This window comes from Streptomyces sp. NPDC102514, from assembly GCF_055584525.1.
Window position 1 is genome coordinate 115100 of sequence record NZ_JBVJLW010000022.1, and the last position, 40713, is coordinate 155812.

Sequence of the window (40713 nt, forward strand, 5' to 3'; positions counted from 1 at the left end):
GATGACCGTGACCGCCGAGCCCGCGGTCGGTAAGGAAGCACCGCCCGGTGCGACGGCGCCTGCCCCGCGCCGCCGCACCGGGCGGGTACGCCGGATCGCCCTGCCGTATCTGCTCCTGCTGCCCGCCCTGCTGCTCGAACTCCTCGTCCATCTGGTGCCGATGGTGATCGGCATCGTCATGAGCTTCAAGGAGCTCACGCAGTTCTACATCCGCGACTGGGGCGCCGCGCCCTGGGCGGGCTTCGACAACTACAGCCTGTCCGTGGACTTCGACGCGCCCATCGGCAAGGCGCTGCTCCACTCGTTCTTCGTCACCTGCGCGTTCACCGTGCTCTCCGTCGGCCTGTGCTGGCTGCTCGGCACGACGGCCGCGGTGTACATGCAGGAGAACTTCCGCGGCCGGGGCTTCCTGCGGGCCGTCTTCCTCGTCCCGTACGCGCTTCCGGTGTACGCGGCCGTCATCACCTGGGCCTTCATGTTCCAGCGGGACAACGGCCTGGTGAACCATGTGCTGCACGACCAGCTGGGCCTCACCGACAGCCCGTCCTTCTGGCTGATCGGCGACAACAGCTTCGTCGCGCTGCTCGTCGTGTCGGTGTGGAAGGGCTGGCCGTTCGCCTTCCTCATCGTGATGGCGGGCCTGCAGAACATCCCCAAGGAGCTGTACGAGGCGGCGTCGATCGACGGGGCCGGGATGCTGCAGCAGCTGCGCCGCATCACGCTGCCGTCGCTGCGCCCGGTCAACCAGGTGCTGGTTCTCGTGCTCTTCCTGTGGACGTTCAACGACTTCAACACGCCGTACGTGCTGTTCGGCAAGGCGGCGCCGGAAGCGGCCGACCTGATCTCGATCCACATCTACCAGTCGTCGTTCGTGACGTGGAACTTCGGGACGGGATCCGCGATGTCCGTGCTGCTTCTGCTGTTCCTGCTGGTCGTGACGGGTGTCTATCTCGCCCTGACCTCACGCGGACGGAGGGCGGCCGATGTCTAGGACCACCACGGCGGCGCGGCCCGGGAAGCCGGTGGGGGCGCGGCGGTCACCGATGGCCGCACCCAGGTCCTTCGTGTGGTCGCGGCGGATCTTCCTCACGCTGCTCACCGGTTTCGTGCTGCTGCCCGTGTACGTGATGCTGTCCAGTTCGCTGAAGCCGCTGGAGGACGTGTCGGGCGAGTTCCGCTGGCTGCCCAGCGGGCTGACGATCCGCCCGTACATCGACATCTGGTCGACGGTCCCGCTGGCGAAGTACTTCGTCAATTCGCTGATCGTGGCGGGTGCGGCGACGGTCCTCTCGGTGGTGATCGCGATCTTCGCCGCGTACGGCGTGAGCCGCTACCGCTTCCGCGGGAAGCGCCTGTTCACCGTGACCGTGCTGTCCACGCAGATGTTCCCCGGGATCCTGTTCCTGCTCCCGCTGTTCCTCATCTACGTGAACATCGGCAACGCCACCGGTATCGCGCTCTTCGGCTCGCGGATCGGTCTGATCCTCACCTATCTGACGTTCTCGCTGCCGTTCTCGATCTGGATGCTGATCGGGTACTTCGAGTCGGTGCCGCGCGACCTGGACGAGGCGGCGATGGTGGACGGCAACGGGCCGCTCGGCGCGCTCTTCAGAGTCGTCGTACCCGCCGCGGTGCCGGGGATCGTCGCCGTCGCCGTGTACGCGTTCATGACGGCGTGGGGCGAGGTGCTGTTCGCGTCGGTGATGACCAACGACACCACCCGCACGCTCGCCGTCGGCCTCCAGGGCTACGCCACGCAGAACGACGTGTACTGGAACCAGGTCATGGCCGCCTCACTCGTGGTGAGCGTGCCCGTGGTCGCCGGGTTCCTGCTCCTCCAGCGCTATCTGGTCGCCGGACTCACCGCCGGGGCCGTCAAGTGACCACCACCCGCACGTCAGTCGACTCCCCCCGTTCCGAGAGGACTTCTGTGACCATCGATCTCGCCGCACTCCCCCAGGACTTCGTGTGGGGCACGGCCACCTCGGCGTACCAGATCGAAGGTGCCGTGGCCGAGGACGGCCGTTCGCCCTCCATCTGGGACACCTTCTCGCACACACCGGGGAAGGTGGACGGCGACGACCACGGCGATGTCGCCTGCGACCACTACCACCGGTGGCGCGAGGACATCGCCCTGATGAAGGAGCTGGGCACCAACGCGTACCGGCTGTCGATCGCCTGGCCACGGGTGGTACCGGGCGGCGACGGTCCCGCGAACGCCAAGGGGCTCGATTTCTACGACGCGTTGATCGACGGTCTGCTGAAGGCCGGCATCACCCCGTCGGTCACCCTGTACCACTGGGACCTTCCGCAGGTGCTCCAGGACCGGGGCGGCTGGACCGAGCGCGACACGGCACACCACCTCGCGTCGTACGCGACGGTCGTGGCCGAGCGCCTCGGCGACCGCGTCCAGCACTGGACGACCCTCAACGAGCCGCTGTGCTCGGCGTGGATCGGCCATCTGGAGGGCCGGATGGCCCCGGGCCTGACCGACCTCACGGCGGCGGTCCGCGCGTCCTACCACCTGCTCCTGGGCCACGGGCTCGCCACCCAGGCGATCCGCGCCGCGGCCCCCGGCGCCCAGGTCGGCATCGTCAACAACCTGTCCTACATCGAGGCCGCCACCGAGCGCCCCGAGGACATCGCGGCGGCCCGGCGCATGGACGGCCACACCAACCGCTGGTGGCTCGACCCGGTCCACGGCCGCGGCTTCCCGGCGGACATGCGCGAGGTGTACGGGGTCGAACTCCCGGAGCAGGAAGGCGACTTGGCGGTCATGGCCCAGCCGCTGGACTGGCTGGGGCTCAACTACTACTTCCCGTCGGCCATCGAGGACGACCCGACGGGCCCGGCCCCGTACGCCGCCGCCGTCCGCCGTCACGGTGTGCCGCGCACGGCCATGGACTGGGAGATCGACGCGGCCGGCATCGAGAACCTGCTGCTGCGCCTCACGGACGAGTACGGCGCCCGGAAGCTGTACGTCACCGAGAACGGCTCGGCCTACCCGGACGTCGTACGCCCCGACGGCACGGTCCACGATCCCGAGCGCGTCCAGTACCTCGAACAGCACCTGGCGGCCTGCGCCTCGGCGGCTCGCAAGGGCGCTCCGCTTGCGGGCTATTACGCCTGGTCGCTGCTGGACAACTTCGAGTGGGCGTACGGCTACGACAAGCGCTTCGGCCTGGTCCACGTCGACTACCGGACGCAGCGGCGCACGGTGAAGGGGAGCGGGCGCCGGTACGCCGAGATCGTCCGGGAGCACGGCGGGATGCAGCGCAAGGCCGCGTGACGTCTACCGGGTCAACTCGTCGAGCGCCGCGACGAGTTCCGGGGCCACCGCGTCCCGGAGCCAGGTGTCGTGCTCGGCCCCCATCGCCCGGGGGACCGTCTCGGTGAGCATGATCAGGTAGAGGTAGGAACGATAGAGGGCGAGACGGCGGCGGGCCGGGTCGGTGAACTCGGCCCGCCCGCCTCCCTCCTGATAGCCCACCAGGAAATCGCGGTCCTTCTCGATGTCGTCGAGCAGGGCCAGGGACACGAAGTCCGCCAGGGGGTCGCCCCAGAACATCCGCTCGCCGTCGATGAGCCCGCCGATGCGGGGTTCGCCGCGACCGGCGGCGGGGTGTTCGACGAGGATGTTCCCCCGCCACAGGTCGAAGGGGACCAGTCGCGGGACGGTCACTTCGTCCAGGGCGTCGTACGCGGAGGCGGCCGTGCGGGCGATCTCGTCCAGCGGGCGGGGCAGCCAGGGCTCGTACCGGCGGGCGTCGTCCAGGACGGCGGCGTACATGACGGTGAAGGCGGTTCGCCAGTCGGCGGACAGGGGGCCGAGTGCGCCGGACGGGTACCCGAATCCGGGGCCGGTCACTTCATGCAACCGGGCCGTCAGCGCTCCCAACTCGGCGCGCAGGGAGGCCTGTTCGTCCGACGTGAAACGGTCGTCCCACATGTCGCCCGGGCAGGCGGTCATCAGGAGGTGACGGCCGGTCGGTGCGGACACCACGTGTGGGGCGGGCACGTCGGCCGTGGCGGCGGCGCGGTAGAACTCCGCCTCGGAGACGAGGAGTTCGCGCTCGTGGCTCAGGGCGGGGGCATCGGGTGGGGGTGGGGTCTTCAGCACGTACCGGGTGCCGTCGGTGAGGAGCAGTTCCTCGACGGTGTTGTACGTGCCACCGGTGAGGGAGCGACACCGTTCGAGGTCGCTCGCCGGGATCCCGGCCGCCTCCAGAACCGACCTGGCTCGTTCGTCCGGCATACCACCCCACCCGTCCCGTCAGCGTGTTCGTGCGCCGGCCCCAGCGTATGTGCCGCTGCCCGCGCGATCAGGACAACGGCCGTGCACCGGCCGGTTCGACGCGCGCCTAAAAGATTGCGCAGTTCCCCGCGCCCCTAAAAGGCCACGCCCACCACGGAGCGCACCCGGCACCCCCCTAGGGGCGCGGGGAACTGCGCAATCTTTCGGCTTTGCCCTACGGCGGCGCAGGGAACAGCGCAGTCTTTCGGCTTTGACCTTCGCGGGCGCGGGGAACGGGGAACGGGGCAGTCTTTCGGCTTTGGGGGCGCGGGGAACTGCGCAGTCTTTTAGGGGCGCGGGGAACTGCGCGGCCGGCCACAACGGGCCCGCACCGACCCCGCAACGCCCACCCCACAACCCCGTACATGCGAACCGCATAAGCTCCCCGCATGGAACAGAGCGAGATCATCCTCCGAGCGATCGGCGTCCTGACCGAGACTCAGGAAATGGTGCGCAGGCTCAACGAGGACACCGAGGTGGACATCGATGCCGGCGAGGCCCAACTCGGCAGGCTGGTGACGGAAGTCTTCCCCTCCGTGGAGGTCCCCGGCGACGCCACCCCCGCCGAGGCGGGCCAGGCGGTCATCGACGCCCTGATGCCCGCCGCGATCTCCCTCGTCGGCGCCTTCGCCTTCCTCTTCTCGGAGCTCGCCGACGTCCACGACACGGAACGCACCGAGATCAAGAGCACCGATCTCCTGCGCACCCTCGCCCTGCGCCTGTCCAACACGGACGCGAACGGCGGCCCCGACCCGGACCTGGACGACGACGTGTAGCACGTCTGCCGTCACCCTCCACAAAAACACAGTGGCTCTCCATGGATCGGCTACGTAGCCTAGGCCATAACCTAGTGACCCTAGGTTCAGCTTTCGCGCCGCCCCGATCCATCAGGAGACCCCCGTCATGAAGCCGCTCACCGAGCAGGAGATCCGCAGTTCGTTCGTCAACTGCTCCAAGGGAGAGGCCAAGCGCCTGTTCGTGCCGCACGATCTGGCGGACCGGCCGTGGGACGATCTGGACTTCCTGGGCTGGCGCGACCCCGGGGCACCCGACCGCAGTCACCTGGTGACCGAGCGGTCGGGCGGCCCCGTCGGTGTGACCCTGCGCTCCCCCTCGCAGCAGCGCGGCTTCATGCACCGCAGCATGTGCTCGCTGTGCCTGACCACCCACCCGGGAAACGGCGTCTCCCTGATGACGGCCCGCAAGGTGGGCCCGGCCGGCCGCGAGGGCAACTCGGTGGGGGTCTACATCTGCGCCGACCTCGCCTGTTCGCTGTACGTACGCGGCAAGAAGCTGCCCGGCCCCGGCGCGCGCTTCGAGGAGAGCCTCACCGTGGAGGAGCAGGTCGCCCGCATGAACGGCCGGTTGTCGTCCTTTCTGGACCGCCTCCACTCCTGATCCGCTCCCGCCGCGCTCCTGACCGACCGGACGGTAGGAAGCATCGTCGGAGCCGACCCCTCCGTTCGCGTTCGATGCGGCCGTCGAACGGGAAGTGGCCAGGGATGCGAGATGTACGTGAAGTGTGGGCCGCCGGCAGCGCCCAGGTGACCAAGTGGCGGCAGCAGCCCGTGATCGTCCAGACGGTCCGGGCGGCGGCGGCCGCGACCGTGGCCTACGTGGTCGCTCTGCGCTTCAGCCCCGAGGCCGCGCCGCTCACCGCTCCCCTGACCGCGCTCCTCGTCGTCCAGGTCACCCTCTACGCCACCCTCACCACCGGCATCCGACGGGTGAACGCCGTCGTCGCCGGCGTCCTCGTCGCCATCGGTTTCAGCGCCCTGGTGGGGCTGACCTGGTGGAGCCTCGGACTGCTCATCCTGGCCGCGCTGGCCGTCGGACACCTGGTGCGGGTCAGCGAGTTCGTGCCCGAGGTGGCGATCAGCGCCATGCTGGTCCTCGGCGTCACCCGGGTCGGCGACACGGCCTGGGCGCGGATCCTGGAGACGGTGATCGGTGCCGTGGTCGGCCTCGGCTGCAATCTGCTGTTCGCTCCCCCGGTGTGGGTCGGCGCCGCCGGTGAGTCCATCGAGGATCTGGCGCGCCGGATGCGGCGGTTGATGCTGCGCGTCGGCGACGAGGCCGCGGGCCGTACCCAGGTGGCCGCCGCGACCGAGAGCCTCCACGAGGCGCGGCAGCTCGACCACGACATCGTCGACGTGGACGCGGCCCTCAAACAGGCCGAGGACAGCCTGCGGCTCAATCCCCGTGTACGGGAGGGCCTGTTGCACCGGGTCGTCCTGCGCACCGGGCTCGACACGCTGGAGATCTGCACGGTGGTCCTGCGGGTGCTCACGCGTACCCTCACCGACCTCGCCAAGGAACGCACCCCCGAGCCGCTCTTCGAGTCGCACATCGGGACGGTCTTCGAGCGGCTCCTGTCCGAGGTCGGTGACGCCGTGGTCAGCTTCGCCGTGCTGGTCACCACCGACGTCAGCCGCAGCGCCGAGTCGGCGGAGGCCCGGCTCGCCCACGAACTCACCGCCGCGACGGCCACCCGCGACAAGCTGGCCCAGCTCCTCCTGGAGGAGGTGCAGCGGGACGCGCGCCAGTGGCAGTTGTACGGGGCCGTGGTCACCGAGGTCACGCGGATGCTCGACGAACTCGACATGGAGCACCGCTCCCGCCGTCTGCTGGAGGAACTGGACCGCTGTACGCGCGAACAGCGTGAGCGCATGCCCCGGCTGGACCGTCTCCGCCGACGTCTGCGCCGCGCGCGCCGGAACCGCGGGGCCCCCTCGACTCGTACTACGTGATGTACCGGCACCGCCCCGGCAGGGCGACCTGTCCGCGGGGCGGCACATGACGACAGAGGGAGTGCGGATGGCCGACGGCACCGTCCGGATCGACGGGAACTCGCTGCTTCTGGCGGGTGGTGTGCGGGTTCGGTTCATCCGTACCCTGCGCCTGCCCGAGACGGGCACGCACGCGCTGCCTCCGGGGCTCGGCGAGTTCCCGCTGCGGCGCGTGGAGGACCACCCGGAGACGGTGCCCGCCGAGTGGCTGGCCCGCGGCGGGGTGATGCTGCCGGTCTATCTGCGCGAGGCGATGTGGCTGAGCTTCGGCGCCGCGGAACCGGCGGCCCTCCAGGTGGGCGCGGGCAAGGTGTGCGCGGTGTCCGGCAGGCCGTGGAGCCCCCGGCCGGGCCGGGATCCGCAGAACTACGTGGTGCTGCCCCGCCAGCCGTGGCTCGACGGCATCAACTCCGGCAAGGGCACGGTCCGTCAGTTCGTGGCGGTGCCGCTCGGGCTGGGCGCGACGGTCGAGGGCCAGGTGACCGGCGAGGAGGTGTGGGGCGGCGTACAGCTCCAGTCGTTCCCGCTGACCGACACCGCGCTGCACGCGTGGCGGGAGGAGCAGCGCCGGCTGGCGGAGGAGACGGTACGCAGGCGGGCCCGGGCGGCGTCGGGCGGCTACGGCGCCCCGGCGCCGATGTCCGCGCCCGGCGGCATGCCGCAGCCGGCCGGTGCGATGCCTGCGGCCCCGGCGGCAGCCGCGCCCCGCGCCTCGGGGGCGATGGGTCTCGGCGTCGGCGGTTCGATGCGCCAGGAGGTCTACAGGGACGACCGCCCGCTGTCGGACTGGTCGACCACCGCGTCCGGGCGGGTCTTCGTCCATCTCGTGACGCCGCCGGAGTGGCGGCGCATCACGGGCGAGGCTCCCCCGCCGTCACCCGTCGACCGTGCGGTCTACACCCGTGCCGGGCTGCCCTGGTTCGACTACTACGACCAGGACGCCACGGATCTCGACCCCACGGACGAACTCGGCGCGGTCAAGCCGGTCGGCGACTGGCTCGGCGACGACCACACGCCGTGGCAGCCGCCGTCGCCGGGTCAGGTGAAGCCGCTGGGCGACGCGCCGGGCAAGCCGGTTGGTGACGGGGACTGGTGAGCCCGGCTCCGGTCCGCCCGGGGCGCGTTCTCGTCACCCGCCGCCCGCTGGTCGCCCTGCGGTCGGGTCGGCTCTTCGGGTCAGCCCTCGCTCTCCGTGCGCTGCCGCTGCAGCGGACGGGGGCAGCTCGCGCCGCTCGCCTGCGTGAGCAGGATGTGCATGCGCTCGGTGAGCTGCCCGACGTCGTCCGCGGGCCGGTGGAAGGGCAGTCGTACGTCGCCGTGGCCGCGGACGCGCTCGATGCGCAGCGTCAGCCCGTGCCGGTCGACGGCGAGCGGCTGCACCCGGACGGCGCCGTGCAGGCAGTCCGGTTCGACGAGCCGGGTCAGCCGCTCGACGGCGTCCGGGTGCGAATCGGCGAGGTGGGTGAGCAGTTGGGCCTCCGCGAGGGCCAGTGGGTCGGGCTCGGCGGCGGCGTACTCGTCGAGGTCGACGACGACCGCCCCGCCGGGCTCGCGCAGCACGGCGCGGGTCGGGTGGAACGTCAGGTGGTCGTCCTCGGGCGCGAACCAGCCCGCCATCCACAGGCGCGAGCGGATACGGTTGCGTACCGGGACGGGCGCCACGTCGGCGAACTCCAGTACGGCGGACGGCTCTCCGCGGGGCGCGCAGATCGCGGCCGTGGTGAGCACGCTGTCGTCGGGCAGATGCAGCAGCACCCGGCCGTCCTCCGCGACGGTGTGTACGCCGATGAACTCCTCCCGACCGCCTTCCGCGGTCACCGCGCAGGACCACGCCGCGGCGAGCACCGAGCGGGCACGTTGTGCCGTGGCCGGTGCGGCCGTCCAGCTGTGACGGTCACCCATCCCAAACCCTCCCTTAGGTAAGCCTTGCCTAACCTACAGAAGATCGGGGTGTACGCCAACCACGCGGCGCCGCTGACGGCACCTTTGTGACAGCGGGTTCACGGACGGACGGCTCCGAGCAGGGCTCGCGCGCAGACGTCGCGCACCTGTTCCCGGGAGAGATCCGGCTCCTTGAGCCACTCCAGACAGGCCGCCGCCATGAAGGCCAGCCAGCCCCGCACGGCGATCCGCAGGACCGGCAGGTCCTCCTCGGTCCAGGCCGTCTCGGGGTCGGCGGCCAGCGCCTCCAGGATCTGCCGCTGCTGCGCGGCGAGCGTCTCCCGGTACACCTTCCTCACCGCCTGGTCCCCCGCCGCCTCGGCGCGGTGGAAGGCGCGGAAGCCGTGCGCGTGCTTCTGCACGTACTCCAGGAAGGTGTCGAGCCCGGCGTCGATCTGCGTCCGCACCGGCACGCCGGGCACGGCGGCGGTGACCCGCAGCATGCGCCTGCTCTCGCGCTCGACGACGGCCGCGAAGAAGTCCCGCTTGGTCGGGAAGTAGTGGTAGAGCAACCCCCGTGACACACCGGCGAGTTCGGCGACCTGCTCGATCCAGACGTCGTCGTACGGACTCTCCGAGAACAGGCGCGCCCCGACCGTGAGCAGTTCCTCCCGGCGCTCCTCGGTACTGAGCCGACGACGCGTGCGCTCCCCCTCCTTGGCGGCCATGCCCGCACTTTACCCGGCCCGCCGACCCGGCCGGCGTTGTGCGTGCCGTCTTACTTGACGTCGGTTCAACAGCGGGACCAGACTGGCCGCACTATTGAATCCGCGTACAACAGGCGCAACCGGCGGCCGGTGCAGGGGAGATGACGTGATGGCGGGCGCAAAGGAGAACCGGTCGTCGAAAGGCGCGCTGCCGAAGGGGTTCCGCAGCGCGGAGCTGGGCTGGCCCGAGCTGCGCCGCATCCCGCACCCGCCCTACCGGGTGCCGCTGATCGGCGACGCCGTCGGCACCAACCTCCGTACGCCGTTGCAGGATTCGCTGCGCGTCGGACGCAGGCTCGGACCGATCTTCCGGCGCAAGGGGTTCGGCAAGGAGATCGTCTTCGTCTGGGGCGCGGGGCTCACGGGCGAGCTGGCGGACGAGTCCCGGTTCGCCAAGCATGTCGGGCTGGGGGTCGCCAACCTGCGGCCCGTCGCCGGGGACGGCCTCTTCACGGCGTACAACCACGAGCCCAACTGGCAGCTCGCGCACGACGTGCTGGCGCCCGGCTTCAGCCGGGAGGCCATGGAGGGCTACCACGCGATGATGCTGGGCGTGGCCGCCCGGCTCACCGACCGCTGGGACGGCGAACAGGCCGCGGGCCGGGCCGTAGACGTGCCCGGCGACATGACGAAACTGACGCTGGAGACGATCGCCCGCACCGGCTTCGGCCATGACTTCGACTCCTTCGAGCGCACCCGGCCGCACCCCTTCGTCACGGCCATGGTGGGCGCGCTGTCGTACGCGCAGCGCCTCAATGTCGTCCCCGCGCCGGTGGCGCCGGTGCTGATGCGCAGCGCCACCCGCCGCAACCGGGCCGACGTGGCGTACCTCAACCGCACGGTCGACGCGGTCGTCGAGACGCGGCTGCACGGGCCGGCCGGCGACGGCGACCTGCTGGACCGGATGCTGGAGACCGCGCATCCGGAGACCGGCGAGCGCCTGACGCCCGAGAACGTCCGCCGCCAGGTCATCACCTTCCTGATCGCCGGGCACGAGACGACGTCGGGCGCGCTCTCCTTCGCCCTGCACTATCTGGCGCGGCACCCCGAGATCGCCGCCCGCGCCCGCGCCGAGGTGGACCGCGTCTGGGGAGACACCCCGGAACCGGCCTACGACCAGGTCGCCAGGCTCCGGTACGTGCGGCGCGTACTCGACGAGTCGCTGCGGCTGTGGCCGACGGCGCCCGCGTTCGCGCGCGAGGCCCGCGAGGACACGGTCCTCGGCGGTGTCCATCCGATGCGCCGGGGCGCGTGGGCGCTGGTCCTGATGCCGCTGCTGCACCGCGATCCGGACGCGTGGGGCCCGGACACGGAACGGTTCGACCCGGACCGCTTCGAGCCGGGAGCCGTACGGGCCCGCCCCGCCCACACCTTCAAGCCGTTCGGCACCGGCGCGCGGGCGTGCATCGGGCGGCAGTTCGCGCTGCACGAGGCGACGCTCGTCCTGGGGCTGCTGCTGCGCCGGTACGAGCTGCGGCCGGACCCCGCCTACCGGCTGCGGGTGGCGGAACGGCTCACGCTGATGCCGGAGGGACTGACCCTGCGGCTCGACCGGCGCTCCCCCGCACCGGCTGTCGAACCGGCCGTCGGGTCGGAGGCTTCGGGGAAACGGGAGGCGTCGGCGGTGTCACGGTGTCCAGTGACCGGGGCGGGTGAATGACGCCGGCAGCCTGGTGCCTGCGCTGCCCTTGGCGGCGTTGAGCTGCGGCTGGGTGAGGAAGAGGACGTCGGTCAGGTCGGCGTCCGTGAGGTCGGCGTCGCGCAGGTCGGCGCCGATCAGATCCGCGGAGCGCAGATCGGCGCCCGTGAGGTCCGCGGCGATGAGGTAGGCGCCGCGGAGGTCGGCGCCCCGCAGATCGGCGCCCTTGAGCCGGGCTCCCATCAGGTCGGCGCCCCGGCGTTCCTTCTTCCTGCCCCGGCCGAGTCCGGCGCGGGCCAGTTCGCTGGTGCGCAGGAGCAGGACGTTGACGTCCTGGCGGACCGCCGGCACGTCCAGCCCGGCCAGTTCCCGCCGCTCCAGGCGGGTGAGCGCCTCGGTGCGTTCGAGCACGACGCGCAGTTCGGGGTGGACCGGGCGGGCCGCGGGCAGTTCCAGTGCCTGGGTGAGATACCAGAGCAGTTCCTGCAGTTGCCGCACGGTATGGAACACGTCGAACATCAGCCGGGAGTGCTCCCGGTCCCCCGAGCGCCAGTCCTCGCCGCCGAAGGTGAGCTGCGAGACCTTCTGGCCCGCGCCGAAGCAGTCGTAGACCGTGCAGCCGTTGAAGCCCCGCTGCCGCAGCTCCGTGTGGATGCCGCAGCCGAAATCCGTCCGCAGGTTCTTGCAGGGGCTCCCCGCGGCCTTGTCGATCGCGAAGTCCGCGGAGGCCGTGAAGGGCAGCGCGACACAGCACAGCCCGAAGCACCGGGCACAGTCGGCTGTCAGTTCGGTGCGGGCCGGGGCCGTGCTGCCGGGTTCGTCTTGCATGTCTCCCAGCGTACGCAGAGCCCGCTCGTGGTGATCACCACGCGCATGGTTCAGCTCCTCCCCCGTACCGGCTGTCAGGTGTACCGGCTGTCGGGTGCACCGACGGTCGGGTCGCTCGGCCTCAGGACATGTCGCGGAGCATCGCCAGGTTGCTCACCAGCAGGCCGCCGTCGACCGGCAGCGCCGCCCCGGTGATCCAGGCCGCGTCCGCCGAGGCCAGGAAGGCGACGGCGGACGCGATGTCGGCGGGCTCACCGACCCGCCCCAGCGGGTAGTGGGCGGCGGCGCGTTCGAGGATCTCGCCGCGGCCGTCCCAGGCGTTGGTACGGATGGTGCCGGGCTCGACGACGTTCACCCGGACACCCCGCGGGGCCGATTCGACGGCGACGGTACGGGTCAGCGAGGCCAGTGCCGCCTTCGCCGCGCTGTACGCGTGGGAGCCGAAGTGCTGCTCGGCGTTGACCGAGCCGATGTTGACGATCGCCCCTCGCCCGCCCGCGGCCACCAGATGCGGCAGGGCCGCGCGGATGCAGCGGTACGTGCCGTGCAGGGTGATCTCGAAGTCCTCGTACCAGTGGCCGTCCTCGTGCTCCTCGAAGGAGGCGGGGTCGGTATGGCAGGCGTAGGCGTTGTTGACCAGCACGTCCAGGCGGCCGAAGGAGTCCACCGCCGTGGCGACCGCCCCTTCGACGGCGGCGGCGTCGGCCACGTCGCACGCGTACGACGCGGCCGTGCCGCCGCTGTCACGGATCGCGGCGGCGACCCGTTCGGCGCGGGTCTTGTCCAGGTCCGTGACCAGCACGGACGCGCCCTCCTCGGCGAAGCGGTGTGCCGTTGCCTCGCCGATGCCCTGGCCCGCGGCTGTGATCAGGACCGCGTGATCGTCGAATCGCCTCATGGGATCAGACTAGGGACGGGAGTTCGGCTGCGGGTCCGATGTGGCCGGGAGCGCAGTTCCCCGCGCCCCTGAAGGGCGCCCCCTCGCGAGGTTGTCAGGCCTCGTCCCTCGCCAGGGACAGGAGGCGGTCCAGGACGCGGGGCCCGCCCGCTCTCACCCCGTCGTGCTCGAACTCGTTCGTGACGTACGTGCGCAGACCGCGGATCGTGCGGGCCGTGCTCAGGGCGTGGTCCGTGTCGACGTACATGTCGTCGTGGTAGACGGCCGCGGCGACGGGGACCTCGTTGGCGGCGAGGCGGGCCGGGTCGTACAGGACGGGCCAGTCGGTGCGCTCGGCCAGCAGGTCCGCGGTCTCGCGCAGCGGGCGCAGGGCGGGGTCGCAGTCGAAGGTCCAGGGGTGGACGGACTCGCCGGTGAAGAGGACGGGGCCGTCGCCCGCGAGGCTCTTGGCCGCGTCGAACTGGGGGAAGTCGGCGCGGACCCGCTCGGCGGACCAGGCGGTGGGGCGCTCGCCCTGTCCGTAGCAGGCCTCGTGGACCAGGGCGTACAGGGGATGTCCGGCGTAGGAGAGGAGGGACTGGACCTCCTCCTGGAAGGCGTCGGAGAGGGCCGCGCCCTGGGCGGTGCGGACGAAGGCGTTCTCCAGGAGGTAGTGCAGCCGGTGGCTGCCCTCGCCGCTGCCGAGGAGGATGCCGAGCGACTGGAAGGCCTCGACGGTGAGCCGGTAACCGCCGTTCAGGACGGGCTCGTTGAGCAGGAGGTGCTCGGCGATCCGCCGGGCCCGCTCGATGTCCTGGGGGTAACGCGCGTAGTGCGCGGCGACCTTGCGCTCGATCCGCGGGTACGCGGCCCGGTAGACGTCGTCGGCGTGGCCGTCGAGGGTCGGGAGACCGCCGGTGATGAGGGCCGCGCTGAGTCCCTCCGGCGCGGTGGAGAGGTAGTGGGTCGTGCAGAAGCCGCCGAAGCTCTGGCCGAGGACGGCCCAGGGGGCGCCGCCGGTGACGGCCGGGCGGATCGCCTCGCAGTCGCGAACGATGGAGTCGGCGCGGAACAGCGCGAGGTAGTCGGCCTGTTCCCGCGGTCCGCCGCGCAGCGGGAGCGTCTGCCGGTTGGCGGGCGTGGAGCTGCCGGTGCCGCGCTGGTCGAGCAGCAGGACGCGGTACTCCTCCAGGGCGCGGCCCAGCCAGGCCTGCTTGCCGACGAAACGGTTGGCGCCGAAACCGGGCCCTCCCTGGAGGTACACCAGCCAGGGCAGGTCCTGGTCCGCCTGGTCGCTCGCGACCACCTCACGGGCGTACAGCTCGATCGTCTCCCCGGTGGGGGCGTCGTGATCGAGGGGCACGGTGAACCGGCGGTCGCTGAGGACGACACCGGGCTGACGGTAACTGGCGCTCAAAAGGGGCTCCCGAGACGGACGGATTCCTGACCGCGAACCAGTTCAGCACAAGTTCTTCGGCGAGCCGAGGGCGGGGATCAAGAAATCCTTACTGACCGGCCGATCAGGCGGTGGAACAGCCGGCGAACGGCCGGGGAACAGGAACGTACTGACCAGCCGCTCAGCACCGCCGCACGGCCCGGAACGCCCCTCAGCGCGGCGGGAGGCTGGAGCGCCGCACCACCAGTTCCGGCTGGAGGACCACGCGCCGGTGCTGGTGGGCGCCGGGGGCCGCGTCGGCCTCGGTCTCCTCCAGGAGGAGTTCCGCGGCGAGCGCGCCCATGGTCACGGCGGGCTGGCGCACCGACGTCAGCGGGACGGCCGCCGCCGCGGCGAACTCGATGTCGTCGTAGCCGACGATCGCGAGGTCGTCCGGGACGCTCACCCCGGCCGCGAACATCGCCTGCAGCACACCGAGGGCGAGCAGGTCGTTGGCGCAGAAGACGGCGGTGGGGCGGTCGGCGAGGCCGAGGAGCCTGGCGCCCGCGTCGCGGCCCGCGGCCACGTCGAGGCGCTCGGTGGGCAGCTCGCGCAGGCATTCGGGGCCGAGTCCGGCCTCGGCGAGGGCGTTCAGGGCGCCGGTGCGGCGGTCGGTGACCTGGGTGAGTCCGGGCGGCCCGCTCACGTACGCGATGGAGCGGTGGCCCGCGTCGATCAGGTGCCGCACGGCGAGTGCGCCGCCCGCGACGTCGTCCACGGACACCGAGCACTCGGTGGTGCCCTCGGCCACCCGGTCGACGAGGACGAAGGGGATGCCGTGCCGGCGGAACGCCTCTATGTTGCGTCCGGTCGCGTCGGCGGGGGTCAACAGGACGCCCCGGACGCGCTGTTCGGCGAAGAGCGACAGATAGTCGGCCTCCTCGCCGGCGCTCTGCGCGCTGTTGCAGACCATCACGCCGAGCCCGGCCTCGCGGGCCGCCCGCTCGGCGCCGCGGGCCACGTCCACGAAGAAGGGGTTGCCCATGTCGAGGACGAGCAGGCCCATGATGCGGCTGCGTCCGGCGCGCAGCTGCCGGGCCGACTCGCTGCGTACGTAGCCGAGCCGGTCGATGGCGGAGAGCACGCGCGCGCGGGTCTCGGAGGCGACCGTGTCAGGGCGGTTGATGACGTTCGAGACCGTGCCGACGGAGACTCCGGCGACTCGGGCGACGTCCTTGATACCCACCGACTGGGCCATCAGGCGGTTACCTCCATGGAACGGTGAGTGGTGGGCACGCAGTCACATTACCCGCGCGCCCACCCGGAACGGACTTCGTCATGCGGGCAGGGCGAAGTCGGTGACACGCAGCGCCGACGGCGTCGTACCGGTGGACCTGACCTGGTACAGGACGGACAGCACGCCGTCCTGGGCGATCCGTGTCTCGTCGACGAGTACCTCGCCGAACGCGTCGAGTCCGCTGCCGTCGAACAGGGTCGTCCAGTCGGTGTGTCCGGAGGCGGCGGACGCGGCGGCGATGCGGCCGAAGGGCAGGATCGCGTACGCGTTGTCGTACGTGTCGAGGATCAGCCGGGTGCGCTGGCTGGAGTTCAGGGCGAGCGGTATCTCGGTCTTGCTCCAGGCTCCGGCGGCGGTCTTGCGTACGTGGAAGGCGCGGCCGTTCGCCGTACGGTCGGCGACATAGTCGGTGGTGCACTGGCCGAAGCGGCCGGGGACGTAACTGATGATCGCGTGCGGGCGGCCCGCGGAGTCGGTGGCCTGGCTCTCCTGGTTCATCAGGGAGTGGTCCGGGTTGAGGGCGTCGATCACCAGGCCGCTGTCGGTGACGGCGACCGTGTTCGAGGTGCCGGTGGTGCCGACGACCGTTCCGGCGTTGTTGCGCCAGGTGCGGCCCCGGTCGTCCGAGTAGACGTACCCCGTGTCGTGGTTGGTGAGGCCGCCGCTGTTGCACATCACGGCGCCGTTCTGCTCGCGCCAGGTGAAGAAGGAGTGCAGCCGTCCGTTGCGGTCGTAGTCGATGCCGTGCAGGTACATATTGCGGACGGTGCTGGAGCCGTGCTCGCTGGTGTACGTGCCGGTGGAGGCGCTCCACTCGCCGAGGGCCGTCCAGGTCGTGCCGTTGTACTCGGCGAGGGCGTTGCGGCCGTTGCCGGACACCCCCACGCGGTAGCTGAGCTGGAGCTTCCCGTCGGGAGTGGAGACGAACTGCGGGTACGTGAACTGCGAGGTGAGCGCGAGTCCGTCGAGGGTGGCCTGGGGCGACCCGAACCGGCTCGTGGTCCAGGTCAGGCCGGCGGGGTTGTCCATGAGCCCGGCCACCGACTTCACGTAGGTGAAGCCGTCGCTGTGGGAGTCCATGTGGAGGTGCAGGCGGCCGTCGGTCTTGGAGACACCCATGGAGATGACGTTGTGGGAGTCGTCGTAGCGCAGGGTGTGTCCGACCTTGACGGTCGACCAGGTGCTCGCGCCGAGCACGCGGCGGCCGATGACGGCGTTGCGGTCGGCGGTGTACCAGGCGGCGTACTGGTAGCCCTTGTGGGTGAGCAGGGCGTTCTTCTGGAACGAGTTGTTGTTGACCAGGCCGTCGTAGGAGACGAAGAAGATGGCCTGGCTGTCGAGCGTGGTGGTCCCGGTCCGGGTGACCGAGGGACCTGGGGCCGCCGCCCTGGCGGTACCGGCGAGGGCCGGGGCCGCGACGGTACCGAGCAGGGCGGTGGCCAGCAGGGTGCGTCTCTTCATGTCCGGGGCTCCTTGGCGTGTGGGGACGAGGAGGGGAACGTGCGGGGGAAGAGCACGGTGATCGAGCCGATGGGCCGGCGGGTCGAAGGGTCGGTGTCGGTGGGTCGGTGTCGGTGGGTCGGTGGGTCGTCAGGCGAGGTGGAACACCTCGGTGAGCGGTTTCATGGCTTCGTCCGGTCGGGCGCCGTCCAGTGCTTCGAAGAACGGCGCCATCTCGGCCTGCCAGCGGGCGTTGACCCCGGTGGCCTCCATGCCGGCCTGCGCGGCCGCGAAGTCCTCGGTCTCCAGGTAGCCGACCAGCAGACCGTCCTCGCGCAGGAAGAGCGAGTAGTTGTGCCAGCCGGTGGCCGAGAGCGCCTCCTGCATCTCGGGCCACACGGTGGTGTGTCTCTCGCGGTACTCGTCGAGCCGGTCCTCACGGACCTTGAGCAGGAAACAGACACGCTGCATGAAGAACCACTCCGGGGTCGTGGGGGGGGAAGTGCCGTCGGCCGGGCCGCCCGTGACGCGGGAGGGCGGCCCTGCTGTCGGCGCCCGTCTCAGAAGTCGAACTGGTCGATGTTCTTGGCGTTGAACACGGTCGGCTTGCCGAGGTTGATCACGCCGTCCTTGCCGATGGTGTACTCGCCCATGTCGCCGGCCTTGAAGGTCTCGCCCTCCTTGCCGGTGATCTGGCCGGAGACCAGCGCGACGGACGTACGGGCGGCCAGCTCGCCGAGCTTCGCCGGGTCCCACAGCTCGAACGCGTCGACGGTGCCGTTCTTGACGTACTTGCGCATGTCGTTGGGGGTGCCGAGGCCGGTCAGCTTGACCTTGCCCTTGTACTTGGAGCCCGACAGGTACTGGGCGGCGGCCTTGATGCCGACCGTGGTCGGGGAGATGATCCCCTTCAGCTTCGGGTACTCCTGGAGCAGGCCCTGGGTCTGCTGGAAGGACTGCTGGGCGTCGTCGTTGCCGTAGGCGGTCTTGACGAGCTTGATGTCCTTGTACTTCGGGTCCTTCAGCTCGTCCTTCATGAAGTCGATCCACGTGTTCTGGTTCGTCGCGGTCTGCGCGGCGGACAGGATCGCGATCTCGCCCTTGTAGCCGATCTGCTCGGCGAGCAGCTGCACCTCGGTACGGCCCAGGTCCTCGGCGCTGGCCTGCGACACGAAGGCGCTGCGGCAGTCGGTCTTGGTGTCCGAGTCGTAGGTGACGACCTTGATGTCGTTCTTCATGGCCTGCTTGAGCGAGGTGCACAGCGCGCCCGGGTCCTGCGCGGACACGGCGATGGCGTCGACCTGCTGCTGGGTGAGCGTGTTGACGTAGGAGACCTGACCCGCGGTGTCGGTACCGCTGTTGGTGCCGACCTCCTTGTACTTCGAGCCCAGCTCGGTGAGGGCCTTCTCGCCGCCCTTGTCGGAGGAGGTGAAGTACGGGTTGTTGACCTGCTTGGGCAGGAAGCCGACGGTCAGGCCCTTCTTGGTGGCCGCGTTCGGGTCGGCCTTGCCGGCCGCCGCGTTCGAGCCGCCCTCGTCCTTGACGTCGTCCTTGGAGGTCCCCCCGCCGCAGGCGGTGAGGGCCAGGGCCAGAGAGGTGGTGGCAGCGAGAACCGCACAGGCTCGGCGGAGGGATGACTTGCGCATGATGGGTCCTTTACAAGGGTGAGTACGGCACGCCCGTCTTTAGGGGCGCGAGGAACTGCGCGACCAGCCACAACGGCCCCGCAGCGAACGAACTACCTGACCAACGGAACTCTGACTGCCTAACCAGTGGAACTGCGCGCCGCCCGGCGCCCGGCCCGTGCGACGGAGACCTGCCGTGCCACGCGAGGCCCGAGCACGGAGAGCACGAGCAGCACACCCGTGACGACGATCTGCGACTGCGCGGAGACGTCCTGAAGGCTCATCACGTTCTGCAGGGCACCCAGCAGGAAGACACCGGCGATCGCGCCGCCGAGCGTCCCCTTGCCGCCGTCGAAGTCGATCCCGCCCAGCAGCACCGCCGCCACGACGGACAGTTCGAGCCCCGTGGCGTTGTCGTACCGCGCGCTCGCGTAGTGCAGCGCCCAGAAGATGCCGGTCAGCGAGGCCATCAGTCCGGTCACGGTGAACAGGATCAGCTTCTGCCGCTTGACGCGGATGCCGGCGAACCGCGCGGCCTCCTCGTTGGCGCCGACCGCGAACAGGGATCGCCCGAACGGGGTGGCGTGCAGCGCGACCACGGCGATCGCGAGCAGCACCAGGAAGGGGAGGAACGCGTACGGGATGAAGGTGTCCCCGAGGCGGCCGGCCGCGAAGTCCAGGTACTGGGTGGGGAAGTCGGTCACCGCGTCGGAGCCGAGCACGATCTGCGCGATGCCCCGGTAGGCGGCGAGCGTGCCGATGGTGACGGCGAGGGACGGCAGTCCCAGGCGGGTCACGAGCAGCCCGTTGATCAGCCCGCACACCACTCCGAGGAGCAGACAGATCGGGATGATCGTCTCGATGGTCATGCCCTGGTTCCACAGGGCGCCCATCACGGCGCCGGACAGACCGGCCGTGGAGGCCACCGAGAGGTCGATCTCGCCGGACACGACGAGCATGGTCATCGGCAGGGCGATCAGCGCGATGGGCAGCGTGTTGCCGATGAGGAACGACAGGTTGAGCGCGTTGCCGAAGCCGTCCACGGTGGTGAAGGAGAGCAGCAGGACGACGATCAGGAGGGCGCCGACGACCGTGTCCCAGCGGACGGCGCGCGTGAGAGCGGAGTCAGCCATGGCGGGCGTTCCTCTTCTTCAGTGCGGTCGCCACGCGCAGGGCGACGATCCGGTCGACCGCGATGGCGAGGATGAGCAGGATGCCGTTGATGGCGAGCACCCAGACGGAGCTGACGCCGAGGGCGGGCAGCACGCTGTTGATGGAGGTGAGGAGCAGGGCGCCGAGGGCCGCTCCGTAGACGCTGCCGGAGCCGCCGGTGAAGACGACGCCACCGACCACGACCGCGCTGACGACGGTGAGTTCGTAGCCGTTGCCGGTGCCGGAGTCGACGTTGCCGAACCGGGCGAGGTACAGCGCGCCCGCGAGGCCCGCGAGGGCTCCGCAGAAGGTGTACGCGGCGAGGATCCGCTTGCGTACGGGGATGCCGGCGAGGCGTGCGGCCTCCGGGTTGGAGCCCAGCGCGTACAGCTCGCGGCCGCTGCCGAAGTGCTTGAGGTAGTACGCCGTGGCGATCAGGACCGCCAGCGCGATCAGCGCCAGGTACGGCACGGCGGAGATGCCGCCGGAGCCGAAGTCGATGAAGCCGTCGGGCAGGCCCGCCGCGGTGATCTGCCGGGAGCCGACCCAGATGGAGTCGATGCCGCGGATGATGTAGAGCGTGCCGAGGGTGACGACGAGCGCGGGTACCTGGCCGAGGCTGACGAGCAGTCCGTTGACCAGGCCACAGCCGACGCCGAGGAGGACCGCGAGGACCACCGCGACGACGGAGTTGCCGCCGCCTTCCAGGTAGGTGCCGGCGGCGAAGGCGCTGATGCCGAGCGTCGAACCGACGGAGAGGTCGACGTTGCGGGTGATGACGACCAGCGACTGGCCGGTGGCGACCAGCACGAGGATGGTCGCGTTCAGCAGGAGGTCCTTGATGCCCTGCTCGGACAGGAAGTCGCTGTTGCCGATCTGGGTGATGACGATCATCACCAGGAAGACCAGCAGGATGGCGAGTTCGCGCATCTTGAAGACGCGGTCCACCAGCCGGGTGCCGCTGGACTTGGGCACCTCGGCGGCGGGGGCGGGGTTGGGAGCGGTGACCGTCACGCGGCTGCCCTCCCGGTGGCTGCGGCCATCACGGTTTCCTCGGTGGCGTCGGTACGTGCGATCTCGGCGGTGAGCCGGCCCTCGTGCATGACGAGGACCCGGTCGGCCATGCCGAGGATCTCGGGCAGGTCGGAGGAGATCATCAGGACGGCGACCCCGTCGGCGGCCAGCTGGCTGAGCAGCCGGTGCACCTCGGCCTTCGTACCGACGTCGATGCCGCGGGTCGGCTCGTCGACGATCAGCACCTTGGGGCCGGTGGCGAGCCACTTGGCGAGGACGACCTTCTGCTGGTTGCCGCCGGACAGCGTGTTGACGGTGTCGGCGATCCGGGCGTACTTGACCTGGAGCTTGACGGCCCAGTCGAGGGAGCGGCTGCGCTCGGCGCCGCGGTCCATCAGACCCGCCCTGACGGTCTTGCGCAGTCCGGTGAGGCCGATGTTGCGCTCGATGGACATGTCCATCACCAGGCCCTGGGCGCGGCGGTCCTCGGGGACGAGGGCGAGGCCCGCGGCCATGGCCGTGGAGGGCGCGCCGTTCGTCAGCTTCTTCCCGTCCAGCTCGACCTCTCCGGCGTCCCAGCGGTCGACGCCGAAGACGGCCCGGGCGACCTCCGTGCGCCCGGCGCCGACGAGTCCGGCGAGGCCGACGATCTCGCCGCGGCGGACGTCGAAGGAGACGTCGGTGAAGACACCCTCGCGGGTCAGGCGCCGCACGCTCAGCGCGATCTCGCCCGCCCGGACGTCCTGCTTGGGGTAGAGCTCGTCGAGGTCGCGGCCGACCATACGGCGGACGAGGTCCTCCTCGGTCATGCCGTCGAGCGGTTCGCTGGAGATCAGGGCCCCGTCGCGCAGGGTCGTGACCCGCTTGCAGATCTGGAAGATCTCTTCCAGGCGGTGCGAGATGAACAGCACGGCCGAGCCCTGCTCCCGCAGTGCGCGGACCACTCCGAAGAGGCGGGCCACCTCGCTGCCGGTGAGGGCGGCGGTCGGCTCGTCCATGATCAGGACGCGGGCGTCGAAGGAGAGCGCCTTGGCGATCTCGACGATCTGCTGGTCCGCGATGGACAGGCCGCGCGCCGGGCGTTCGGGGTCGAGCTCGACGCCGAGCCGCTTCATGAGGGCCAGGGTCGCGGCGTGCGTGGCCTTGTGGTCGATCCGGCCGAGGGCCCGCCGGGGCTGGCGCCCCATGAAGATGTTCTCGGCGATCGAGAGGTCGGGAAAGAGGGTCGGCTCCTGGTAGATCACCGCGATACCCGCGTCGCGGGCGTCGGCGGGACCGTGGAAGAGGGTGGGCTCGCCGTCCAGGAGCACCTGACCGGCGTCCGGTCGGTGCACGCCGGCGAGCGTCTTGATGAGGGTCGACTTGCCCGCGCCGTTCTCTCCGGCGAGTGCGTGCACTTCGCCGGGGAAGAGTTCCAGGGACACGTCCCGCAGGGCGCGTACGGCACCGAAGGACTTCGAGATGTCCTTGAGTGCCAGCACGGGGGCCGGATCCGCGTCGGACCGGTGGGTCATGAGGGCTCCTCAACGACGCGGGCGATGCGGCCTCACGACGTCGTGAAAGGTTTCAACTAGGTTGCCGGGACGTTAGACATGTAGCCCAGGTCACGTCAATGGGTACAGGCCGAAATTTTCGATAGCCAAAGGTCACAACCGAGTCACGGCAAGGCGTCCGCGCCGGAGGGGTTGACAGCCTTTCGGGGGGCTCATAACTTCTGCCTTCTGAATCGTTTCAGAGCCATGGTGTTCAGAAGCCGTTCGGAACCGATGCCACAACGGAAGTCACAGGAGCCCCGAAGTGACCGAGCTCGCCGCGGTGAAGGCCGCCCTCAAGACCCAGGCAGTAGAGACGCCGTCGTGGGCGTACGGGAACTCGGGAACCCGCTTCAAGGTGTTCGCGCAGCCAGGGGTCCCCCGCAATCCTTTCGAAAAGATCGACGACGCGGCGAAGGTGCACGAGTTCACGGGGGCCGCGCCCACCGTGGCGATGCACATCCCCTGGGACCGGGTCGAGGACTACGCGGCGCTCGCCAAGCACGCCGAGGAACGCGGCGTGACCCTCGGCGCGATCAACTCCAACACCTTCCAGGACGACGACTACAAGCTGGGCAGCGTCTGCCACCCGGACGCCGCGGTCCGCAGGAAGGCCGTGGGCCACCTGCACGAGTGCATCGACATCATGGACGCCACCGGGTCGAAGGACCTGAAGCTGTGGTTCGCCGACGGGACGAACTATCCCGGCCAGGACGACCTCCGGGAGCGCCAGGACCGGCTCTCCGAAGCCCTCGCCCAGGTGTACGAGCGTCTCGGCGACGACCAGCGGATGCTGCTGGAGTACAAGTTCTTCGAGCCGGCCTTCTACGCGACCGACGTGCCGGACTGGGGCACGGCGTACGCCCACTGCCTGAAGCTCGGCCCCAAGGCGCAGGTCGTCGTCGACACGGGCCACCACGCGCCCGGCACCAACATCGAGTTCATCGTCGCCACGCTGCTGCGGGAGGGGAAGCTCGGGGCGTTCGACTTCAACTCGCGGTTCTACGCGGACGACGACCTGATGGTCGGTGCGGCCGACCCCTTCCAGCTGTTCCGGATCATGTACGAGGTCATCCGGGGCGGCGGCTTCACCGCCGATGTGGCGTTCATGCTCGACCAGTGCCACAACATCGAGGCGAAGATCCCGGCGATCATCCGGTCCGTGATGAACGTGCAGGAGGCCACCGCGAAGGCGCTGCTCGTCGACCGGGACGCGCTTGCCGCGGCGCAGCGGGCGGGGGACGTGCTGGCGTCCAACGCCGTGCTGATGGATGCGTACAACACGGATGTGCGGCCGTTGGTGGCGGAGGTTCGTGAGGAGCTCGGGTTGGATGCGGATCCGATCGCCGCGTATTCCCGGTCCGGGTGGGCGGAGAAGATCGCTTCTGAGCGGGTGGGTGGGCAGCAGGCCGGTTGGGGGGCCTGACCCCAGCTTCCCTCGGTCTTGGCGGTCCGCTCGCCGTGGGGCCGGGGGCCGACTGCGGGTCGTGTGTGGCTGGCCGCGGCCCCTGCGGGGCTTGAACCCTGGCGGTCCACTCGCCGTGGGGGCTGAGGCCGGGGCCGACTGCGGGTCGTGCGTGGCTGGCCGCGCAGTTCCCCGCGCCCCTGAAAGGGGGCTGCGCCCCTTTCTCGTTTCTCCTCATCTCTTCTTTTAAGGAAACCGGAACATGGCAAACCAAACCCGTCCCCATCCTGAGGCCGCTGCTCTGCTCGGGCGGTCCAATCGGCTTGCTGCTGATCCTCGTAATACCAACTACGCGGGGGGCAACACCTCCGCGAAGGGGACCGAGACCGATCCTGTGACCGGCGGGGACGTCGAGTTGATGTGGGTCAAGGGGTCCGGGGGCGACCTGGGCACCCTGACCGAGGGCGGGCTGGCCGTGTTGCGGCTCGACCGGCTGCTCGCGCTGAAGGACGTGTACCCGGGCGTCGAGCGCGAGGACGAGATGGTCGCCGCCTTCGACTACTGCCTGCACGGCAAGGGCGGGGCCGCGCCTTCGATCGACACCGCGATGCACGGTCTGGTGGACGCCGCCCATGTCGATCATCTGCATCCCGACTCCGGGATCGCGCTCGCCTGCGCGGCCGACGGGGAGAAGCTGACCGCCGAGTGTTTCGGGGACAGCGTCGTGTGGGTGCCGTGGCGGCGGCCCGGTTTCCAGCTGGGGCTGGACATCGCCGCGGTCAAGGAGGCCAACCCGCAGGCCGTCGGCTGTGTCCTCGGCGGGCACGGCATCACCGCCTGGGGCGCCACCGCCGAGGAGTGCGAGCGCAACTCGCTGCACATCATCCGTACCGCCGAGGAGTTCCTCGTCGAGCGCGGGAAGGCCGAGCCCTTCGGTCCGGCGCTCGACGGGTACGCCGCACTCGGTGACGCCGAGCGGCGGGAGCGGGCCGCCGCGCTCGCGCCCGTCATCCGGTCGCTGGCCTCGCAGGACCGGCCCCAGGTGGGGCACTTCACCGACTCCGAGGTCGTCCTCGACTTCCTGGCGAGCACCGAGCACCCGCGCCTCGCCGCCCTCGGCACCTCCTGCCCGGACCACTTCCTCCGTACGAAGGTCAGGCCGCTCGTCCTCGATCTGCCGCCGGCCGCCGGACCCGACGAGGCGGTCGCGCGGCTGAAGGAGCTGCACACCGAGTACCGCGCGGAGTACGCCGCCTACTACCAGCGGCACGCCGACGCCGACTCCCCCGCCATGCGCGGCGCCGACCCGGCCATCGTGCTGGTCCCCGGCGTCGGCATGTTCTCCTTCGGCAAGGACAAGCAGACCGCGCGCGTGGCCGGCGAGTTCTACGTCAACGCGATCAACGTGATGCGCGGCGCAGAGGCCGTCTCGACCTACGCGCCGATCGAGGAGTCCGAGAAGTTCCGCATCGAGTACTGGGCCCTGGAGGAAGCCAAGCTTCAGCGCATGCCGAAGGCCAAGCCGCTCGCCACCCGGGTCGCGCTCGTGACCGGCGCCGGCAGCGGGATCGGCAAGGCCATCGCCGAGCGGCTCGTCGCCGAGGGCGCCTGTGTCGTGATCGCGGACCTCAACGCGGAGAACGCGGCCGAGGTGGCCACCGCGCTCGGCGGCCCCGACAAGGCCGTCGCCGTCGCCGTGGACGTGACCTCCGAGGAGCAGATCACCGAGGCCTTCAAGGCGGCGGTCCTCGCCTTCGGCGGTGTCGACCTGGTCGTGAACAACGCCGGCATCTCCATCTCCAAGCCGCTCCTGGAGACCACGGCGAAGGACTGGGACCTCCAGCACGACATCATGGCCCGAGGCTCCTTCCTCGTCTCGCGCGAGGCGGCCCGGGTGATGATCGCGCAGGAACTGGGCGGCGACGTCATCTACATCGCCTCCAAGAACGCCGTCTTCGCGGGCCCGAACAACATCGCCTACTCGGCGACCAAGGCCGACCAGGCCCATCAGGTCCGTCTCCTCGCCGCCGAACTGGGCGAGCACGGCATCCGCGTCAACGGCATCAACCCCGACGGGGTCGTCCGCGGTTCCGGGATCTTCGCCGGCGGCTGGGGCGCCCAGCGCGCGGCCACCTACGGCATCGAGGAGGAGAAGCTCGGCGAGTTCTACGCCCAGCGGACCATCCTCAAGCGCGAGGTCCTGCCCGAGCACGTCGCCAACGCCGTCTTCGCCCTGACCGGCGGCGACCTCACGCACACCACCGGTCTGCACGTCCCGGTCGACGCCGGCGTCGCCGCCGCGTTCCTCCGATGACGGACCTCGCCCGGGAATCGGCGGTGAAGTCGTACGCCGCGGTCGACCTCGGCGCGTCCAGCGGACGCGTCATGGTCGGCCGCGTCGGCCCCGACTCACTGGAACTGACGGAGGCCCACCGCTTCCCGAACCGGCCGGTGCGTACGCCCGAGGGCCTGCGCTGGGACGTCCTGTCCCTGTACGCGGGGGTCCTCGACGGGCTGCGCGCGGCCGGGCCCGTCGACTCGGTCGGCATCGACAGCTGGGCCGTGGACTACGGCCTGCTCGACGCCGACGGGGCGCTGCTCGGCAACCCGGTGCACTACCGCGACGCCCGCACCCAGGGCGTCGCGGAGAAGGTGTGGGCCACCGTGCCCGCCGCCGAGCTGTACGCGGCCACCGGACTCCAGTACGCCCCCTTCAACACGCTGTACCAGCTGGTGGCGGCCGGCTCCTCGGCTCAACTGGCGCACGCGAAGCGCCTGTTGCTCATCCCGGATCTGCTGACGTACTGGCTGACGGGTGAGGCGGGCACGGAGCTGACCAACGCCTCCACCACCCAGCTGATCGACCCGCGCACGGGTGACTGGTCGTACGACGTGGCGGCGCGTCTCGGTATCGACCTGGACCTCTTCGCGCCGCTGCGGCGGCCCGGGGACCCGGCGGGTCTGCTGCGGCCGGACGTGCTGGAGGAGACCGGGCTGACGGGTCCGGTGCCGGTGACGACCGTCGGTTCGCACGACACCGCCTCCGCGGTGGCCGCCGTCCCGGCCGTGAACGAGCGGTTCGCGTACATCTGCACCGGGACCTGGTCGCTGGTGGGCCTTGAGCTGGACGCACCCGTCCTCACCGAGGCGAGCCGCACCGCGAACTTCACCAACGAACTGGGCCTGGACTCCACGGTCCGCTATCTGCGGAACATCATGGGCCTGTGGCTGCTCCAGGAGTGCCTGCGGGAGTGGGGCAACCCCGACCTCGGCGAACTGCTGTCCGCCGCCGCCGAGGTGCCGGCGCTGCGGTCCGTCGTGGACGCGGGTGACTCCGGGTTCCTGGCTCCCGGCCGGATGCCGTCCCGGATCGCCGCCGCCTGCCGGGAGTCGGGGCAGCCCGTGCCCGCATCGCGCGCCGAGATCACCCGGTGCATCCTCGACTCGCTCGCCCTCGCCCACCGCCGGGCGGTCCTCCAGGCGCAGGAACTGGCCGACCACCCGGTCGACGTCGTGCACATCGTCGGCGGCGGCGCCCGCAACGCCCTGCTGTGCCGCCTCACCGCCGACGCCTGCGGCCTCCCGGTCGTGGCGGGCCCACCGGAGGCGGCGGCCCTGGGCAACGTCCTGGTACAGGCCCGCGCCCACGGCCAGGTGGGCGACCGCACGGAGATGCGCGCGCTACTGGCCCGCACCCAGCCCTTGACCCGCTACGAACCGCAGGGCACGACGGCGGCATGGCGGTCGGCCGAGTCCCGTCTCACCGGCCGATGACATGAAACTCGACCCACTCCACAGCACGCGCCCACCACCGGCGCCCCGGAGGGGCGCGGGGAACTGCGCGACCAGCCACGGTCTGCCCGCAGCCGAGAACCCCGCAGAGGCCACCGCTCATTCCGGCAGGGCCCCGCGCCGCGTAACGTGCATCCATCCGACGTACAACCCCAAGGAGCCGCGATGCGTGTCGCCCTGTTCCTGACCTGTGTCAACGACACGCTCTATCCGGACACGGGCCGAGCCGTCGTGAAGCTGCTGACCAGGCTGGGCGTCGACGTCGACTTCCCGATGGCGCAGACCTGCTGCGGGCAGGCGCACTACAACACCGGATACCGCCACGAGGCCGAACCGCTGGCCCGGCACTTCTCCGATGTGTTCGGCGGGTACGACGCGATCGTGACCCCCTCCGGTTCGTGCGGCGCGATGGTCCGCGAGCTGTACCCCCGGATGGGCGAACGGGCCCGCGCGGAGGGCCGCGGCGACGGCCTCGCCACCACTCTCGCGCCCGTCGTACCGAAGACGTACGAACTGACCGAGTTCCTCGTGGACGTCCTCAAGGTGACCGACGTGGGCGCGTACTACCCGCACACCGTCACCTACCACCCCACCTGCCACGGCCTGCGCAGCCTCGGTCTGGGCGACCGCCCGCGCCGACTGCTCCAGTCCGTCAAGGGACTTGAGCTCAAGGAGCTGCCGGGCGCCGACGAGTGCTGCGGCTTCGGCGGCACCTTCGCCCTGAAGAACTCCGATGTCTCGGCGGCGATGGGCGCGGACAAGGTCCGCAACGCGGAGTCGACGGGCGCCGACGTGCTGTGCGCCGCCGACAACTCCTGCCTCATGCACATCGGCGGCACCATGACCCGGCTCAGGACGGGCATGCGCCCGGTACACATCGCGGAGATCCTGGCGAGCACGGAGGAGGAGCGGGCATGAGCGGTGGCACATTCGTCGGTATGCCGGCCTTTCCGAAGGCCGCGCACGAGGCCGTCCACAACCAGACCCTGCGCGGCAATCTGCGGCACGCGACGCACACCATCCGTGCCAAGCGCGCGAACGCGGTCGCGGAGGTCTCCGACTGGGCCGAGCTGCGCGAGGCCGGCAAGCAGATCAAGGACCACACACTCCGTCATCTCGACCGCTATCTCGTGCAGTTGGAGGAGTCGATCACGGCGGCGGGCGGCACCGTGCACTGGGCCGCCGACGCGGACGAGGCCAACCGGATCGTCACGTACCTCGTGAAGGCGACCGGGGAGAGCGAGGTCGTCAAGGTCAAGTCGATGGCCACGCAGGAGATCGGGCTGAACGAAGCCCTTGAGGCCGAGGGCATCAACGCCTACGAGACCGATCTCGCCGAGCTGATCGTGCAGTTGGGCAAGGACCGGCCCTCGCACATCCTCGTCCCGGCCATCCACCGCAACCGCGGCGAGATCCGTGAGATCTTCACGCGCGAGATGAGCGAGTGGGGCCGCCCGGCACCGGAGGGCCTGACCGACACGCCCGCCGAGCTGGCCGACGCGGCCCGGCTGCACCTGCGGGAGAAGTTCCTGCGCGCCAAGGTCGGTGTCTCCGGCGCCAACTTCATGGTCGCCGAGACCGGCACCCTGGTCGTGGTGGAGTCCGAGGGCAACGGCCGGATGTGCCTGACCCTGCCCGAGACGCTGATCTCGGTCGTCGGCATCGAGAAGATCGTGCCGACCTGGCAGGACCTGGAGGTCTTCCTGCAGACCCTCCCCCGCTCCTCGACGGCCGAGCGCATGAACCCGTACACCTCGACGTGGACGGGCACCACGGACGAGGACGGGCCGCAGGACTTCCATCTGGTCCTCATCGACAACGGGCGCACCGACACGCTGGCCGACGAGGTGGGACGCCAGGCGCTGCGCTGCATCCGCTGCTCGGCGTGTCTCAATGTCTGCCCGGTGTACGAGCGGGCGGGCGGCCACGCGTACGGCTCGGTCTACCCGGGCCCCATCGGCGCGATCCTCAGCCCCCAACTGCGGGGCACCGAGAGCGAGATCGACGCCTCGCTCCCGTACGCGTCCTCGCTGTGCGGTGCCTGCTACGACGTGTGCCCGGTCGCGATCGACATCCCGGAGGTGCTGGTGCATCTGCGGGAACGGGTCGTGCAGGGCGGTGCCGTGACCCGCGAGGGCGCGAAGGTCGTCGTCAAGCCCGCGAAGGGGCACGCCGCCGAGCGGGCGGCGATGCGCGCCGCGCGGTGGGCGTTCAGCCGTCCGGGCGCGCTGCGCACCGGCCAGCGGGTGGCGTCCCGGACCCGCCGTTTCCATCCGCGGACGCTGCCGGGCCCCGGCAAGGCGTGGAGCGAGACCCGCTCGCTGCCGGCGGTTCCCGCGGAGCCGTTCCGCGACTGGTGGCAGCGGACCCGGGGCGGCACGCTGCCCCAGGGCGGAAAGGACACCTCGAAGTGAGCAGCAGGGATCTGATCCTGGCCCGGGTGCGGCGTGCGCTGGCCGATGTGCCGCAGGACGACACGCCGTACGACCAGGCCTTCGCGCGCCCGTATCTGCGCGAGCACGGGCATCGGAGTGTCGCGGAGACGGTGGATCTGCTGGCGGAGAACCTGGCGGACTACCGGGCGCTCGTGCACCGCTGCACGGCCGGTGAGCTGGCGGCGACGATCGCCCGGCTGCTGGCCGAGCGGGGTTCGGCGGCGGTCTGCGTACCGACGGGCCTGGATCCGGCGTGGCTCGCGGCCACCGAGGTCACCCAGGTGCCCGACTCCGCCGCGAACACCCCGGACGCACTGGACCGGGTCGACAGCGTGGTCACGGCGTGTGCCGTCGCCATCGCCGAGACCGGCACCATCGTGCTGGACGGGAGCCCGGATCAGGGCCGCCGCCGGATCACGCTGGTCCCGGACCACCACATCTGTGTCGTACGCGTCCCGGAACAGGTCGTCTCCTCGGTGCCCCAGGGCCTGGAGCGCGTCGACCCGGCCCGCCCGCTGACCTGGATCTCGGGTCCGTCCGCCACCAGTGACATCGAACTCGACCGGGTCGAGGGGGTGCACGGTCCGCGCACCCTTGAGGTGGTGCTGGTGAGCGGAGAGTGACGGACGCGGTTAGCGTGAGGGAATGATCCGGTTCGAACAGGTCACCAAGCGCTATCCGGACGGTACGACCGCGGTGGACGGGCTCTCCTTCGAGGTGTCCGAGGGCGAACTCGTCACGCTCGTGGGCCCGTCCGGCTGCGGCAAGACGACGACCATGATGATGGTCAACCGGCTCATCGAGCCGACCTCGGGCCGGATCCTCGTCGACGGCGAGGACATCGCGGAGGTCGACCCGGTGCGGCTGCGCCGGCGGATCGGTTACGTCATCCAGCAGGTGGGCCTCTTCCCGCACCGCACGGTCCTGGACAACACGGCGACCGTGCCGACCCTCATCGGCTGGAAGAGGGCGAAGGCGCGGGCGCGGGCCGCCGAACTGCTCGACCTGGTCGGGCTCGACCCGAAGACGTTCGGCTCCCGCTACCCGGACCAGCTCTCGGGCGGTCAGCGCCAGCGGGTCGGCGTGGCGCGGGCGCTCGCCGCCGACCCGCCCGTCCTGCTGATGGACGAGCCCTTCGGGGCGGTCGACCCGGTGGTGCGGGAGCAGTTGCAGGACGAGTTCCTGCGGATGCAGGCGGCCGTGCGCAAGACGGTGCTGCTGGTCACGCACGACATCGAGGAGGCCGTCCGGCTCGGCGACCGCATCGCCGTGTACGGGCAGGGCCGCATCGAGCAGTACGACACGCCCGGGGCGGTGCTGGGCACCCCGGCGACCCCGTACGTGGCGGGCTTCGTGGGCGCCGACCGGGGTCTGAAGCGGCTGTCGGTCACCGAGATCGAGCCCGACGACCTGGAGCAGCCGCCGGTCGTGCGCCTCGACGAGGCCGCCGAGCGGGCCGCCGAACGGCTGCGCGCGGAGGGCGCGCGCTGGGCGGTCGTCCTGGACGCGGACGGCGATCTGCACGGCTGGGTGGGCGCCGAGGCGCTGGCCGGGGGCGGCACGGTCGCCGCCCTCGTCCATCGGATGAACTCCTGGGTCGCGGTGGGCGCCCCGCTCAAGCAGGCCTTCGGCGTGATGCTCCAGCACGACGCCGGCTGGGTGGCCGTGCTCGACGGGGCGCGCTTCCTCGGCGTACTGACCCCGGCGAAGCTGCATGAGGCGCTGCGCCGCTCGGTGGACGCGGACGCGCTCGGTGTGCCGCGGGGTCAGGTGGACTTCGACTCGGTGGCGGACGCCTGAGTCCTGGCTTTCCTGCCGCTGTCCGCGCCGACCCTGGCGCCCGTGTCCGGTGTGCCGCCCGGATCCACTGTGTCGTCCGTGTCACGCGTGTCGCCCGTGTCGGCCGTCCGGTCCGCGCCGTAGGAACGGGACGAGCGGTTCAGCAGTCCGAAGGCCCATCGTTCGTTGAAGCCCGACAGGAAGCCGATGGCGCACCAGAACACCCAGAACGAGGTGTTCGCCCCCTCACCGCCGCCGCAGATGTCGGCCGTGGCGACCGGTATCTCGATCACCTGGACGAACTCCGCGCTCAGCAGCAGGAACACGGCGATACCGAGGACCCAGCCGATGACCACGCGGTAGACGCCCTCGTGCCGCATGCTCCGCGACATCTGGCCCGGCACGACGGCCGCACTGTGCCCGTTGGTCTTGCGGCGGGTGAGTTCGTCCCCGCTGTTGCGCAGCCGCGCCAGCACGCTGAAGACCGCGCCGAACGCCCCCGCGCCGCCGCTCAGGAAGACACCCATGAGCGCCCAGCGGTCGCTGCAGCTCAGGGTGATCCCCATGTCCGCGAGCCATCCCCACGCGCCCGCCATCAGCGGGAGGCCGAGCAGCACGAGACTGATCAGCAGCCCGCTGGAGAGCCCGACGTTGAGCCCGCGGCTGATGGCCACCGCTCTGTCCTGGCGGACCCTGGCCCGGATGCCGGCGATCTCCTTGTCCAGGTAGGCGGCCATGCTGGACCTGGCCGAGGCCTCGTCGAGCTGCGGAGAGGCGAGCGCACTGCGCAGCGTGTACTCCACGGTGGCCATCAGCGAGATCCTGGTCTCCCGCTCGAAGGCCCGCTGCGAGACCCCGTACAGCCGCTGCAGTTCCAGCTGCTGCTTCGGGAACGACCTGCCCAGCTTCTCGTAGCCGTCGCGCGGTACGGAATCCAGTTCGCTCAGCAGTCTGGGCCTTTCGAGCGTGGGTGCTCCCACCAGCATTTCCGATAACTTCTCCCGCCTCGTCGGGCGGTGTCCCCCGTTTTCCATGTAAAACGTGTACCGACACGGGGGCCGTGCCGGAAGCCGTTCTGTCGCACCAGTACGGAGACAGTCGTCACGGCCTTGCTACGGGAGCAGTCCGTTCTTCCGCAGATACGTCCGGGCCACGTCCTCGGGCAGTCGGCGCCAGCTGTCCACCTGTTGGTTCATGGACGCCAGGTCCCGTGTCGTCAGTACCCCGTTGAGCTTGCCGAGAGCCGCCGCGACGTTCTTGCCGCCCGCCCGCGAGCGGTTGACCACCGGCACGATGTAGTCGGCGTTCTGGAGGTGTTTGTCGTCCGTGAGCAGGACCAGGCCGAAGTCGTCGAGGGTCGCGTCCGTCGTGGTGGTCAGCACCATCTGGTCCTGGCCGTTCTGCACGGCCCGTTTCGCCTGCGTAGTGCCGACGCCCTTGGGGTCCACACCGGTGATGTCGATGCCGTACGTCTTCTTCAGTCCTGGTTCGCAGTACGGCCGTTGCACGCACTCGTCGCCCGCCGCGAGCCGCACGGCGACGCCGGACGCCCCCAGGTCGCTGAGTGTCTTCAGGTCGTGCTCGCGGGCGAAGGCGCGGGTCACGGCGAAGGCGTTCTGGTCGACGGCCCTGCCGGGGTCGAGGACGGTGAGCCCGCGGGGCGTGGCCAGTTTCCGCAGCGCGGCCATCGTGGCGTCCAGGTCGGGCGAGCCGACGGCGGGGGCGTCCGCCCCGTTGGTCTTGGCGTTCAGCCAGTCCGCGAAGGTCGCCGCGTACTCGGCGACGACGTCGATCTGCCCCGATTCCAGGGCGGGTTCGTACAGTTCGCGGTTGGCGACGGTGAGCGTCGACGTCCTGTAGCCGGCCTGCTTCAGCAGCAGTCCGTACATGGTGGCCAGCAGGTCGCTCTCGGTGAAGCCGGCCGAGCCGATGGTCAGGTTCTTGCTGTCGCCGGGCGGTGCGGTGACCTCGCCCTGGTTCTCCAGGGAGGGACCCGAGGCGCAGGCGGTCGGCAGGAGCAGCAGGAGCACGCCTGCGAGGGCCCCGCCCCATCTGCTCCCGTGCCCCGCACTCATCGTGTGCCCCGTCGGGGCAGCAGCCGTTCGGCCGCCTCGAAGACGGCTTCGACGAGCAGGGCGAAGACGGCCACGAGGACGGCTCCGGCGACGACCTGTGGCGTACTCGCCAGGTTGAACCCGGCGGTGATGATCCGGCCGAGTCCGCCGCCGCCCGCGAGCGCGGCGATCGTGGCGGTGGCCACGAGCTGTACGGCCGCGATCCGCACCCCGCCCATGATCATCGGCATCGCGAGCGGCGCCTCGACCCGCCACAGCAGCTGCCGGCCGGTCATCCCCATGCCGCGAGCCGCCCGCACGACGTCCCGGTCGACCTCGCGCATCCCCACGTACGCGTTGGTGAGCAGGGGCGGTACGGCGAACAGGACGAGCGCGACGACGGTGGGGCCCTCGCCCCAGTCGCCGATGGGGGTGAGCAGCAGCAGGACCAGGACCGCGAAGGTGGGGACGGCCCGGCCGACGTTCGAGATGTTGACGGCGAGCGCGCCGCCCCTGCCGAGGTGGCCCAGGACGAGGGCGACGGGCAGCGCGATCAGACAGCTGATGACGAGGCAGAGGACGGTCAGGACGAGATGCTGGCCGAGCCGGTGCCAGACGCCGTCGTCGCCCGCCCAGTGCGCCGGGTCGGTGAGCCAGTTCCAGGCGTCGGTGAGGGTGTTCATCCGCGCCTCGCTCTCGTCCAGGGGGTGATCAGCCACTGGATCCCGAGCAGCAGCAGATCGGCGGCGACCGCGATGACCACGCACAGCACGGACGCGGTGAGGACCTGGGCCTTGAAGTAGGTGTTCATGCCCGCGTAGATGAGGTTGCCGAGCCCTCCGAAGCCGACGATCGCGCCGACCGTGGCGAGCGAGACCGCCGAGACGGTGGCGATCCTGAGCCCCGCCATGGCGGCGGGCAGGGCCAGCGGCAGTTCGACGGTGAGCAGGAGCCGCACGGGCCCGTACCCCATGCCGCGGGCCGCCTGCCGGGTGTCCTCGGGTACGGCCCGGAGCCCGGCCAGGATGTTCCGTACGAGCAGGGTCAGCGAGTAGAGGACGAGCCCGGCGACGACCAGGGCCGCCGACAGCCCGTACACCGGCAGGAGCAGCGAGAACATCGCCAGCGACGGGATCGTGTAGAGGACGGTCGTGACGGCGAGCACCGGGCCCGCGGCCCAGCCCCAGCGGCGGGCCAGTACGGCCAGCGGCAGGGCGATCGCCAGGCCGATGAGGACGGAGAGCACCGTCAGCTGGAGGTGCTGGCCGACCGCGTCGAGGAGGATGTGGCGGCGGGTGCTCAGATAGTCGCCGCAGATCCACTCGTTGCGCGCGAGGCAGTCGTCCGGGGGCGCGGTCACGGGTCCCTTCCGGTCACGGGTCCGGTCACGGTCCATTCCAGCGGGGTGGGCGGCGGACGGCGCGCATTGATGACCCGTACGGGGAGCCGGCCGCACAGGGAGTGACCCCAAGGAGGAGTTACGGATGGGCCGTGGGGTGAGTTGAACGCCCCTTGCGCCTCCCCCGTACTTCAGGGACAGCGGGCTTCCCCTGCCCGCCGTCCCAGGAGGAATCCCGCCCATGACGACCGCACCCCGCACCGCCGCCCTCGTCGTCCTCGCCGGGACGGCCCCGCTCCTGCTCGCGGTGGGGGCCGCCGGGCCCGCCGCCGCGCACGGGGCGCCGACGGACCCGGTCAGCCGGGTGGTCGCCTGCTCCCCCGAGGGCGGACAGCGGGCCCAGTCGGCGGCCTGCCGGGCCGCCACCGCCTCCGGTGTCGCCGTCTTCGACAACCTGCGGCTGGCGGGTGTCGGCGGCCGGGACCGGCAGGTCGTCCCCGACGGCAAGCTGTGCAGCGGTGGCCTCGCCGCCTACCGGGGCCTGGACCTGGCCCGCGCCGACTGGCCCTCGACCAGGTTGACCGCCGGAGCGGGCATGACGCTCACCTACAAGTCGACGATCCCGCACACAGGAACGTTCAAGCTGTTCCTGACGAAGGACGGCTACGACCCGACGAAGCCGCTCAAGTGGTCCGATCTGCCGACCCGGCCGTTCGCGACGGCCACCGATCCGGCGCTGGTGAACGGCGCCTACCGGATCAAGGCCACGCTGCCCTCCGACCGCACCGGACGCCATCTGCTGTACACGATCTGGCAGAACACCAGTACGCCGGACACGTACTACTCCTGCTCCGACGTGGTCTTCCCCGCCGCGAAGGACGCTGCCGGGTCCGCGGGTTCCGGCAGTTCCGGCGGCTCCGCGACGCGCAAGCCGGCCGCGTCGCCGACGAAGTCCGCGGCGGCGGAGACCAGCGCCGCGCCCTCCCCGTCGAAGTCCCCGGCCGGCGCCACCAGTGCTCCCCCGCAGCCGTCGGAGACGGTGACCAGCGATCCCGGCGAGGCGGTCTCCTCCGCCACCTCCGGCGACGACCGGGCCCCGGCGCTGCCCCTCGTGGCGGGCGGCGCGGCGGGGCTCCTGATCACGGCGGGCGCCGCGTACACCCTGCGCAGGCGCCGCTGACGTCCTCGATCCGCCGCCCGGTCCTTCCGTACACCGGATCTCCCGCCGGTAACTCCCGGCGGGACCGGCCGCCCGGACCTGCCGTCCGCCGAAGATCACGTGACTGGTAGCGTGCGTCGCTTCGGCGGTTGAAGACTGGCAGTCTCAGGAGAGCGGAACGTGCGGACCTGGCGGAAAAGTCTGGAAGCGGCCGAGGTGAGCCAGGGCGTGCTGCGTGACGACTACATGAAGGTCGCGCGGTTCATGCAGCGGCGGGAGCCGGCCGGCTATCTGGCGGTGCGCCTGATGGTGCCCGCGGACCACCAGCCCCATGTCCTCGCGGGTTACGCGTTCGCCTCCTACACCGACGACGTCTGCGACCGTGGCACGGTCGACGAACGCACCCGGCGTTACGACGCGTGGGACGCGCAGGTGCGCACGGCGCTGGACTCGGGAAGCGCCGAGCACCCGCTGCTGCGCGCGTTCCTGAACACCGCTGCCGCCCGTGAGCTGCCGCGCCGGTGGGTCGACTCGTATCTGGACGGCGCGCGGATCGACCTCGACTTCCCCGGCTTCGCCACCGAGGCCGACTACCAGCGGTACGTGGAACAGCTCACCTGGCCGTTCCTGATGATCACCTCGGGGCTGGCCCATCAGGGCGGCGGCAGCGCCGAGTTCGCCGCCGCCTGCCGGCTGTTCGCCGACGCGGCCCAGCGGACGGACATCCTGACCGACCTGCACGAGGATCTGCGCGGCGGGCGCCTGTACCTGCCGGTCAGCGACCTCGACCGGTACGACATCACGCGCGAGGACCTGGAACGGGGCCGCGACCTGCCCGGGGTACGCGCGCTGGTCGCGGCCACCGCCCGCACCGCGCGCGCCACACTCCGGGAGGCGGGCGTGCTGCTCGACCACTGCTCGGACGAACACCGGCGGCTGATGCGCTTCATCCTGGACCTGCACCACCAGCGCCTGGAATCGGTGACGACCCGCGGCGCCACGGTCACCCGCCGCCCCGTACGCGACCGCCCGCTGGCCTGCCTACGCCTCCTGACCCGCCGCCCCGAACCGGTCGGCGCGACGGCGAGGAGCAGCACGCTCTAAGAGCGCCGCGTGACCCCAGAACTCACTTCAGGTGGCGGTCGAAGAAGCGGCCCGCGTCCTCCGCCTCGAACCACGGGGTGCCGGTGTGGCCGCCCGTGTTGGCGTGCAGGGTCTTCTCCTTGGTGGCGAAGGCGTCGAACAGGTCCAGGGCCCGTTGCCGCGGGTTCCCCTCGTCGTCCCACTGCAGCAGGAGCAGCAGCGGGACGGTGACCTGCCGGGCCTCCTCGCGCTGGGCGCGGGGCACGTATCCCCCGGCGAAGAAACCGGCGGCCGCGATACGCGGCTCGGTCACCGCCAGCCGGATGCCGAGGGCGGTCCACCCCGAGTAACCGACCGGGCCGCCGATCTCCGGCAGCGACAGGAGGGCGTCCAGGGTGGTCCGCCATTCCGGGGCCGCCTTCCCGACCAGCGGGCCGACGAGGGACTCGAAGATCTCGTCGACCGGCTCGCCTGCCCGCATCGCCCGCCGGAGGTCGGCGCGGGTCTGTTCGTCGGCGGCGGAACGGGGCCGGTCACCGCACCCGGCGGCGTCGATGGAGGCCACCGCGTAGCCGCGTCCCACGGCGTGCCGGGCCCGGGCCACCAACCGGGCGTCCCTCTTGGGGAGGCCGTTGTTGTGGGCCATCAGGATCAGCGGGGCCGGTGCGGCGGATGCGGTGGATGCGGACGTCCACAGGGTGCCGGGGATCTCGCCGAGGGTGAACTCGCGTGCGAGGACGCCGCCTTCGAGGCGCTGCTCGGACGTGAAGTGCATGGTCGTGTCACGCATGGTCGGGCCTTTCGGGAGTGCTGCTGAACGGCGCTCCCGGACGACCTATCGCCCGACCGTGACCCCGGAGGAGAGCACCCATGTCGACAGTGATGTCACGGGTACCACCTCCTCGTTCTCTCGCACGGCCTCCGGAAAAGTAGCAGGGGCCGCTCGGGTCCGCCAACGGGTTTTCGCGGGCGCGCGGCGTCCCGTCGGCGGATGCCGTCTCACTTGCCGACGAGTCCCAGGTGCATGGGGTTGTAGCGGTCGCCGTGCACGCCGATGCGGGCCGCCGTGGCGTCGAGGTCCGCGATGTCGTCGGCGGACAGGGCGACTTGGGCCGCGCCCGCGTTCTCCTCCAGGCGTGCCACCCGGCGGGTGCCGGGGATCGGCACGATCCAGGGGTGCTGGGCGAGCAGCCAGGCCAACGCGACCTGCCCAGGCGTGGCACCACGGGCGCGGGCGAGTTCGGCGACGTGGTCGACCAGGGCCTGGTTGGCAGCGAGGTTGTCCTGCTGGAACCGCGGGACGGTGGTGCGGATGTCCCCCTCGGTGAACGCGGTCGCGGTGTCCACGGTGCCGGTGAGGAAGCCCTTGCCGAGCGGGCTGAACGGCACGAATCCGATGCCGAGTTCGGCGAGCGTGGGCAGCACCTCGGGCTCGGGGTCGCGGGTCCACAGGGAGTACTCGCTCTGGACGGCGGTCACGGGGTGCACGGCGTGCGCCCGGCGGATCGTCGCCGCGCCCGCCTCGGAGAGGCCGAAGTGGCGTACCTTGCCCGCCTGTACGAGTTCCGCGACCGCTCCGGCGACGTCCTCGATCGGGACGTCCGGGTCGACCCGGTGCTGGTAGAAGAGGTCGATCGTGTCCGTGCGCAGGCGGCGCAGCGAGGCGTCCGCGACCCGCCTGATCTGCTCCGGGCGGCTGTCGAGCCCGGCCGACGTACCGTCCTCGATGCGCCAGCCGAACTTGGTCGCGAGGACGACCCGGTCGCGTACGGGGGCGAGGGCTTCCCCGACGAGTTCTTCGTTCACGTAGGGGCCGTACACCTCGGCGGTGTCGAAGAAGGTGATGCCGCGGTCGACGGCGGCGCGGAGCACGCCGATCATGTCCGCGCGGTCGCCGGGGTTGGGGCCGTAGCTCTGGGACATGCCCATGCAGCCCAGGCCGATCGCCGAGACCTCAAGTCCCTGACCGAGGGTGCGGGTGTGCATCGTGCGGCTCCTCATGCGGTGTCGATGGCGGTCGTGGATCCGTCCTCGGCGGTGGCGGACCGGTCCTCGGCCACGGCGGATGCGTCCTCGGTGGTCGCGGACGCGTCCTCCGTGGCCGCCCAGGCGGCGAGCAGCCTGAGCGCGTCATGGGCGGGGGTGTGGGGTGCGGCGCTGTAGGCGGTCAGGGTGAGGCCGGGCTGGGCGGGGAGGTGCATGGCGTCGAAGTCGAGGGTGATCTCACCGACGGCGGGATGCCGGAAGACCTTGCGGCCGGTGTGGTGCAGGCGCACGTTGTGCTTGGCCCAGGCGGTGCGGAACTCCTCGCTGCGGGTGACGAGTTCACCGATCAGCCCGGTCAGCCCGCTGTCGCCCGGAGCGCGCCCCGCCTCGGTGCGCAGCAGGGACACGGTGGTGTTCACGGACTCCTCCCGGTCCGGGAAGAAGTCGCTCCCGGCGGGGTCGAGGAACTGGAAGCGGGCGATGTTGACCGCGCGTTCCGCCTTCCCTGCGTGAGTACGTTGTTCCTCTCCCCCGTGCCTACGCTGCTCCTTGCCCGCGTAGAGAGGGCTGTACAGGGCGCGGCCGAGGCGGTTGACGGCGAGGATGTCCAGGCGGCCGTTGCGGATGAAGGCCGGGGCGTCGGTCATGGCGTCGAGGACGCGCAGGACACTGTCCGGCAGCGGGCCGCGGGGGCGCCGGGTGCGGCGGGCGGGCCGCTTGGCGGCGGCGCGGGCCAGGTCGTAAAGGTGGGAGCGTTCGGCGTCGTCCAGCTGGAGGGCGTTCGCGACGGAGTCCAGGACGCCCTCCGAGGCACCGGCGAGATGGCCGCGCTCCAGACGGACGTAGTAGTCGATGCTGACCCCGGCGAGGAGGGCGACTTCCTCGCGCCGCAGCCCGGGCACCCGCCGGTTGCCGCCGTAGGCGGGCAGCCCGGCCTGCTGCGGAGTGATCTTCGCGCGGCGGGAGGCCAGGAACTCGCGGATGTCGCTCTCGGTGCTCACGCGTTCCAGGCTAGGGCCTGTCTGACAATTCCCGTCGTCGCCCGGAGCCCGGCAGACGGGAATGGTCAGACAGGCCCTAGGGCCTGTCGTCAAATGTCACGCCCACATCAGGAGTGATGCGAGGGTGATGGCCGCTTTGTAGGACTGGGCGGTTTTGTCGTAGCGGGTGG

The 40713-nt window shown here is 71.0% G+C and carries 37 protein-coding genes; 17 read left to right on the forward strand and 20 right to left on the reverse strand.

What is annotated here, in order from left to right:
* Position 1: 1 nt before the first annotated feature.
* The 3 genes from ACZ60E_RS39575 to ACZ60E_RS39585 are packed head-to-tail and all read left to right on the forward strand — an operon-like array spanning position 2 to position 3289.
* Positions 2-991: a carbohydrate ABC transporter permease gene (locus tag ACZ60E_RS39575; protein ID WP_384802072.1), complete on the forward strand. Its 990-nt coding sequence runs from the start codon at positions 2-4 to the stop codon at positions 989-991.
* Positions 984-1883: a carbohydrate ABC transporter permease gene (locus ACZ60E_RS39580; RefSeq protein WP_384802075.1), complete on the forward strand. Its 900-nt coding sequence runs from the start codon at positions 984-986 to the stop codon at positions 1881-1883. Before ACZ60E_RS39575 ends, ACZ60E_RS39580 begins: the two co-directional genes overlap by 8 nt.
* A 47-nt stretch (positions 1884-1930) precedes the next feature.
* Positions 1931-3289: a GH1 family beta-glucosidase gene (locus ACZ60E_RS39585; RefSeq protein WP_469446930.1), complete on the forward strand. Its 1359-nt coding sequence runs from the start codon at positions 1931-1933 to the stop codon at positions 3287-3289.
* A gap of 3 nt (positions 3290-3292) precedes the next feature.
* On the opposite strand, the gene ACZ60E_RS39590 is transcribed toward ACZ60E_RS39585, so the two are convergent.
* Positions 3293-4255, reverse strand: a complete 963-nt coding sequence (locus tag ACZ60E_RS39590) for a phosphotransferase family protein (protein ID WP_469446932.1) — start codon at positions 4253-4255, stop codon at positions 3293-3295.
* A gap of 428 nt (positions 4256-4683) precedes the next feature.
* On the opposite strand from ACZ60E_RS39590, the gene ACZ60E_RS39595 reads away from it, so the two are divergent.
* The 4 genes from ACZ60E_RS39595 to ACZ60E_RS39610 all read left to right on the forward strand — a co-directional run bounded on the left by ACZ60E_RS39595 (position 4684) and on the right by ACZ60E_RS39610 (position 8179).
* A complete protein-coding gene (locus ACZ60E_RS39595) occupies positions 4684-5070 on the forward strand; it encodes a hypothetical protein (protein WP_384802084.1) in 387 nt (128 codons plus the stop codon).
* 127 nt (positions 5071-5197) lie between these two features.
* The gene (locus ACZ60E_RS39600; protein ID WP_469446933.1) at positions 5198-5692 is read left to right on the forward strand and encodes an FBP domain-containing protein; all 495 of its coding nucleotides are present in this window, start codon (positions 5198-5200) and stop codon (positions 5690-5692) included.
* Positions 5693-5796: 104 nt separating this feature from the next.
* Positions 5797-7044: an FUSC family protein gene (locus ACZ60E_RS39605; RefSeq protein WP_384802090.1), complete on the forward strand. Its 1248-nt coding sequence runs from the start codon at positions 5797-5799 to the stop codon at positions 7042-7044.
* Between the two features lie 67 nt (positions 7045-7111).
* Positions 7112-8179 (forward strand): hypothetical protein, encoded by a 1068-nt coding sequence (locus tag ACZ60E_RS39610; RefSeq protein ID WP_469446972.1) that lies wholly within the window; start codon positions 7112-7114, stop codon positions 8177-8179.
* Positions 8180-8259: 80 nt separating this feature from the next.
* Here the strand turns inward: ACZ60E_RS39610 and ACZ60E_RS39615 are convergent, their stop codons facing one another.
* Positions 8260-8985: a DUF2470 domain-containing protein gene (locus ACZ60E_RS39615; RefSeq protein ID WP_384802096.1), complete on the reverse strand. Its 726-nt coding sequence runs from the start codon at positions 8983-8985 to the stop codon at positions 8260-8262.
* A gap of 98 nt (positions 8986-9083) precedes the next feature.
* Positions 9084-9692 carry a TetR/AcrR family transcriptional regulator gene (locus ACZ60E_RS39620; protein ID WP_210886852.1) on the reverse strand — a complete coding sequence of 203 codons (609 nt, stop codon included), beginning with the start codon at positions 9690-9692 and terminating at the stop codon, positions 9084-9086.
* Positions 9693-9840: 148 nt separating this feature from the next.
* On the opposite strand from ACZ60E_RS39620, the gene ACZ60E_RS39625 reads away from it, so the two are divergent.
* On the forward strand, positions 9841-11391 hold the full coding sequence (locus ACZ60E_RS39625) for a cytochrome P450 (RefSeq protein WP_469446935.1): 1551 nt from the start codon (positions 9841-9843) through the stop codon (positions 11389-11391).
* Here ACZ60E_RS39625 and ACZ60E_RS39630 read toward each other — a convergent pair.
* From ACZ60E_RS39630 to ACZ60E_RS39675, 10 genes are all read right to left on the reverse strand, one after another.
* Entirely contained in the window at positions 11359-12198 is an 840-nt protein-coding gene (locus tag ACZ60E_RS39630) for a pentapeptide repeat-containing protein (RefSeq protein WP_469446936.1), read from the reverse strand. The genes ACZ60E_RS39625 and ACZ60E_RS39630 overlap by 33 nt on opposite strands.
* A 121-nt stretch (positions 12199-12319) precedes the next feature.
* The gene (locus tag ACZ60E_RS39635) at positions 12320-13096 is read right to left on the reverse strand and encodes an SDR family NAD(P)-dependent oxidoreductase (protein ID WP_469446938.1); all 777 of its coding nucleotides are present in this window, start codon (positions 13094-13096) and stop codon (positions 12320-12322) included.
* A 94-nt stretch (positions 13097-13190) separates the two neighbouring features.
* Complete coding sequence (locus tag ACZ60E_RS39640; protein WP_469446939.1) at positions 13191-14492, reverse strand: alpha/beta fold hydrolase; 1302 nt, start codon at positions 14490-14492, stop codon at positions 13191-13193.
* Positions 14493-14682: 190 nt separating this feature from the next.
* Positions 14683-15708, reverse strand: coding sequence for a LacI family DNA-binding transcriptional regulator (locus ACZ60E_RS39645; RefSeq protein ID WP_384802112.1), 1026 nt, complete (start codon positions 15706-15708; stop codon positions 14683-14685).
* A gap of 78 nt (positions 15709-15786) precedes the next feature.
* Positions 15787-17208: a BNR repeat-containing protein gene (locus ACZ60E_RS39650; protein WP_469446941.1), complete on the reverse strand. Its 1422-nt coding sequence runs from the start codon at positions 17206-17208 to the stop codon at positions 15787-15789.
* A gap of 129 nt (positions 17209-17337) precedes the next feature.
* Positions 17338-17658, reverse strand: coding sequence for an L-rhamnose mutarotase (locus tag ACZ60E_RS39655; protein ID WP_248776046.1), 321 nt, complete (start codon positions 17656-17658; stop codon positions 17338-17340).
* Between the two features lie 89 nt (positions 17659-17747).
* The gene (rhaS, locus tag ACZ60E_RS39660; RefSeq protein WP_469446943.1) at positions 17748-18833 is read right to left on the reverse strand and encodes a rhamnose ABC transporter substrate-binding protein; all 1086 of its coding nucleotides are present in this window, start codon (positions 18831-18833) and stop codon (positions 17748-17750) included.
* Between the two features lie 119 nt (positions 18834-18952).
* On the reverse strand, positions 18953-19945 hold the full coding sequence (locus tag ACZ60E_RS39665; protein ID WP_107019499.1) for an ABC transporter permease: 993 nt from the start codon (positions 19943-19945) through the stop codon (positions 18953-18955).
* Positions 19938-20978, reverse strand: coding sequence for an ABC transporter permease (locus ACZ60E_RS39670; RefSeq protein ID WP_384802122.1), 1041 nt, complete (start codon positions 20976-20978; stop codon positions 19938-19940). The genes ACZ60E_RS39665 and ACZ60E_RS39670 overlap by 8 nt, the downstream gene beginning before the upstream one ends.
* On the reverse strand, positions 20975-22492 hold the full coding sequence (locus tag ACZ60E_RS39675; protein ID WP_453794975.1) for a sugar ABC transporter ATP-binding protein: 1518 nt from the start codon (positions 22490-22492) through the stop codon (positions 20975-20977). Before ACZ60E_RS39675 ends, ACZ60E_RS39670 begins: the two co-directional genes overlap by 4 nt.
* 283 nt (positions 22493-22775) lie before the next feature.
* On the opposite strand from ACZ60E_RS39675, the gene rhaI reads away from it, so the two are divergent.
* The 7 genes from rhaI (at position 22776) to ACZ60E_RS39710 (ending at position 31942) form a co-directional block, all read left to right on the forward strand.
* Positions 22776-23936 carry an L-rhamnose isomerase gene (gene rhaI, locus ACZ60E_RS39680; protein ID WP_469446946.1) on the forward strand — a complete coding sequence of 387 codons (1161 nt, stop codon included), beginning with the start codon at positions 22776-22778 and terminating at the stop codon, positions 23934-23936.
* A 241-nt stretch (positions 23937-24177) separates the two neighbouring features.
* Positions 24178-26229, forward strand: coding sequence for a bifunctional aldolase/short-chain dehydrogenase (locus ACZ60E_RS39685; RefSeq protein ID WP_469446948.1), 2052 nt, complete (start codon positions 24178-24180; stop codon positions 26227-26229).
* 23 nt (positions 26230-26252) lie between these two features.
* On the forward strand, positions 26253-27689 hold the full coding sequence (locus ACZ60E_RS39690; RefSeq protein WP_469446974.1) for a rhamnulokinase: 1437 nt from the start codon (positions 26253-26255) through the stop codon (positions 27687-27689).
* A 183-nt stretch (positions 27690-27872) separates the two neighbouring features.
* Positions 27873-28625, forward strand: a complete 753-nt coding sequence (locus ACZ60E_RS39695; RefSeq protein ID WP_469446950.1) for a (Fe-S)-binding protein — start codon at positions 27873-27875, stop codon at positions 28623-28625.
* A 20-nt stretch (positions 28626-28645) separates the two neighbouring features.
* On the forward strand, positions 28646-30121 hold the full coding sequence (locus ACZ60E_RS39700; protein ID WP_469446976.1) for a LutB/LldF family L-lactate oxidation iron-sulfur protein: 1476 nt from the start codon (positions 28646-28648) through the stop codon (positions 30119-30121).
* Positions 30118-30765: a LutC/YkgG family protein gene (locus ACZ60E_RS39705; RefSeq protein ID WP_469446951.1), complete on the forward strand. Its 648-nt coding sequence runs from the start codon at positions 30118-30120 to the stop codon at positions 30763-30765. The genes ACZ60E_RS39700 and ACZ60E_RS39705 overlap by 4 nt, the downstream gene beginning before the upstream one ends.
* Positions 30766-30787: 22 nt before the next feature.
* Positions 30788-31942 carry a betaine/proline/choline family ABC transporter ATP-binding protein gene (locus ACZ60E_RS39710; RefSeq protein ID WP_469446953.1) on the forward strand — a complete coding sequence of 385 codons (1155 nt, stop codon included), beginning with the start codon at positions 30788-30790 and terminating at the stop codon, positions 31940-31942.
* Here the strand turns inward: ACZ60E_RS39710 and ACZ60E_RS39715 are convergent.
* From ACZ60E_RS39715 to ACZ60E_RS39730, 4 genes are all read right to left on the reverse strand, one after another.
* Positions 31909-32907 carry a hypothetical protein gene (locus ACZ60E_RS39715; RefSeq protein ID WP_469446954.1) on the reverse strand — a complete coding sequence of 333 codons (999 nt, stop codon included), beginning with the start codon at positions 32905-32907 and terminating at the stop codon, positions 31909-31911. The two genes, ACZ60E_RS39710 and ACZ60E_RS39715, sit on opposite strands and share 34 nt — an antisense overlap.
* A gap of 126 nt (positions 32908-33033) precedes the next feature.
* Positions 33034-33996 (reverse strand): ABC transporter substrate-binding protein, encoded by a 963-nt coding sequence (locus ACZ60E_RS39720; protein ID WP_469446956.1) that lies wholly within the window; start codon positions 33994-33996, stop codon positions 33034-33036.
* Positions 33993-34658: an ABC transporter permease gene (locus ACZ60E_RS39725; RefSeq protein WP_469446977.1), complete on the reverse strand. Its 666-nt coding sequence runs from the start codon at positions 34656-34658 to the stop codon at positions 33993-33995. Before ACZ60E_RS39725 ends, ACZ60E_RS39720 begins: the two co-directional genes overlap by 4 nt.
* Complete coding sequence (locus tag ACZ60E_RS39730) at positions 34655-35335, reverse strand: ABC transporter permease (protein ID WP_107019488.1); 681 nt, start codon at positions 35333-35335, stop codon at positions 34655-34657. The genes ACZ60E_RS39725 and ACZ60E_RS39730 overlap by 4 nt, the downstream gene beginning before the upstream one ends.
* Positions 35336-35555: 220 nt before the next feature.
* On the opposite strand from ACZ60E_RS39730, the gene ACZ60E_RS39735 reads away from it, so the two are divergent.
* Complete coding sequence (locus tag ACZ60E_RS39735; protein WP_469446958.1) at positions 35556-36494, forward strand: lytic polysaccharide monooxygenase; 939 nt, start codon at positions 35556-35558, stop codon at positions 36492-36494.
* A 159-nt stretch (positions 36495-36653) separates the two neighbouring features.
* Positions 36654-37577: a squalene/phytoene synthase family protein gene (locus ACZ60E_RS39740; RefSeq protein ID WP_469446959.1), complete on the forward strand. Its 924-nt coding sequence runs from the start codon at positions 36654-36656 to the stop codon at positions 37575-37577.
* A 22-nt stretch (positions 37578-37599) separates the two neighbouring features.
* Here the strand turns inward: ACZ60E_RS39740 and ACZ60E_RS39745 are convergent, their stop codons facing one another.
* The 3 genes from ACZ60E_RS39745 to ACZ60E_RS39755 all read right to left on the reverse strand — a co-directional run bounded on the left by ACZ60E_RS39745 (position 37600) and on the right by ACZ60E_RS39755 (position 40543).
* Positions 37600-38331, reverse strand: a complete 732-nt coding sequence (locus tag ACZ60E_RS39745; RefSeq protein ID WP_469446979.1) for a dienelactone hydrolase family protein — start codon at positions 38329-38331, stop codon at positions 37600-37602.
* A 224-nt stretch (positions 38332-38555) separates the two neighbouring features.
* Entirely contained in the window at positions 38556-39542 is a 987-nt protein-coding gene (locus ACZ60E_RS39750; protein WP_469446960.1) for an aldo/keto reductase, read from the reverse strand.
* Positions 39543-39553: 11 nt separating this feature from the next.
* Positions 39554-40543, reverse strand: coding sequence for a helix-turn-helix transcriptional regulator (locus ACZ60E_RS39755; protein WP_469446962.1), 990 nt, complete (start codon positions 40541-40543; stop codon positions 39554-39556).
* Positions 40544-40713 lie beyond the last annotated feature (170 nt).

Bases quoted from the DNA above. Each gene is read 5' to 3' on its own strand.
- ACZ60E_RS39575 (WP_384802072.1), top strand. From the start codon at position 2: ATGACCGTGACCGCCGAGCCCGCGGTCGGTAAGGAAGCACCGCCCGGT.
- ACZ60E_RS39580 (WP_384802075.1), top strand. From the start codon at position 984: ATGTCTAGGACCACCACGGCGGCGCGGCCCGGGAAGCCGGTGGGGGCG.
- ACZ60E_RS39590 (WP_469446932.1), bottom strand. From the start codon at position 4,255: ATGCCGGACGAACGAGCCAGGTCGGTTCTGGAGGCGGCCGGGATCCCG.
- ACZ60E_RS39595 (WP_384802084.1), top strand. From the start codon at position 4,684: ATGGAACAGAGCGAGATCATCCTCCGAGCGATCGGCGTCCTGACCGAG.
- ACZ60E_RS39600 (WP_469446933.1), top strand. From the start codon at position 5,198: ATGAAGCCGCTCACCGAGCAGGAGATCCGCAGTTCGTTCGTCAACTGC.
- ACZ60E_RS39605 (WP_384802090.1), top strand. From the start codon at position 5,797: ATGCGAGATGTACGTGAAGTGTGGGCCGCCGGCAGCGCCCAGGTGACC.
- ACZ60E_RS39610 (WP_469446972.1), top strand. From the start codon at position 7,112: ATGGCCGACGGCACCGTCCGGATCGACGGGAACTCGCTGCTTCTGGCG.
- ACZ60E_RS39615 (WP_384802096.1), bottom strand. From the start codon at position 8,985: ATGGGTGACCGTCACAGCTGGACGGCCGCACCGGCCACGGCACAACGT.
- ACZ60E_RS39620 (WP_210886852.1), bottom strand. From the start codon at position 9,692: ATGGCCGCCAAGGAGGGGGAGCGCACGCGTCGTCGGCTCAGTACCGAG.
- ACZ60E_RS39625 (WP_469446935.1), top strand. From the start codon at position 9,841: ATGGCGGGCGCAAAGGAGAACCGGTCGTCGAAAGGCGCGCTGCCGAAG.
- ACZ60E_RS39630 (WP_469446936.1), bottom strand. From the start codon at position 12,198: ATGCAAGACGAACCCGGCAGCACGGCCCCGGCCCGCACCGAACTGACA.
- ACZ60E_RS39635 (WP_469446938.1), bottom strand. From the start codon at position 13,096: ATGAGGCGATTCGACGATCACGCGGTCCTGATCACAGCCGCGGGCCAG.
- ACZ60E_RS39645 (WP_384802112.1), bottom strand. From the start codon at position 15,708: ATGGCCCAGTCGGTGGGTATCAAGGACGTCGCCCGAGTCGCCGGAGTC.
- ACZ60E_RS39650 (WP_469446941.1), bottom strand. From the start codon at position 17,208: ATGAAGAGACGCACCCTGCTGGCCACCGCCCTGCTCGGTACCGTCGCG.
- ACZ60E_RS39655 (WP_248776046.1), bottom strand. From the start codon at position 17,658: ATGCAGCGTGTCTGTTTCCTGCTCAAGGTCCGTGAGGACCGGCTCGAC.
- rhaS (WP_469446943.1), bottom strand. From the start codon at position 18,833: ATGCGCAAGTCATCCCTCCGCCGAGCCTGTGCGGTTCTCGCTGCCACC.
- ACZ60E_RS39665 (WP_107019499.1), bottom strand. From the start codon at position 19,945: ATGGCTGACTCCGCTCTCACGCGCGCCGTCCGCTGGGACACGGTCGTC.
- ACZ60E_RS39675 (WP_453794975.1), bottom strand. From the start codon at position 22,492: ATGACCCACCGGTCCGACGCGGATCCGGCCCCCGTGCTGGCACTCAAG.
- ACZ60E_RS39685 (WP_469446948.1), top strand. From the start codon at position 24,178: ATGGCAAACCAAACCCGTCCCCATCCTGAGGCCGCTGCTCTGCTCGGG.
- ACZ60E_RS39695 (WP_469446950.1), top strand. From the start codon at position 27,873: ATGCGTGTCGCCCTGTTCCTGACCTGTGTCAACGACACGCTCTATCCG.
- ACZ60E_RS39700 (WP_469446976.1), top strand. From the start codon at position 28,646: ATGCCGGCCTTTCCGAAGGCCGCGCACGAGGCCGTCCACAACCAGACC.
- ACZ60E_RS39710 (WP_469446953.1), top strand. From the start codon at position 30,788: ATGATCCGGTTCGAACAGGTCACCAAGCGCTATCCGGACGGTACGACC.
- ACZ60E_RS39715 (WP_469446954.1), bottom strand. From the start codon at position 32,907: ATGCTGGTGGGAGCACCCACGCTCGAAAGGCCCAGACTGCTGAGCGAA.
- ACZ60E_RS39720 (WP_469446956.1), bottom strand. From the start codon at position 33,996: ATGAGTGCGGGGCACGGGAGCAGATGGGGCGGGGCCCTCGCAGGCGTG.
- ACZ60E_RS39725 (WP_469446977.1), bottom strand. From the start codon at position 34,658: ATGAACACCCTCACCGACGCCTGGAACTGGCTCACCGACCCGGCGCAC.
- ACZ60E_RS39735 (WP_469446958.1), top strand. From the start codon at position 35,556: ATGACGACCGCACCCCGCACCGCCGCCCTCGTCGTCCTCGCCGGGACG.
- ACZ60E_RS39745 (WP_469446979.1), bottom strand. From the start codon at position 38,331: ATGCACTTCACGTCCGAGCAGCGCCTCGAAGGCGGCGTCCTCGCACGC.
- ACZ60E_RS39750 (WP_469446960.1), bottom strand. From the start codon at position 39,542: ATGCACACCCGCACCCTCGGTCAGGGACTTGAGGTCTCGGCGATCGGC.